Raw genomic sequence first — 47,487 nt, 5'->3', positions numbered from 1 at the left:
GGCCGAAGATCGAGGACGAGGCGGAGGCGCGGCGGTGCCTGGCCGCAGCGAAGCGGAAGGGCCTGAGCGCCGGACTTGTTGGCGCGGGCTTGGGTGATCGCGGAGGAGCTTCGGGCGCGGCGGGTCGCGGCGGGTGGCGATCGCCGCCGGCGGCCGCCGGTTCGCCGCCCGGAGTCCGCGCATTTTGCGAGGAAACATCGGCCTTCCGGGGTGGCACGCCGCTGGCCATAGCGCCGTCGTGTGGGCCACCCGCACACCCGTCCCGAGCCCTCGCGCGTCCGGCATCGACCGGAGAGCACGCTGCTCACCAGACAGTGGCGGAGCACTGGCCGGCGTTCCTCGAGCGCGCGGACGAGCACGGCGGCGCTGCCGCGCTTCGGTGAAAGAGTTCGAGGCCTACCTGCGCTGCGGGCAGCTGGAGCACGGGTAAGCACGTACAGACTCAGTATTGCACTCACCCTACGCCGCCCGAGGTGACGCTCACGCCGCCGTCACCATCCGCTGGAGGGACAGCGGTTCGAGGTGATGCGAGGCGGTCCGCAAACATCGTGGTGCGCCTGCCGGACGGCACGATGAGTGCCGCGTTCCTGGACGGACGCCGACGGCGAGTCGGCGCCGCACGGACCAGACACGATCTTCAGCATCGATGCGCTGAAGGAAATGCTCGAGCTCCTCGAAATGCTGCGTCGCCGCGGGCTGAAGCTAAGACGTGCCGCGTGACGGGTCGGCGCCGCTTGCGGACCTGTGCGCGGTGGCGGATGCGGTGTCTCCACTGGAGGAGGAATCGCATGCCGAAACAGACAACGCTCGACCTGCGAGGTGACGGGCTCGCGACGTTGTGGAAGCGACTGCCGGAACAATGCCGACGCGAAGCCGTCGCCGTGTGGTCGCGGCTGATCGCCGCTGCTGCCCGTCGGACGAGCAAGAGTGAAAAGAAGCGAGGAGGAGATCGATGATGACTGGACCGAGTGGATCGAATGGGGATCGTCTGAAGGTACGAGTCGAGCATCAGGCGCGCCTGGCCTTCGTCTACGTGCGGCAGTCGTCGCTCAAGCAGGTGCGCGGCAACCTCGAAAGCCAGCGCCGGCAGTACGCGTTCGCCGACGAGGGCGTTCGCGCTGGGGTGGGAGCCGCGAGCGCGTCCTCGTCATCGACGAGGATCAGGGCAAGAGCGGCGCGCTGCCCGGAGCACGCGCCGGCTTCGGCGGGCTGGTGGCCGCCGTTGCCCGCGGCGAGGTCGGCATCGTGATGAGCCTCGAGGTGTCGCGCCTGTCGCGCAACGATTCCGACTGGCATCACCTCGTGTACCTGTGTCGCTGGACGGGTACGCTGATCGCCGACGAGCACGGCGTGTACGACCCGTCGTCGTCCGCCGACCGCATGGTGCTCGGCATCCGCGGGCAGGTGAGTGAGCTCGAGCGTGACAGCGCCGTGCACCGGATGGTCGAGGCGCGCTGGAGTAAGGGCCCGCCGCGGAGAAGCGTTCACGATCCCGCCGGCGGGCTACGACCTCGACGAGCTCGGGCAGCTCGAGATGTCGAGCGACGAGGCAGTTCAGGCCGCCGTGCACCGCGTGTTCCACAAGTTCGAGGGAGCTCGGTGCCGGCCGTCAGGTGTACCTGTGGTGGCGCGAGCAAGGCCTGCCGTTTCCGTGCGTCGCATGTTGCCGAGGTCGCATCCGATCGTCTGGGTTCCGGTCGGCTACCGGATGATCCACAACATGCTGCGCCACCGATCTATGGCGGCGCCTTCGTCTTCGGACGCAGCGAAACCCCTGCGCGAGCTCGATCCGCAGACGCAGAAGCTGTCGCTGCGGCGAGGGCGGCGGGGATGGTCGACTGGCCCGTCTTGATCAAGGACCATCATCCGGCATACATCTCTTCGAAACGTTCCTCAAAAACCAGGAGAGCCTGCGCGCCAACAGCGTGATTCCAGTCCCCGCCGACGAAGCTCACCAAGGAGCCGCTCGTGAAGGTCGAGCGCTTTTGCAGGGCCTGATGCGTTGTGGGCACTGCGGCCGGCGCATGTACGTCAACTACGGCGGTGAGCGCGCCGTTCGGACGCTGCAGTATCGTTGCTCGCGTCCGCTCGCCGCCGTCGCAGGGCAGGACTGCCAGCTCATTGGCGGCAAGCGCATCGAAGCGCTGGTGGTCGAGGCGTTCCTCGACGTGTCGGCCGCTGCCGGGATTGAAGCGGCGGCGCTGGCGGGCGAAACGCTGCGGCTCGAAATCGAGGCGACAGAGCGCTCCTGGCACTTGCAGATCGAAAAGGCCGAGTACGAGGCTCAGCGTGCGGAGCGGCAGTACCTGGCAGTAGAGCCCGAAAACCGCACCGTGGCCCGCGAGCTCGAGCGGCGCTGGAACGAGCGCCTGGTCGAGCTCGAAGCGCTGCGCGCGCAAGCGGCGCGGACGCGCAGGACCCAGCGTCCGCTGAGCGACGAAGAGCTTGCCCGCGCCCAGGAGCTCGGAAAAGACCTGCATGAGGTATGGAGCGCACCGAGCACGACCGTGCGCGATCGCAAGCGCCTGCTACGTGCGCTGATCGAGGAAGTGCAGGTCAAGAGCGACGAAAACTTCACCTGCTGCGCATCGTGTGGAAGGGAGGTGCGGTTACGGATCGTGACCTCGTCCGTTACCGCTCAAAGGGTCCTCATGCACACGCCACCTCTGAGGAGATCATCGAGCTGGTGCGCAAACTGGCGACGGAGTTCGACGACGTGCAGATCGCCGGCATCCTCAACCGGCAAGGGCACAAGAGCGGCCTGGGACGCGCCTTCACGAAGTCGAGCGTCCTGTCGCTTCGTGGCAGTCACCAGATCCCGAAGTGTCCAACTCCCCAAACCGCGCGATGAGCGCGAAGGCCCCCTTCACCGCCGATCAAGCCGCGCGCGAGCTCGGCGTCTCAATGCACACCATCCATCGCTGGCTCCGCGACGGCACGCTGTCGGGGCAGCAAGCCACCGAAAAGGCTCCCTGGCGGATCGTGCTCACCGAAGACGTTCGACGTCGCCTGACCAGCGGCTCCGCGCCGGAGAACTGGGTCGGGCTAGCGAAGGCGGCACGCCGCCTTGGCCTGGCAAAGGTCGCTCGTTGCCCATCTGGTCAAGCAGGGCAAGCTCCGGGCGGTCCGCACTGTCGTGCGCAACCGCGAGTGCTGGCGAATCGACGTTTCTTCCGCAGATCACGCGCCCCAAACCGACCTCTTTGACCGAATGCGCAACGGTAAGAAAAGGAACCGTAGTATGTCCGCACGCACGGCTGCCTGCACCTTGTGTGTCGTGACTGCGGGTACTCCGAGCTCGTCGCGCTCAGTTGCAAGCGCGGGTTCTGTCCATCCTGTTTGGGCCGCCGGATGGCCGACACCGCGGTGCACTTGGAGCAGGCGGTGCTGCCGCGCGCCCATCCGTCATTGGATCTGCTCTTTGCCCTGGGGTCTACGCTCGCTGCTCGGGTACGACCGCAAGCTCTGCTCCGAGGTGGTGAGCGCGTTCATGGCGGAGGTGGACCGCTCGCTGCGCTGGCGCGCGAAGCGCGAGCTCGGCATTTCGAGTGTCGCAAGCTGCCACACCGGATCCGTGGTCGCTGTGCAGAGGACGGACAGCGCGCTCCGGCTCAACGTGCACTTCCACGCACTCGTGCTCGATGGCGTGTACGTGCACGCGGACGGCGACCCGCGCGCGCCGCTCGAGTTCCGGGAGCTCGACGCGCCCACGCACGCGGACGTGGCGCAGGTCGCAGCGCGCACTGCGGCCCGCATCGAGAGCATCCTCAAAGCGCACGGGCGGAGCCTCGACCCCGAGCTCGGTGAGCAGGAGCTGCCGGAGCTCTGCTTTGACGAGCCGGGGCTGGCTGCGTGTTACGCGGCGGCAGCTCAGGGCATTGGCGTGAGCGGTGAGCGTGCAGGCAAGCCGCTCTTGCGGTTGGTCGTGCCGGCGGGTGCCCGAGCGCTCGCGTGCCGCGGACGCGACGGATGCGCCCATCGCGGAGGTGCGCGGCATCAACTTGCATGCGGCGCAGGTCATCGACGGCCGAGATCGGCGACGAGTGGAGCGGCTCGCTAATCATCACGCGCCCTCCGATCGCGCAGGACCGCCTCGAGCGCCGGCAGGACGGCAGGCTCGAGCTCATCTTCAAGAAGGTGTGGCGGGACGGCACCCGCGCGCTGGTGCTCGAGCCCCACGACCTGATTGCGCGGTTGGTGGCGGCCGTGCCGCCTCCACGCTTTCACATGCTCCGGTATTTCGGGTGCTCTCGAGCCACTCATCGCGCCGGGCCCTCGTCGTGCCCAAGCCGCCCGTGGATGCGGCCTGTCACAAGCCACCTCCGGCTCGAGGCGATCAGCTCGAGCTGCTCGGCGAGAAGGACGATGCGCCGGTCGGGCGGAAGCGGTGGGCGTGGTTGCTGGCGCACGTGTTCGCGGCCGATGTCGAGACGTGCCCGCGTTGCTCCGGCCCGATGAGGTGGGCGGAGGTCGCCACGAGCCGCGCGGCCATCACGCGGCTGATTGCGGAGCACGAGGACGGCCTCGGATCGAGAGCGCCGCCCACGGCGAGAGTCCCCGTCCGCGTGCCCGAGCAATTGGGGATGGGGTTCGGGGAGGGGTGAGGCGACCGGCGACTTCGCTGGGGGCGGAGGTGTGTCGCGCGCGCTTGGCGAGGGTGATCGAGCCCGACAGAGGACCCGGCGAGCACAATCGGCGCCCGGCGAGCCCAATCGGCGCCGGGGGTCGGGGTGCGGGAGGTGATCTCGACCCGAAGCCGTCGAGCGCGTACTCTCGGCTTGGTGGGTTTTGGCAGTTCAAATGCCCTATGCGCTCTCGGACGACAAGCGCGGCCAGCCCGTGCTCGTGGCGCGGGGCCTCGAGCAGCTGTTCGGACAGGGCCCGGCCGGCACCGGCGTCGGGGATTTCCTGAAGTCGCCGCTTCACCGCGGCGAAATCCGCATGCTCGCCACCACCACCCCCGAGGGATTACGCAAGATCGCCGATAAAGACGCGACCGTGTTGCGCGCGTTCACGACCCTGCCCATCGACGAGCCGAGCGTGGACGGCGCCGTCGAGATCCTGCGCGGCGTCGCCAGCCGCTACGAAGATCGGCACCAGGTCGAGATCAGCGAGGGCGCCATCAACTCCGCCGTGCGCCTCGCCAAGCGCTACTTGCAGGACCGCTTCCTCCCGGACAGCGCCATCGACCTGCTCGACGAGAGCTCGGCCTCGAAGCGCGTCGAGACCGACGGCATCCCGGCGCTGGTGGACGCCGCCATCCGCCGCGCCGAGTCCTTGAAGGCGCAGCTCCATTCGCTCGAGCGGACGGACGACGCAGCGACGCGAGCCACCCGAGACCGGCTCGCCGCGGAGCTCACCGAGCTCGAGCCCAAGGTCACCGAGATGAAGAGCAAGCTCGAGTCCCGGCGCGGCGCGGTGGCGGCGGTCCGCGCCCTGAAGAGCGAGCTCGAATCGTCCCGCGCCGCCCTGGAAGACGCCCGCGGCAAGAAGGACTTCGCAAAGCTCGGTGAGCTCGAGCACGTCACCGTGCCGGAGCTCGAGAAGCGCTACCACGCCGCCGAGGAGGCCGCGCGCAGCGTCGGCGTCGTCGTCGAGGGCTCGCGCGTGGTCACGGAGAGCGACGTCGCCGGGACGCTCGCCATCTGGACTGGCATCCCGGTCGCCAAGATGCTCGAAGGCGAGGCCGACAAGCTGCTCAAGATGGAAGCGCGGCTCGAGCAGCGCGTCGTGGGCCAGGACGAGGCCGTCAAGGCCATCGCCCGCGCCGTGCGCCGCGGCCGCGTCGGCCTGCGCGATCCCGGCAAGCCCATCGGCAGCTTCCTCTTCCTCGGCCCGAGCGGCGTCGGCAAGACGGAGCTGGGCAAGGCCCTGGCGGAGTTCCTGTTCGACGACGAGGCCGCCCTCACCCGGCTCGACATGAGCGAGTTCATGGAGCGCCACATGGCCCAGCGCCTGATCGGCGCGCCCCCCGGCTACGCCGACAGCGAGCAAGGCGGCTTCCTCACCGAGGCCGTCCGCCGCCGCCCCTACTCCGTCCTGCTCTTCGACGAGGTCGAGAAGGCCCACGCAGACGTCTTCAACCTGCTCCTCCAGGTGCTCGACGACGGCCGCCTCACCGACGGCCGCGGCCGCACCGCCGACTTCTCGAACACCGTGGTGATCATGACGAGCAACATCGGCTCGCAGCGCATCCTGGAGACCGACGTGAAGCTGTTCGAGACCGAAGACGGCCGCGAGGCCCTGCGCGACGTGCTGATGAGCCAGCTCAGCGAGTTCTTCCGCCCCGAGTTCCTGAACCGCATCGACGACGTGGTCGTGTTCCGCTCCCTGACCAAGGCCGACCTGCGCAAGATCGTCGACATCCAGCTACGCCGCCTGGAGAAGCTCCTGGCCGACCGCCGTGTGAAGCTCGAGCTGACGGAGGAGGCCAAGGGCCGCCTGGTCGAGCTCGGCTACGAGCCCGCCCTCGGCGCGCGCCCGTTGAGGAGGGCGATCTTGAAGCAGCTGCAGGATCCCTTGGCGGAGTCGCTGTTGGGCAACCGGTATGCGGAGGGGACGACGATCAAGGTGGGGCTGGATGGGGAGAAGAAGATGACGTTCACGGTGTGAGGGGGGGGCGGCCCTGGTATGGGCGTCAAACACGAGGATCGTCATGGCACGCCGAATGTCGCCCTCGGGAGCGCACGTGCCTGCGGCGCACGCGGCGGACATTGCCTCTCACTGCCGGTCTGCGGGCTCTGTGGGTCGGCTGACGCCGCAGATGGCAGACGGCGGCTGATTGACCCTCCGCACTGTGGGCCGGCTGGCCAGGCGCCGGCCGTGTGACACGGCTAGAATTTCGCCAGCTTGGCGTCCTCTTCGATCACGGTAATCGCGTACCGGAGGTCATCTCGCAGGGATTCTATCTGCGTCCGCATGATGTAACCCCGACCGTCGAAGTCCGACGTTGGGGAGGTGTTCGCGGGTCGCTCAGGAAGGTCCCGCAATATTTCGCTTCGCAGGAACTCCGTTCTGAGCGACTCGTAACGGACGAAGAGTTCGCCATAGCGCGAAGGATCGAAGTAGTTGGCCCTGGTGACGGCGAGATGTCGCTCGACCCGCTCCAAGAGGCCCTTCGCCCGAGGAAGAGACGCCGTCAGTGTTTCCACGGGGTCTGGACGCCCCGCACGGGCGCCAGCAGGTTGTGACATGGTGCACGCGAGCAACGAGTCGAGCTCAGTTATCACCGCGGACATCGATTGGAGTCTGCGCGCCGAGTCAGCAACGACCATCCTGTCGAGCAACTGGTTCACCGGTTCCAACTCCGGGCGACCGAGGAGTTCGACCAGGTTGTATCCGTTCTCCCGGAAGCCCTGCTGCATGAACCGCTGGGCACCGCCGGTCAGTAGGGTCCAAAGCACCTTCCCGAGGGAGTACACGTCGAAGTTCGCCGGTGGTTCGTCTACGCGACCCGTTTCCGCCTCAGGCGGCCTGAACCACGAAGCCCCAACTTTCTCTCCCAAGGAAGTAACTTCGGTGGCATCCGGGTCATGAACGATGCCGAAGTCACCGAGCACGGGATGGTCAAGATCGCGGAGCAGGATGTTCTTGGGCTTCACGTCTCGGTGGACGAGGCCCTTCGAGTGAAGCGCAGCCAGCGCGACCGCAACGTCCCGGATCGCCCGAAGACTACGCCACGCATCGCCCCGATAGACGCCGAGGTGGTCGTGGAGAGAGCCGAACTGCATGAACTCAGTGACAATCCACGGCTCGTCAGCGTCGGCGTCCGCGTCGAGGACGCGAAGGATGAACGGGTGCGAGAGACTCTTCGTGACCGCAATCTCAAGCCGGAAGCGCGACAACGCTTTTTCGCGCCTTTCTGGCGATGGCCAGTTCCGCTCCCGCATCGTCTTCATGACGCCGACCTGGCTGGTGGCTGCCCGGTGGACCTTTTCAGTGACTCCCTGGCCCCCGCTGCCGAGCGCTCCAAGAGGGCTCCACGTGTCCCGGCTGCCCCAGGGCCGCGGCCCCTCGATTGGGGTTCCGCTGACGCCTTCTTGCCCGTGGCTGCCCAACGAAACCGCCACTTCCGCGATTTCGTCGAGAGCGTCATCTCCTGCCTTGAGCTGTAGGCGCACCGCTTGAATCGGGTCGTCCGTGCGGCGCTCGACCGTCCCGGGTCGTGGCTCCGCGATTCCGAACGGGCCCGCGGCCGTCACGATGCTGCCCAGTAGCTTAAGCCCCTGCGAGGACGGCGGTTCCACCTCGACCACTATGCGCCTGGTTGCGATCTCGCAGCGCGAGATCCGGCCTCTGTAGTCCCAGAGAATGAGGTGTGAGCTGAGAGGTCGGACGTCTCGGCCTTGCGGTGAAGTGAACGTGAAACCAGACACTTGAAGCACGGCATCTTCGAGTCCGTTGAAAGCCTGCGCCGGCCCGTCCGCCTCAATGATGTCCCAAAAAGTTGGACGAGATCCGATCACGTTCGTACTTACAACCACGATGGGCCAGTCGCAGCCGTACTCGTGGCGATCGGGGCCATAGCGCCGCGCCTCAAGGGGGCCGTCGAAGCCATGCCCCACCACCTCGAACCCGTTCGCTTCGAAGGGGTGACCTTCAAGTGCCAACTGGAATCGCTCCAGGAATTCCTGGGGAGGTGGCCGCCATTCGACGAGGCGAACGGCGCCCCGCGGGCTGGACTCGATCCTTGGGGAATCGCCCGGACGCGCAATGTCAATTCGCCCAAAAGCGGCGCGAAGCTGATCGCCGACCACGACCACGACGCATCGAACGTGTGGCACAGACCCGCCCTCGAACGCCGATGCGAGCTCGGACACGAGACGCGCCCCGAACGCAGCCGGATCTCGAGGCCAGTCAAGTCTAGTCGCCACGACACCACTCCCATTGGTGGGTCGAGTCCATCACTGTGTCGCGTGGCCACGCCATGGCCCGCCCATGATACCGCGACCAAACTGTGTTTTGCACGACGGCCGTCACCTACAGGCGGCCGTGTCGACGCTTGGACACGCCGCGTTCGCGGACCCTTCGTAGGAACCCTCCCGCACGCCGAACACCCGCGACAGGATCAGCGTCAGCAGACCTGAGAAGCCTGGTGACCTCTTCGTCCGGCAAGTCCTTCCTCAGCTCCGCCGCCGCAACTATCGCGGCGGCCCGCGGCTTCCACTGCGGGTCCGTCGAGCCGTAGGAGAGAACGAACCGAGCAAGGTCGCGCTTTCCTGTGTTTGACAGTGCTCCCCTCCGGGACAGCCACCCAAGCGACCAATAGGCTCGTTGCCGGGTCTCCGGATCACCCGAGAACACTCGGCCGCAGAGCACCTGCTCCAGCTCGGCGTTCGGGGCGGTTCCCTTCGGGACCCACACGCACCACTGAAGCAGTGCGCCGCTGCTGATGCGGTCGCGCGAAAGCGCCTCCAGCAACAACCTCCGCCCGGCATCGAGGTCGGCGCCCGGCATGCCGAGCGCGAAGACGATCGACTCGGGGTGCGCGCGCGAAAGTCGCTCCAGCATCTCCCACCCCTCGCCTGGTGCCAGCACTCCACCCTTCACTCCCTGGTGAATTGCGGTGGCCGCCCAGTCCGGGAACGGGCCGAGCAGCGGAGCGTTGTCTGCCCTCAAGGTGAGATCCAGGTAGTCGCGGATGCCAACGGCGGTCTTGGCCTTTCCCTCGGGCGCAAGGTGCGCGCCGACGAGATCGACGAGGTTCATCCACGTCCCCGCGACCGTCGAGTTGCGGACGTTTTCGTACATGTCGGGAAACTTGTCGCGGAGCGATTGCGGAGGCTCGCACGGAGCAAGCTCATGGCGTGCACGGTACGCCGCCAGGACTTCAGACGTCGGTTTTCCAGAGCCCAGTCCGCTGGCAATCTCGCGGTCGAGACCCGCCACCAGCTGCTTTCGGAGCCTTGTCCCGACCGCACGAGCGGAGCGAAGCTCGTCAACCAGGCGGAACGCCCTCGTACGCTCCAGGTGCCCGGCGTTGTGAGTCCGGCCGAGGAACGCGACCACGGATTTCGCCAAGCGCTGGACCTCGTCGCTCGCAGCTTCGACTGTCCCCGACTTCGTCCAGTCGTATACTGGCAGGCACGTCCACGCGGCGTAGCGGTGAAACTCCAGGTCGTCGTCCTCGAAGATCTGGGCAATCAACGCTGCCACGTGCAGCGCCGCCTTGCGCGGCAGCACGTGGAAGTGTCGTTCCAGGAGCTCGAGGTGGAGCTCGGTCGATGACGTCTCCGTCAGCGTTCGATTTCGCAACTGCTCGACTTTCAGCACTCTCGCCACGTGGGCTTCGATGGCGGCGTCCCCCAGCGAAGGCAGCAGCGCAGACGTGAGCAGGTCGCGACTTCGACTCATGTAGGCCGCCTCGTTGCGAACGCGCAGGAACTCTGCTGTTGGCTCGACGGCTTCGAGGGAAAGCAGCTTGTCGATCACGACCGGGCGGACGCGCTGGTAGAGGCGACGGAGGCCTCGCTGCACGAACAGCTTCAGGCCCCGCTGGACCTCGTCGAGTGGCGCGTCCTCCCGCATCAGCAGGCCAAACGCCGAATAGCCGATCGAATCCGCTGGCCCTGTGAAATTCGGGCTCGGTCTCCGGGACCAGCCCATGTCATCAGCAGCCGTCAGTGCCTCTTCTAGGTGCTCGACCGCATTCGACACTTCATTGCCGTGTGCCTTTGCCCCTTCGCGGAAAGCGCGCAGTAGCTCGTCCCCTGCCTTCACTTCCAGCGCCCGAATCGCGTCGACACGAGGCCGCTCCGCAGTGTGGATGGCGGGCCAGAAAGGATCGATATCAGAGCAGCCTTTCCACTCACCCGGTTCACTACAGGCTTGGATGCCAAGAATCGCCGCTGTCTTTTCGTCGGCGCTCCGAGCGAGCTTGTGGGCGCGCTCGAACCACGGCAAGGCGGGCGCGCGACCTTCGATCGACAGCAGGTCCGCGCCGCGACGAGCACAGCCGAAGGCGTCGGCGAAGGCCAAGGGCGCGGCCAGCGCATTCTTGACCAGGCCTTCGTCGCCGATGCGGAAGACGAGGCGACGGAACCGTCCGTCAACGTCGGCGGACCATGTCGCGGCGCTGCAAAGCCGGAGCGCGCTGGCCGCGGCGGCGCGCGCGCCGTCGACGTCGCCACTTCTCTCCAGTCGCTCGCCGCGGAGGACCAGCACCTCACGGTGCTGCTCCGGTGTCAGCGCACGACTACCGAGCAGCTCCTGCTCGATGTCGAGCTCCCCGCGCGCGCCTGCCAGCACGATGCCGGCCCGACGGGCAACGAGAAGGAGCGCATCTCGCGCCTTTTCTTCGAGACGGGAGAGGACGCCCCGGATCTCCTCCGCGCTCAGGCCATACCAGGCCCCGTGGAGGACATGGTGTGCAACGTCAATCTGCTCACGAAGGTGGCCGGTTTCGACTGCTTCCGTGATGCGCGCCGCCGCGCTGTCGGCCCATCCCTCGGCGCGCGACTCGAGCACCTCGCGGAGCTTCGCTAGTGCCGCGGCGTGCGATGACCGCTCGGGCGACTCCGGTTGAGGGGTCGAAGCGAGACGCAACGCCTCCAGAAACTCGGCGACGCGCTTCCTGGCAGGCAGGACGACGAGATGAACACTCCTTGCTGCCCAGTAGTCCAGCACCGCACGGGAGGGTGACTCGTGGACGAGCGCGACCGACGCCAACTCGTACTTCCCGATCGAACGCTGGACCCACTCGAGCTTCTTGGTCACGTTTGGGTCGGTGAGCGAGAAACCAAGGAAGAGCACGGGGTGCTCGCACAGAAGGCTCTTCACCTTGCTGGCAATCCCCGGCCTCCTGCCCTCATACTCGGCGTAGTCATCGGTCGACAAGACGATGGACTCCCGCGATGCGAGCAGGCACCCGTGCATCTTGATGACCTGCAATGCACCTGGCTCCCGCGCGCGGCTCAGGTCGATGTCGCTCACGATCTTGCAGACGGAACGACCAGCGTCCTGGAATGCCCGCTCGAGGAGATCGTCGTAGTTGGTGGTGATGACCGAGGCCCACCCGATGTCGCACAGGGCGCGATGCGCGGTGCCTGGCGAAAACTTGTCGTACGGCACCGCCGCTTCGATCTGATCGATGAGCCGGCCCCGCCCGGCCTGCGCCTCGTAGGTCTGCGCGATTCCGAGCGCTTCCGTGGGCGTACCGTCGACGTTTGAGTGGTGCCCGCCTGCCGCTGCGCTGAGCCGCCTGGTCAGCTGCCCCCAGTCCAGGATCTTCACTGATTCTGGCACGCCAGGGTTTCGAGCCGCCTCGAACCGCGACAGTCCGCTGCCGACGAAGAGCAACGGCCCGTTGTGTGAGCTCCAGGACGCTACGAAGTCGACGAGACGCGCGATCTCGCTTTCCGTGAAGCCCAGGCCGGTCAATCGGGCCGCGTTGAGCCTGCAATCTTGCGTTGGCGCTCCGCCCGTCGGCGCACCGGAGCTCATGCGCCAGACTCCGCGTGCTTTGCGTCGTCCAGCTCCGCGCCGAGCTGGGCGAGGAGCCACTGCAACTGCGTACGCGCCGATGACACGACCTCTGCGTAGCTCATCGCGCGAAGCGCCGGCGCATTGTACTGTGGCGAAATAGCTGTAGCTCGCGCTCGACCCATGAGCACGATCTCGATCGCCTGCGCGGTGTATCGCGCGAGGTCATCGCGGTACTTGATCGCTTGAGTCTCATCGTCCCGGTTGATGTCGTGTGAAGGCCGCTTGAACTCGATGAGAACGTGCCGCTGCTGTAAGTCTTGCGCGAGGAACAAGTCAGGGCGCTTCTTGGCGCGCTTGCCGACGAACTCGCGCCCAGCCCACTCCCCGAGCAGCTTGCGCAGCGTCGTGTTCGAGGCGATGAGCGCAAAGTCGGCTCCGAGCACCCACAAGTTCCTTTCGATCGCTTGATGAACCTGTGCTTCAAGCGTCTGCGGATTCGCGACGAGTCGTTCGAGTTCGTCAAGGAACGCCAAGCGTTGCCGCGTCTGCTGACCTACCACGGCCAGGTCGACGATGCCGAACTCGCCCAGGACGTCTGCAAGCTTGGCAACATCGCCGCGCGTTGCGTCGTTGAGCTTCTGAAGCACCACCCAGTATTCGTCCCGCTCGAACGCGTCGAGCATGACCGACACCACCACGTCGATGCGTTCCTCGCTCTCACCGTAAAAGCGCTGGAGCACGCGGTTGATGGCATCTTCGGCCGCGCGCCGCCGATTCTCCGGGAGTTTCGCCAACCGTCGACCAACCTGTTGCTTCAGCCGGCCCTTCTGGAGATTCACCTCTTGCTTGAAGGTGGTCTTGACGCTCGTGCCGACCTGCTCGGCCGCCCACATCTTCACGTCGCGGAACGGCTTGCTGTTCTCGACGATCGCTCCCCAATCTGCCGTGACATCGTCAGCGAGTCCATCAGCCTCAATCTCGCCGTAGACGCGCTTCAGTAGCTTCGCGGGGATCGTCTCGTCCTCCTCCAGTCCGAGCGTCATCGGGCGCCCAACGAGTTTCCCGCCGACCCGCACGGCTATTCCCGACTGCTTGAGTCCCTTCTTCCCTTCGGCGATGGTGAACTTGATCCGGACTTCACCGACACCGGGCAAGCAGATCTTCCCTTCGACTCGCTCGCCGGGAATGTCGTCGATGGCGATCGCGTCACCGTTAACGGAGATTGCGAAGTCGGGCTGCCTTCCGTACTCCAGGATCAGAAGCTGCTTGAGCCTGTCAGCGCTTGGGAACGTGAGCGTTTGCGATAGGCCGGAGAGCGTGATCTGCGTTCCGTGCTCGGCTGGCTCGCAGTTCTCCGTCTCGATCGGCAAATCAATCCCCTCCAAGTCCCGGTTCTTCGCTCCCACGGCCACTAGATCCGCTTTCGTGATCCGAAGCCGGGTGAGCCTCCCGTTCGCCCTCGTTTCGACGGTCATCGACTCCGCGGCCATGAGGCCGGCGAACTTGCCAATACCCTTCCTGCCTTTCACTTTCCGGCGCTTGTCTGTGGTGCGTTCCCCCTTGCGCGACCTGCGGTCATTCGCGACGTACAAGTACTCCTCGCGCACCTCCTTGTCCGTCATTCCGGTTCCGTCGTCGCCGACCACGATCGGGTCGGTGGTCAGCTCCCTGGGCAGGGTAATGCGAACGTGTTCCGCGTCGGCATCCCACGCGTTGTCGACCAGTTCCCTTAGCGCTTCTTCCGACGAGCGATAGCCCTCCCCGAGAAGCGAGGCGAGCCGGGGATCGACCTTAAAGCGCGCGTTGGCCATGACCCCCTCGAGCCCGCGAGGGCGCCCGCGTTTCGGCCACGATCACGGTACGCAACGACGCGGTGGTGCGGTGCCGCGTTTGCGTGCCTGCGCCCCCGCGGCTCTCGACCTCGATGGGGCGGATCACGTCGCGTTCTCCGGTGCGTTGGCGTCTTCGCGGGCGCGGTGGTGCTGGCGGAGGAGCTCGCTGAAAAGCCGACAGGTATCGGTGGTTGGAAAGCTAGCCGTGGCACGTCCGCCACGATGAAAAATGTTGTCGCGCTCCTTCTTCAGCGACTTGAAACACTCGAGCACACGACCACGATCGTGGTCGGGAATGATTGCGTCGGCAACCTTCGCGGCCCGTGCGTTCAGCGGCACGCGCGGCCTTCCAGGTTCTGGGTCGGCGACGAGCGAGCGACGCTTGAAGACGTGGTGAACGAAGCGTTCGGTTGCCGCCCACGCGAGGAAGAAACCCACGAGGTCGTCGTGCGCGTGCATGGCGTCGAGATACAGCCCGGCGATCGGCCCTAGTTCCGCGTCCCCCAATGCCTCCGGCAGAACCTGTCTCAGAGTCTCCAGGCGTTGCGCCTCTACCGCACGGGAGATCGTGACCGTCGCGTTGCCGGCCGAGAGGTAGAAGGGGATGATCTCGATGGAGCCCGCGTCGAAGCGAACTCCCTCGCACACCTTGTCGGCGCTTCCTTCGAGTTGCCCGCAAGTCGTGGCCACCACGACAGCGTTTGCCTGCGCATGTGAGGCCCGGATTTCGGAGCCGACGCCTCTGTCGACCTCGACGACCTGGAGAACGCCATCGCTCGTGTCGTATTCCGCGAGCACTTTCGTGATCGGGAGAGTGATCTCACCGCGGTGACAGCAGACCAGGAACGTGCGGGCATGCTTCCGCTCGATCGCGGCGACACGCTCGACCGTATTCGCTTCAATCTCGTCGGGGCGCGTGGGCAGGGCGCCGCGGAAGAAACGATCTCGGGCCGCAAGAGACCTGGCCACCGGGCCGATTGCGTCGCGGATCGAACTTGTCAGCCGGACGCCGAGGGTCTCGGTCGCTACCAGCGGCGCGACGTCGCCGCGCAAGGCAGTCACTCCGCCGGAAAGGGAGAAAACGCTGATGTGCTCGTAGCGTGCCTTCACCTGTCCCCCGATACGAAGACCCCGGGACGCGGCCGGTTCGTCACGCTGATCTCGCTCCGAAACGCCAAGTCAACCAGCGCCGCAAAGAGGGAGTCGGAGACCCGGACACTCCCGGCGATTCCCCCCCGCAGGCGTCCGACGCGAGTCACGAACGCAACGAACCTAAGCTGATTCGGCAGAGGGGGAAGCCGCACCCGGACCAACCGGAAGTCTCGCAATGTGATCTTGCCCCGTGTGACACCCGCAGTAATTCGCGCAACCTGAAACCGTCCGCACGATGAGTTGAGCGCGGCCGCGAGGTACTCGGGGTGGACTCGCTGTCGGTCAACCGATACCTTGACCACGTCGGCTGTCACAACAGCAGGCGGAAAACCTTCGGGCAGCACACAGGCGGTTCCCGGAGGGTCGCCCATCTTGGTGACGAGCACATCGCCTGGACGTGCGTGGTGGGCAGCGAGTTCCGCGAACTTGGCGTGCGACACGTAGACGCGGCTCTTCCAATCAAACAGCCCCGTCACCAGGTCGCGCACAAAGATGACAGGGTGTCCTGTGCCCGCGTAGTCGGAGGCCAAGAGATTGCTGCCGAAGGGGCCGATCGCGAGGGCGTGACGATCCGAGGATGCGATGTCCTCGATCGCGACAGATTCCCACCCCTTCGGATTCGTCACCGGATCCCCGAACATGTCCAGGAACGCCGAGCGCAGGAGGTCCTCGGTGAGCGCCATGGCCTGCTTGCGCTTGCGACGGATGGCGTCGGCCTTGTCGAGGATGTCGGCGATGCGGCGCTGCTCGGGAACCGGGGGAAGGCTTACCCTGTAGGTCAGGAGGGCATCGCGATTGATCTTCGGGATGTTGGTTCTTGAAGAGTGCTTCAGCGCGAACGTCAAGAAGTCGTGATGTCGCAGAAGGTAGGCCAGGTAGCGGCGTTCGAGCAGCCCTGGTCGCGGCCGGAGCGGATACATGTCGGCGCTGCAGATGCCCGCAAAGTCTGGCAGAGCCACCTTGTTCAGGGCCGGGCGGATCTTGGAGTACAAGACGTCCTCAGGCCCGAACGCATACTTCCCGCTGATCAGGTTCAGCTCTCCCGCTTTCCGTAGGCCGAATAGCCGCCCCGTGTCGCTCTCGATGTTGTCGCCGCCAACGTGAAGCAGGTCGCAGTACGGGCGTTCGCGCGGGTCGACCTGACCGGAAGCGACGTCGAGCACGGCAGCCAGCGCCACGGGCTGCGCCGTCAAAGCAGGCGCTCCAGTGCACAGAGCTCACGTGCAATCTCCGCCTCCAGCGCCCGCAGCCTCGCAATGATCTCCTGCGGCGGCTCGAAGCTGACCTCTTCGTGCTTCGCCTCCTTGTAGCGGTTGATCGAGAGGTCGAATGCCTTCTCCACGATCTCCTTCACGGGGACCATGAAGTGCTTCGCCGTGCGGTCTGTGTCCTTCTTGGCGCTCTTCTTTCGCCACGCCGCGAGTGCCGTCGGCAGATCATTGTCCTTTACCGCGTCGCGCTTGTCGTCCAGCGAGAAGCCGTCGGCCTGCACGTCGCAGAAGAACACATGGTCCGTCTTGCCGCCCTTGGTGAAGACCACGATGGCGGTCGACACGCCGGCGTACGGCTTGAACACGCCCGATGGCAGGGAGATGACGCCCTCGAGCTGGTTGGCCTCCACCAGCATCTTCCGCAGCGCGACGTGCGCCTTCGACGAACCGAAGAGCACGCCGTCCGGCACGATCGTGGCGCTGCGCCCGCCCTTCTTGAGCATCCGCAGAACGAGCGCCACGAACAACAGCTCCGTCTTCTTCGTCTTCACCGCCTGCGTCAGCGTCGGGTGCACGTCCTCCGCATCGAGGCTGCCCTTGAACGGCGGGTTGGCCAGGATGACGTCGAAGCCCGCCGTCGCTCGCGTCGGGAATTTCTCCGGGAACGAGTTCGAGAGCGTGTCCTGGTAGTGGATGTCCGGGTTGTCGACACCGTGCAACATCAGGTTCATCGACGCGATGCGAAGCATGGTCGCGTCGAAGTCGAAGCCGTGAAACATGTCGTTCTGGATGTGCTTGCGGTACGGCTCGAGCAGATCGCCGGTGTGGATGATCTGGCCGTCCTCGCCCTTCATCCTGCCCTTGGGCGAGGTGTGCGTCTCCAGCAGGTATTGCATGGCGCCCACCAGGAAGCCGGCGGTGCCACACGCGGGATCGCCGACGCTCTCCGTCGGCTTCGGCTCGAGCATCTCCACCATGAAGCGGATGACGTGCCGCGGCGTGCGGAACTGACCGTTGATGCCCGCCGTCGTGAGCTTCGACAGCAGGTACTCGTAGAGATCGCCCTTTGCATCCCCCTCGGTGATCGGGAGCTTGTCGATCATGTTCACGGCCGAGACCAAGAGGCTGGGCTTCTGGACCATGAGCTGCGCGTCCTGCATGTACTCGGCGAACGTGGTCCCGCCGTTCAGCTTGCGGAAATGCGGAAAGACCTCGTCCCGGACGACGCGCAGCATCTCGGCCGCGTCCTTCTGCTTGAAGTTCTTCCAGCGCCGCGGATCGTTCTTGCCCTTGAAGCGGCCCTTGAACGGCTTCTTCGTCCGCTCCGCCCTGCGTTCCCCCGTCGTCTCCATCACGTCCAGCAGCCGGGCAAACATCAGGAACGAGATCTGCTCGATGACCGTCAACGGGTTCGTGATGCCGCCGGTCCAGAACTCGGTCCAGAGCTTGTCGATGTCGCTCTTCTGTTGCGTTGTCAGGGTGCTCATGATGCGCGGCTCGCAGGCGGTGGATCGGTGGGGCTGACCTTCTTGGGCTCGAAGGCGCTCAGGATGGCGAGGATCTCGTCGACCTCGCCGGGACTGGTGAACACGCCGTCGACGCTCTCCGCGTGGACGGTCGTGAAGGGCGGCTCGTACAGGCGCTCGATCTCGATGCCGCCGTTCTGGGCGATGTAGTTCTGGAGCACCTGAAGAAAACGTAGCTGCTGCGACGAGAGCCGCGGGTGATTGTGCACGAAGCCAGTGAACGCCTGCTCCACGGCGGCTGCCTCGAGGCCGACCAGACCTCGAAAGACCGCGAGCAAGCTGCGCCGGGAGTCGGGATCGTGGCCGGCAAGGTGCCGCACGTTGGCCTTGTCATCGACCTCGAGCACGAGCTTGGCGAGCTCCTCCAGCTCGGCTTCCTGCACCGCCTTTCCGGCGCGGATGCGCTGGAGCGTCGGGTTCTGCGCGAAGCGGTCGCGCAGCACTGACTCGACCCGCCGCCGGTACTCCACGAGGTCGAGCCCCTCCAGGCGCGGAATGTAGCTGTGGCCCGAGAAACCCGCGTCGGCCACATCGTAGATCTGCGGCCCCAGGCGCGTGATGGGCACCTGCTGCTGGTACTTCATGATGCCCCGCAGCTCGCCGCGGACCTCTTCGAGCTTCGGAACCGACACCGACGTCCAGAAGTCCTTGGACCGCACCGCGTTGATGATCGCCGCCTTGGCCTTCACCGGGTTCTGGTTCTTCATCAGCAGCTCGACCTCGGCTTCCACACGGCTCTTCAGATCTTGCACCCGTGGCGCGCTCGGTCCGCCGCGCAGCAGCTCCAGCTCCAGGCGGGTGACGAGGAGGTCGAACCGGTAGGCGTCCTCGTCACCGCGCACGTTGCGCCACTGCATGAGCGGGGCGGCAACGGAGAGGAGATCGGCCCTGGTCACCGCCGCAAATTGGGCCAGGCGGTCGCGCTCGGAGAGCAGCTCTAGCTCCCGCCAGCGGTCCCGCACCTCGATGCTCCCCGCGTCCTTGGCCGCGCGGACGTCCTGAACGAGCAGGTCGACACTGGACTGGAAGACCGGGTCGTCCATCTTGTCGAGCGCCGCCTCGGCGATGGCCACCCGCGCCTCGAAGACCTGCTGGAGCAGCGACTTCTGCACCGAGGGCTGCTTCTCCGTGTACTTTTCCTCGAAGAACCAGAAGTTCGACCAGTGATCGAAGATCAGGAATTCGCTCTTGTTCCGGCCGAGGCCGAAGAGGTTCTCGCAGAGCCGAGTGCCGCGACCGAGCATCTGCCAGAACTTCACGTAGGACTTCACCGGCTTGGCCAGGACGAGGTTCACGACCTCGGGTACGTCGATGCCGGTGTCGAGCATGTCCACGGAGATGGCGATGGTCAGCTCGTTGTCCTTGTTCTTGAAGTCGTCGATGAGCTGCTCGGCCTTCGGCTCCTGGTTGTCGATCACGCGGCAGAAGCCTGAGCCGTACTGCGGGTACATCTCCGCGAAGACCTCGGCCAGGTGCACCGCGTGGTTGTGGTTGCGGGCGAAGACGATGGTCTTGCCAACCCGACTCCCCGTCCCCTCGCGGATGCCCTCTTCCATGAGGCTGCGCCAGATGAACCGCGTCGTGTCCTTGTTGAAGACGTTCTTGTCCAGCTCCTGCGCCTCGTACTCCACGAGCTGCGGCGCGTCGTCTTGGTCCTCGAGCTGCTCGCGCTGGTCCGTGGACATCTGTGAGTACCGCAGCCCCTGCTCGCGGAACTGGCTAGTGAACGCGCGCACCCGGAAGGGCACCAGGAACGGCGGGGTCGCGTTGATCGCGTCCTCGAAGCTGTAGTGCGAGGTCGGGTCCCGGTCTTCGCAGGCGAAGAGGTCATAGGTGTTGCGCTCGATGAAGCGCACCGGCGTCGCCGTGAGCCCCACCTCCAGTGCGTCGAAGTACTGAAACAACGCGCGAAACTTCTTGTAGATGCTGCGGTGCGATTCGTCGGCGACGATCAGATCGAAGAAGCCGACGTCGAAGTCTTCGTAGCACTTCATCATGGCCGGATAGGTGGCCAGGTAGATGCGCTTGTCGCGGTCGCTGGACGTGCTGCGGTCGACCACCACCCGCGGCTCGCCCGGCATGAACTCCTTGAAGACCCGGTCCGCTTGCTTGCGGAGCTCCCGGCGGTCGCAGAGAAACAGGATCCGCTTCGCCCAGCCGGCGCGCATCAGCGCGTCGCAGAGCGAGATGGCCACGCGGGTCTTGCCAGTGCCGGTGGCCTGCACCAGTAGTGCCTTGCGAAACTTGTTCTCGAAGCGCTCGCACACCCGCTTCACGGCTTCGAGCTGGTACATGCGGCCCGCGATGGCAAGGTTCGGGTCGACGCTGGCGAGGGCCCTCTTGTTGGCCCTCTGGTGCAGCAGGTACTCCAGGCTGTCCTTCGAGTAGAAGCCGTAGACCTTGCGGTAGGGGTAGCCCTGGGCGTCGTCCCACAGGTACGTGTCGGGCCCGTTCGTGAAGAAGACGACCGGGCGCACACCGGTCTCTTTCTCGAGACAGGTGGCGTACATGCGCGCCTGCTCGGAGCCGACGCGAGCGTCCTTTGCCGTCTTCTTCGCCTCGATGACGGCAAGAGGCTTGCCGTCGTCGCCGTAGAGCACGTAGTCGGCATACCCCTCCCCCGACTCGGTCGGCATGGTCGAGAGCTGCACCTCCTGGCGGACCTCGTCGGTGTCGATGCCGTTCAGGCCGACGTTCCAGCCCGCCTCGATCAGCATCTGGTCAATAAGGCGGCTGCGCGTCGTCGCCTCGTTGAAGTGCAGCACGGACGCGACCTTCTGGCCTTCGTCCTTGAGCTGCTCCAGCTGGGTCTCGTGCTGTTCGGCGGCACGCTCAGCCGCGAGGCGCCGCTTCGTCTCCGCCTCGAGCTCGGCGAGCACGGCTTCGTACTTGGCCTCGGCCAGCCGGAGCTTCTCCAGCGCTTCTTTCGCCTTGCCATTGGGGAGCGACTCGGGGCCTGGCGGAGCGTATCTCGGACAGTCGTCGCGGCGGCCAGAGTCCACCTGCAGGTGGAACCACTGCGCGATGTCGAAGAGCTGATGCAAGCAGTCAAGGGCGCGCTGGCTGGTCATTGGCTGGCGCGGGTGCGCCGCGTGGTTGCCCGCCTTGCGCACCGTGTGGAGCTTGTTCTGGAGGACGTCGGGGACGGACTGCCGAAAGGCGTCGGCGTTCATCAGATCGTTCAGGTTGTCGCTGTACGGAGGCTGCAGGCGGTAGGTCTGGTAGATGCTCGCCACCACGTGCTCGACAAAGCCGCGTTGTTTCAGCAGCGAGCTGGCTGGATCGGAGTAGACGTAGCGCTCCGCGAAGCCAGCCAAGTCCGCGAGCGCGGACCGCTTGGTCCGCAGGAACTCGAAGTTCTGCGACTTCATGAACGGGACCTCGGCGCCGACCGTCGGCTTCCAGGGTGCACGGACCGTTCCATCACCCCTCTACCCCATACTTCTTCAGCCAGTTGGTCAATGTCTGATAGCTGGAGAATCCCACGAGCGCGGCCGCCCTGGTCTTGTTGCCGTGGGCCTCCGCGAGCGCGCGGCCCAGGTAGTGTCGAACGACCTCGCTGACCGGATCTTGAATGCGAAATCCCGCGGCGAGCGGCCGGTCGAGGACTTCGCCCTGCCTCGAGCGCGCGCCGGGGACGAGGGCCTCGCGCACCGCTGCGTCATCGATGGTCGCACCTTTGGACCAGACGAATGCTCGGAGCAGCGTGGCCTGCAGCTCGCGTACGTTGCCGGGCCAGTCGTGGCGCAGGAGCAGGCTCTTGGCCGCGCTGGAGAGCTTCTTCCGGCTGATGGCCGGGCGCTCGGCGTTCAGCGTCTCGAGCTGGCGATCGAGGAGCAGCGAGAGATCGCCTTCGCGTTCGCGGAGCGGCGGGCTGCGCAGGAGGAGCACGGCAAGGCGGAAGTAGAGATCCTCGCGGAATCGGCCGGCACGGACCTCGGCCAGCAGGTCGCGGTTGGTGGCGGCGACCACCCGGACGTCCACGGCCTTCTCCGTCCTGGCGCCGATCCGCTGGATCTTCTTTTCCTGGAGCGCGCGCAGCAGCTTGACCTGGGCTTCGAGCGGGAGCTCGCCGACCTCGTCGAGAAACAGCGTGCCGCCGTCCGCGCTCTCGAAGGCGCCGGCACGCTCGTCCGTCGCGCCAGTGAAGGCGCCGCGGGTGTGCCCGAAGAAGGCAGATTCCACGAGATCTCGCGGGATGGCGCCGCAGTTGACCGGAACGAAGCGCCCACGCCGCCCGCTGGCCTTGTGGAGCGCGGCGGCGAGCAGCTCCTTCCCCGTGCCGGACTCGCCCTCGATGAGGATTGGCGCGTCGTACGGCGCCGCTTGTTGCGCGCGTTCAAGTAGCCGCTTCATAGAGTCGCTGCGGTGCAGGATGTCTTTGAAGCTGGGGTCTTCGGGGCGTACGCCCTCGCCCAGACGCTCCAGCTCCGCGCCCGCCCGCTTGACCAGGGCAGGCACGAACTCAGCCGCAATCTCGAAAGGGAGGTTCGCGTTCTCGACGCCCGCTTCGCGCGATGACTGGATGAGCTCCGCACCGTATTTGGGCGCCAGGAGGATCCAGACAGTGGCCATCGCCGGCGTGCCGGGGCTGAGGTGGAAGGTGAGCTTGCCTCTTGGCGCCAGCTTGGCGCTGATCCAGTCGAGGGTCTTCGAGACCACCCGGTAGATGTCGGCGTAGTCGGTGGGAGAGCGCAGCGTCTCGGTGCGGAGCACGACCGGTGTCTTCGTCTTGGTCTTGAGCCAGGCGTCGTAGGCCGCGCTCTCGGTCCTGGCGTAGTTCGAGAGGACCACGATCTGGTCGAAGTTCCGGGCCGCGGCGGCCTGAGCCACCGGCCCCAGCCCCACCGAAGGGTCGCCCTGCCCGGCCTTGAGATCCGTGGCCCCACACCAGGTGACGAGGACGCGCGACATTGGCCGGGAGCATAATAAACTTTCTTGTTACACAACGGAGTTTACTCCCCGGGACAAGAAAACCCGCAGGAGGCGGGGCCTGCCAGCATGGAACGGGGCTTGAAGTGACGGTCGGCATGACCACGAACAACGCCCTCACCGTCAACGTCCTGGTTCAGGCGGACGCCGTCGAAGCCACGCTGACCGACCGCCGCCCGGAGGTGTTCACGACGCTCGGAAGCCTGAACGACGCGCAGAGGCGCTGCTTCGTGACCGATGCGTGGACCGTCGGGGTCCGCGCCATCACCAACGCGCACCGCCACGCCGAGGAGGCGCGTCTCGCGGACATCGGCAAGTCGATCCTGGCAGATGTGGACCGCGAGCTGGAGAGCTTCGTCACGCGGCAGCAGGACGTGCTCGTCGAGATGCTGAAGCGCTACTTCGATCCCCAGGACGGGCAGGTTGCCATTCGGATCGAGAGCTTCATCAAGGACGGGGGCGAGCTGTGCCGCGCGATGGAGAAGTACCTGGCGCCGGAGCATGGCGCGTTGGCTCGCACGCTGGCGCGGGAGCTGGGCGAGAACAGCCCCCTGCTGAGGAAGCTGAGCCCGACGGACAGCGAGGGCCTCGTCCACGTGCTCCAGACGCGCATGCAATTGACGTTGGACCAGAGCCAGGCGGCCGTCGCGAGGGCGCTGGATCCGCAGGCTGCGGACAGCGCCGTCGCACGATTCCTGACCGCGCTGCGCCACGAGATGGAGAAGGCCGAGGGCGATCGAACCAAGCAGCTTGCCCTGGTGACGAAGGCGCTCGACGCCAACGACGAGGGGTCGTTGCTGTGGCGTCTGATGCGCGAGGCTGAGCTGGCTCGCACGACCTTCTTGCGGGCGATGAACCCCGACGAGCCCGGCTCGCCACTCGCGATCTTGAAGAGCTCGCTGACGACGCTGCTCGACGCTCACGCGAAGTCGCAGGCGGAGGTGATGGCGGCGTTCGAGGGGCGGCAGCGCGAGCTGGACCAGTACGTTCGGGAGACGCTGGCCCGGCTCGAGGAGCGCAGGCGTGGGGAGCTACGCTCACCCCAGGGCGGGCGCACCTTCGAGGACGCGGCGTTGCGCTTCATCCAGCGGGTGATCCAGGGCGCGTCGGTCGTGGCGGACAACGTCGGCGCGACGGTGGGCGCGGTACCGAACAGCAAGGTCGGCGACCAGGTGATCCGCTTCACGTCGGAGAGCCCGTACGCCGGTGCAGCGCTCGTGGTGGAGGCCAAGCACAGCGAGTCCTACTCGATCAGCAAGGCGCTGACCGAGCTGGAGGTCGCGCGGGCGAACCGCAGCGCGCAGGTCGGCTTGTTCGTGATGGCGCGGAGCCACGCCCCTGTCGGCTTCCCGGGGATGGCGCGTTACGGGAACGACATCCTGGTGGTCTGGGACGCAGAGGACGAGGCGACGGATCCCTACCTCCACGCGGCGGTCATCCTCGGCCTGGCGTTGGCGAGCCGTCAGCGACGGCCCGCCGACGAGGGCGACATCAAGGCGCTGGCGACCATCGAACACCGCATTCAGCGCGAGCTCGCGCGACACGAGGAGATGAGAAAGCTGGCTGACAACATCAGGCGAGACGCGGACGCGCTCGCCAAGCAGCTTCGCGTCGGTGATCAGAAGCTGAGCGTGCTCCTCCGCAACGCGAAGCAGACGCTCCAGGCGCTCGGCGTCGAGCTGAGCGAGCCGGAGGCGGAGCGGGAGCATCCGATTGTCGCGGGGGCGTTGGGCGAGCCCCACGGGGAGGATGAGGACTTCTGCGCCGCGGAATGAGCGAAGGGCCAGCGTAGGACGTCGAGAGCGCGCGAGCGGCCTTGGGGGGGACCGGCGCCGCCCAGCGGCGACGAGCGGGAGCAGGACGACTGGCCGACCTCCTACTCCGTCTCGGAGTCCATGCCCGCGTCGTGCGCAAGTGCGGTGGATAGCTCCTCGCCCTCTTCCACTGCCGGTATCCCAACGCTCAGCGTGTGGCCGGTGACTTTCGACACCAGGGCCAGGAGTGCGGCCTGCCGCGCGGTCATGAAGGTCCTGAAGTCGTCGCCCCGAAGCGCGTCCACGGGGATGCAGTGGGACCGGAGGTAACCGTTCAGCGTATCCCGTTCGATCGGAGGATCGGGGGCCTGCCCACCCGACTTGGCAGATCCCTGCTCCAGCCTGTTCAGATACTTCGAGGGCGCAACGCCGCCGATGATCCGGTTCGTGCGGTAGCTCAGTGGCGTCTTGTTGACGACCGTGTCGTAGATCTTCGGGCTGATGCCCTGCTTCTTGCACCAATCCTCGGGAAAGATGTGGTGGATGTCCACGCCTTCATCGAAGAAGATCGTGTGGTCGAAACCCTGCCGCCGCTTCTCGCCCTCAGCCGCTTTCTTTTCGGCCTCCTGCCGCTCCTCGAGCTTGAGCAGCACCGCGCCGAGCTCGCGCTTCACCACTCGCTCCTCGACCACGAGCTCGTCCGAGGCCTGCTTCGTGAAAACCGCCCGCTGCCGCGCCGAGTACAGCTCCACCGTGTCCACGTGGAAGGCGCCGCCGGGGCGCGAGACGTGGAGGTTCACGCGGAGCTGCTCGGGGCCCGTGTTCTTCGAGAAGCCGCGGATCCGCCAGCGTCGATCCCCGAAGTGAAACACCAGATCGTCGCCGACCAGCTCCGGCTCCGGCGCCGCAGGCAGCTCGGCGGCTAAGGAGGGAAGGCTCTCGCTCTCCGCACCATCGCTCCGCGGGGGATCGACGGGCGTCCCCCGCTCCGCTCCTTCCAAGTCGATGACCCGCGACGATCTCGCCCCCGGTGTCGCTGGTGAGGCGCACGCCGCCCTTCTGCAGCTCTTGCTTCAGCCGAGCCGGCGTCCAGGTGTCAGGCTGACGGATTACCCGTTCGAGCGAAGCCTGCCGGTGTTCTTCAGCCTCTCCGCTGCGTTCGCGCAGCGGCCGGAAGATCGAGGACGAGGCGGAGGCGCGGCGGTGCCTGGCCGCAGCGAAGCGGAAGGGCCTGAGCGCCGGACTTGTTGGCGCGGGCTTGGGTGATCGCGGAGGGAGCTCGGGCGCGGCGGGTCGCGGCGGGTGGCGATCGCCGCCGGCGGCCGCCGGTTCGCCACCCCGAGTCCGCGCATTTTGCGAGGAAACATCGGCCTTCCGGGGTGGCACGCCGCTGGCCATAGCGCCGTCGTGTGGGCCACCCCGCACACACCCGTCCCGAGCCCTCGCGCGTCCGGCATCGACCGGAGAGCACGCTGCTCTACCAGACAGTGGCGGAGCACTGGCCGGCGTTCCTCGAGCGCGCGGACGAGCACGGCGGCCTGCCGCGCTTCGTGGTGAAAGAGTTCGAGGCCTACCTGCGCTGCGGGCAGCTGGAGCACGGCTGCCTGCACCTTGTGTGTCGTGACTGCGGGTACTCGAGCTCGTCGCGCTCAGTTGCAAGAAGCGCGGGTTCTGTCCATCCTGTTTGGGCCGCCGGATGGCTGACACCGCGGTGCACTTGGAGCAGGCGGTGCTGCCGCGCGTGCCCATCCGTCATTGGATCTGCTCTTTGCCCTGGGGTCTACGCTCGCTGCTCGGGTACGACCGCAAGCTCTGCTCCGAGGTGGTGAGCGCGTTCATGGCGGAGGTGGACCGCTCCGCTGCGCTGGCGCGCGAAGCGCGAGCTCGGCATTTCGAGTGTCGCAAGCTGCCACACCGGATCCGTGGTCGCTGTGCAGAGGACGGACAGCGCGCTCCGGCTCAACGTGCACTTCCACGCACTCGTGCTCGATGGCGTGTACGTGCACGCGGACGGCGACCCGCGCGCGCCGCTCGAGTTCCGGGAGCTCGACGCGCCCACGCACGCGGACGTGGCGCAGGTCGCAGCGCGCACTGCGGCCCGCATCGAGAGCATCCTCAAAGCGCACGGGCGGAGCCTCGACCCCGAGCTCGGTGAGCAGGAGCTGCCGGAGCTCTGCTTTGACGAGCCGGGGCTGGCTGCGTGTTACGCGGCGGCAGCTCAGGGCATTGGCGTGAGCGGTGAGCGTGCAGGCAAGCCGCTCTTGCGGTTGGTCGTGCCGGCGGAGTTGCCCGAGCGCTCGCGTGCCGCGGACGCGACGGATGCGCCCATCGCGGAGGTGCGCGGCATCAACTTGCATGCGGCGCAGGTCATCGACGGCCGAGATCGGCGACGAGTGGAGCGGCTCGCTAAATACATCACGCGCCCTCCGATCGCGCAGGACCGCCTCGAGCGCCGGCAGGACGGCAGGCTCGAGCTCATCTTCAAGAAGGTGTGGCGGGACGGCACCCGCGCGCTGGTGCTCGAGCCCCACGACCTGATTGCGCGGTTGGTGGCGGCCGTGCCGCCTCCACGCTTTCACATGCTCCGGTATTTCGGGGTGCTCTCGAGCCACTCATCGCGCCGGGCCCTCGTCGTGCCCAAGCCGCCCGTGGATGCGGCCTGTCACAAGCCACCTCCGGCTCGAGGCGATCAGCTCGAGCTGCTCGGCGAGAAGGACGATGCGCCGGTCGGGCGGAAGCGGTGGGCGTGGTTGCTGGCGCACGTGTTCGCCGCCGATGTCGAGACGTGCCCACGTTGCTCCGGCCCGATGAGGTGGGCGGAGGTCGCCACGAGTCGCGCGGCCATCACGCGGCTGATTGCGGAGCACGAGGACGGCCTCGGATCGAGAGCGCCGCCCACGGCGAGAGTCCCCGTCCGCGTGCCCGAGCAATTGGGGATGGGGTTCGGGGAGAGGTGAGGCGACCGAAGGCTTCGCTGGGGGCGGAGGTGTGTGTCGCGTGGGCTTGGCGAGGGTGATCGAGCTCCGCGTGGGCACGGCGAGCCCAATCGGCGGCGGGGGTCGGGCTGCGGGAGGTGATCTCGACCCGAAGCCGTCGAGCGCGTACTCTCGGCGTGGTGGGTTTTGGCAGTTCAAAAGTCCTATGCGCAGCAGAAGGGCCTCGCGAGCGCGGAGCAGGCTCATTCACGTGATGGTCGCGCGCCGAGGCATGGCGCAGATTCGCAGATTTCACGGGCATTGGCCCGCATGGGCGACGCGGACACCCGCAGCGGCAGCGCAGCCAGCGTTGGCGTATGACTTCCCATTGCAGCCGCACACCGGCGTCAGTTCGCCCGTGCACGAACTACTGCCAGGGATATCGGCGCAGCCGCCCGGGTCCGTGCATCCTTGGCCGAAACAGTACTCGACGCCCTGAATGCACTGCGTGTCGTCGAGACAGGGCACTGTCGTGCCCGGGGGCGGGAACGAGCACAGCGCCGTTTTCGAAGGGTCGTAGCAGAGACCGGTGATCCCGCAGCACTTGGCCCCGCTCGCGCACTGCGCGTCGATCGCGCAGTACGTTACTTTCTTGCCTGCGCTTGCGCCCGCGGCTCCGACCGTGACCGGCTCGCCGCACGCTGCCCAGCCCACCACCGCCACGCCTGCGGCACACGCGGTCTGCACGTTCGGGTACGTGACGCCATTGCAGCCACAGAACGCGCCGGTATAGGAACCCGGACAGTTGGTCTTGGACGCGCAGTACCCTGGCCCGAGGCAGAGTGCCTCATTCAACGGCTGGCAGTACTCGTCCGACGCGCACTGCGAGCTCGCTCCGCACGGTTTCTGGCCTTGAGGCCCGGGCTGCGTCGGAGCGACGCACGCCCCCGGACTCGCCTTCTGATCGAAGCACTTGGAATCTGTGAGACAGCAGTCTTGGTAGACCGGGCACTGGACACCGCTGCAAACGGCAGGAGCCGTCGTTCCACCGAACCCGCCCATCCCGCCGCCATCGAAGCCACCGAAGTTACCGCCCGAACCACCCACGAGGGTCCCGGCAGACCCGCCCGAACCGGCGCTTCCAGACCCGCCCGAACCGGCGCCACCAGACCCGCCCGAACCGGCGCCTCCAGAGCTCTGCACGCCACCAGACCCGCCTGTCCAAACGTCTGCGCCGCCAGTCCCGCCCGTACCGCCTGCTTCCGTCACGCCTCCGCACGAGAGCGCGGTTCCGGCGATGGCCAGCGAAAAGTGCACAACCAACCAATGCGGGCGTGATGAGGTCATGGGGTGTCCTGGAAACGTAGGGAATACCCAAAGTTCCCCGGAAGTCGCGCTTGCGGTCCGGGATCGAAGCAGTCCGTTTGGGTATGTCGTCTGCGTGCTCCTCCAGGATCGGTCAGCTCTACAGCGCAGGGGTGAGCGCGCTGCCGAGAGACGCGCGGTTGCCCGTTTCCAGGCACCCGCTGGTCGGATCCGACCAGCATGGGCCGGCGGCGACAGGGGATCCTCGCGGTTTCCGCCGCGCCGGGGCCAGGCACGAATAGTGCGCTCGACGCCGCATGGACGACCGGGTCGGGATCATCACGAACGGGAATGGGAGTCCTCGCGCGACCCCGCTGGGGCCCGGCGATATGCAGCTTCGGCCTCCCCGCCCGAAGATACTGGTGGGCGAGGATCCGGTCGAGCTTGCCTTTGCCGAGATCCAGTGCGTGGTGCGCGCTGGGTCGCTCGCCATCGCGCTGAACGTCGGCGAGATCGTGTTTCGGCATCTGTATCGGGGCGACGTCGATCTCCTGCGCGACAACGGTAGGAAGGACGTCTCGTTCCGCCGGCTCGCGGACCATGGCGGCCTGCAAATCAGCAGGGCAAAGTTGTGGCAGTCCGTGGCGATCTTCGAGCTCTCCCTACGGTTGCCGGAGATCAAGGCCAGCAAGCATCTCGGGGTCACGCACGTGCGCGCGGTCCTCGGCCTGCCGGCACGAGCGCAGGAACGGCTGCTCGCACGCGCCGAACGGGAGTGCCTTGATGCGAAGGCGCTCGAGACACAGGCGGCATCTGCGCGCAAAGGCCACGGCGGACGGCCGACGAAACCAGCGATCGTCAGGGCGCTAGACGGACTCCGGCGCGTCGGGGCCATGCCAGTAGAGACGTTCGCGGACTCGCGGGCCATGAAGAAGCTGAGCCAGGAGGAGCTGGAGTGCGCCGTCGCAACGCTCCAGGATCTGGACGAGCGGCTGAAGGTCCTCCGAGTCACGCTGCGCGAAGTGGTCGCGCTTCGTTAGGCCGAAGCGCCGGCGTGTCCGGCCCGGTTGGTGCTCTAGACGCCGGACCCCGACCTGACCCTGCCCTTCCGGGGACATGCCGAGTGATGTGACGAACGCGCCATCGGGATTCACGCCCAATAGACGCCCGACGCGCCCGGGTGGAGCGCTAGCACCTGGAGCCGAATGGCCATCAGCCATCGGCTCGAACCACCAGGGAACGACCTGCGCGCACTGCCCCAGCGAGCCCACGGGAGAGCACGATCGGTGCAAGAGGCGCCGCGGAGGGTGACGCGCTGATCGCCGCTGCCTCACACCGGGGGACCTGATCGCGCCGACTGTCAGCAGCGACCTGAACTGAGCACCAGTCCCGCCGAGGTCACCGGGCCCCGGCAGAACGTGGGTCCGCGGGACCGGTACGCACGAGTTCACGCGCCGCGACGTGCTCGTCGAAGACCGGATTGCTCCGCGTCTGCCGTTCCGCGTGCCTCGACTTGGGCGACAGCGCTCCAGTTTCCTATTTGATTTCATCGCACCGAACGGTGTGCGCTTGGCCGCTCGGTTACGGCCGAACGAATTCGGCGACGGACGTGGAACACGCGTGGTTCAGCAACTCCACGTCATCTACCCGGAGAGCGACTTGCTCAGCACTTCATGATCTGCAATGGTTCGTAGGAGGTGGACTGACTTGCCGGACCGGGCGCTCCTTGTCGCTGCCAGCGCGGGTACGTTCTTTCTTTCTTGCTGCCCCCAGCAGGCCCAGGTGAATGACGAGCTTGTAACTCGCGCCGAGTTCGAGGCCTTCAAACGACATTCAGGGCAAGAAAAGGCGTCGGTAATGCCCGAGGAGGGGAACGGCGGAAATGGCCCAATGGACGTTTCAGGCGATGCGGGATCCGCCTTCGATGCTGCACCTCGCAGCACCGCCGAGCGCATTGAGCGCATGCTGCGAGATCACAACGCGGAGCCGATCGATATCCAGTGGGCGAGAGAGACGTCAATCAAGCTGACCAAAGATCTCGATCCCCTGCAGAAAGCAACGGGGTCACGCGTGGTCAAGATCGACTGCCGGACGAGTTCTTGTGCCGTACTTCTCGAGTGGAACTCATTCAACGCCGCGCGCACCCGGCAGGCTGCATTCGTTCATGCGGAGTACTCAGTGTCATGCGCGCGGGCGGTTGGCGCCCCCCCAGATGATGCCCTCGACGGATCGGTCAATCCGAGTGCGCCTTACACGAGTCACTTGATCCTTCACTGTGGTCGGTCCCGTGGTCCACAGTGACTCCCGCCGCGAGTCCGCGGGGCGGGCTTCGGAAGCCTCCGACTGGCGGATGTGTTTCAAGGTCGGTCAACGCGAAGGTACAGACGAACCGCGCCGTTATGCGCCGTTAGGTAGTACCCTCAGTCTCCGTGCAAGTAGATGCGCAACAAATCCAGCGCGACTCCGCAATCTCCTTCGGCGGCACGCTTGACGGCCCGACCCGCGGCTCGCCGCTGCAGGGTCTAGCGACGGTCTTCGACGCGGGTCACTCGCTCGCCTCCTCATCAGGCCCCGGAGCACGTCCGCACCCGCGCTCCCAGCGTCGCTCGAACGCTTTCCGCTCTAGTCCTACCAGACGCGCCGCAGCGCTCTTGTTCCCAGAGGATAGCTCAAGCGCACGCCGCAGCACTGCGAGCTCGACGCTGTCCAGCTTCGACCCTGACCCGGTCGGCAGGGCAAGAATACGGTTCGCCAAACCATCGACCTCGGCGCCTGGGTTGCGGGCGCTCTCGCCAACCAGCTGCTGGAGCGCCTTCGCGTCCACGTGATCGGTGTCGGAGAGGAGGGCGACGCGGATGAGCGCGTTCTTGAGCTCGCGAACGTTGCCCGGCCACGGCCGGGTTGCGAGCCACTCCACCGCGTCGGGGCTGAACGACAATCTGCGCTGAAGGTCCGGGAGCAGCGACGCTAGGAGCTCGCGAATGTCACCACCCCGCTCCGCCAGCGACGGCAGAGCTATGGACACCACGTTGAGGCGGTAGAACAGGTCCTCCCGAAACCTGCCGTCGCGGATCCGCTCTTCGAGGTCGACGTGGGTCGCCGCGAGGACGCGGGCGTGGAGCGGCGTCTCACGCTCGGCTCCGATGGGCCGGAAGCGTCGGTCCTCGAGCACTCGGAGCAGCTTCGCCTGGAGCTCGGGGGGCATCTCGGCGATCTCATCCAAAAGCACGGTGCCCGAGCCTGCCAGCTCGAGCTGGCCGCGTACCCGCCGGTCAGCACCCGAGAACGCGCCGCGCCCTACCTGCGCTGCGGGCAGCTGGAGCACGGGTAAGCACGTACAGACTCAGTATTGCACTCACCCTACGCCGCCCGAGGTGACGCTCACGCGCCGTCACCATCCGCTGGAGGGACAGCGGTTCGAGGTGATGCGAGGCGGTCCCAAGCACATCGTGGTGCGCCTGCCGGACGGCACGATGAGAGTGCCGCGTTCCTGGACGGACGCCGACGGCGAGTCGGCGCCGCACGGACCAGACACGATCTTCAGCATCGATGCGCTGAAGGAAATGCTCGAGCTCCTCGAAATGCTGCGTCGCCGCGGGCTGAAGCAAGACGTGCCGCGTGACGGGTCGGCGCCGCTTGCGGACCTGTGCGCGGTGGCGGATGCGGTGTCTCCACTGGAGGAGGAATCGCATGCCGAAACAGACAACGCTCGACCTGCGAGGTGACGGGCTCGCGACGTTGTGGAAGCGACTGCCGGAACAATGCCGACGCGAAGCCGTCGCCGTGTGGTCGCGGCTGATCGCCGCTGCTGCCCGTCGGACGAGCAAGAGTGAAAAGAAGCGAGGAGGAGATCGATGATGACTGGACCGAGTGGATCGAATGGGGATCGTCTGAAGGTACGAGTCGAGCATCAGGCGCGCCTGGCCTTCGTCTACGTGCGGCAGTCGTCGCTCAAGCAGGTGCGCGGCAACCTCGAAAGCCAGCGCCGGCAGTGCGCGTTCGCCGACGAGGCGTTCGCGCTGGGGTGGAGCCGCGAGCGCGTCCTCGTCATCGACGAGGATCAGGGCAAGAGCGGCGCGCTGCCCGGAGCACGCGCCGGCTTCGGCGGGCTGGTGGCCGCCGTTGCCCGCGGCGAGGTCGGCATCGTGATGAGCCTCGAGGTGTCGCGCCTGTCGCGCAACGATTCCGACTGGCATCACCTCGTGTACCTGTGTCGCTGGACGGGTACGCTGATCGCCGACGAGCACGGCGTGTACGACCCGTCGTCGTCCGCCGACCGCATGGTGCTCGGCATCCGCGGGCAGGTGAGTGAGCTCGAGCGTGACAGCGCCGTGCACCGGATGGTCGAGGCGCGCTGGAGTAAGGCCCGCCGCGGAGAAGCGTTCACGATCCCGCCGGCGGGCTACGACCTCGACGAGCTCGGGCAGCTCGAGATGTCGAGCGACGAGGCAGTTCAGGCCGCCGTGCACCGCGTGTTCCACAAGTTCGAGGAGCTCGGTGCCGGCCGTCAGGTGTACCTGTGGTGGCGCGAGCAAAGGCCTGCCGTTTCCCGTGCGTCGCATGTTGCCGAGGTCGCATCCGATCGTCTGGGTTCCGGTCGGCTACCGGATGATCCACAACATGCTGCGCCACCCGATCTATGGCGGCGCCTTCGTCTTCGGACGCAGCGAAACCCTGCGCGAGCTCGATCCGCAGACGCAGAAGCTGTCGCTGCGGCGAGGGCGGCGGGGGATGGTCGACTGGCCCGTCTTGATCAAGGACCATCATCCGGCATACATCTCTTTCGAAACGTTCCTCAAAAACCAGGAGAGCCTGCGCGCCAACAGCGTGATTCCAGTCCCCGCCGACGAAGCTCACCAAGGAGCCGCTCGTGAAGGTCGAGCGCTTTTGCAGGGCCTGATGCGTTGTGGGCACTGCGGCCGGCGCATGTACGTCAACTACGGCGGTGAGCGCGCCGTTCGGACGCTGCAGTATCGTTGCTCGCGTCCGCTCGCCGCCGTCGCAGGGCAGGACTGCCAGCTCATTGGCGGCAAGCGCATCGAAGCGCTGGTGGTCGAGGCGTTCCTCGACGTGTCGGCCGCTGCCGGGATTGAAGCGGCGGCGCTGGCGGGCGAAACGCTGCGGCTCGAAATCGAGGCGACAGAGCGCTCCTGGCACTTGCAGATCGAAAAGGCCGAGTACGAGGCTCAGCGTGCGGAGCGGCAGTACCTGGCAGTAGAGCCCGAAAACCGCACCGTGGCCCGCGAGCTCGAGCGGCGCTGGAACGAGCGCCTGGTCGAGCTCGAAGCGCTGCGCGCGCAAGCGGCGCGGACGCGCAGGACCCAGCGTCCGCTGAGCGACGAAGAGCTTGCCCGCGCCCAGGAGCTCGGAAAAGACCTGCATGAGGTATGGAGCGCACCGAGCACGACCGTGCGCGATCGCAAGCGCCTGCTACGTGCGCTGATCGAGGAAGTGCAGGTCAAGAGCGACGAGAAACGTCACCTGCTGCGCATCGTGTGGAAGGGAGGTGCGGTTACGGATCGTGACCTCGTCCGTTACCGCTCAAAGGGTCCTCATGCACACGCCACCTCTGAGGAGATCATCGAGCTGGTGCGCAAACTGGCGACGGAGTTCGACGACGTGCAGATCGCCGGCATCCTCAACCGGCAAGGGCACAAGAGCGGCCTGGGACGCGCCTTCACGAAGTCGAGCGTCCTGTCGCTTCGTGGCAGTCACCAGATCCCGAAGTGTCCAACTCCCAAACCGCGCGATGAGCGCGAAGGCCCCTTCACCGCCGATCAAGCCGCGCGCGAGCTCGGCGTCTCAATGCACACCATCCATCGCTGGCTCCGCGACGGCACGCTGTCGGGGCAGCAAGCCACCGAAAAGGCTCCCTGGCGGATCGTGCTCACCGAAGACGTTCGACGTCGCCTGACCAGCGGCTCCGCGCCGGAGAACTGGGTCGGGCTAGCGAAGGCGGCACGCCGCCTTGGCCTGGCAAAGTCGCTCGTTGCCCATCTGGTCAAGCAGGGCAAGCTCCGGGCGGTCCGCACTGTCGTGCGCAACCGCGAGTGCTGGCGAATCGACGTTTCTTCCGCAGATCACGCGCCCCAAACCGACCTCTTTGACCGAATGCGCAACGGTAAGAAAAGGGAACCGTAGTATGTCCGCACGCACGGCTGCCTGCACCTTGTGTGTCGTGACTGCGGGTACTCCGAGCTCGTCGCGCTCAGTTGCAAGAAGCGCGGGTTCTGTCCATCCTGTTTGGGCCGCCGGATGGCCGACACCGCGGTGCACTTGGAGCAGGCGGTGCTGCCGCGCGTGCCCATCCGTCATTGGATCTGCTCTTTGCCCTGGGGTCTACGCTCGCTGCTCGGGTACGACCGCAAGCTCTGCTCCGAGGTGGTGAGCGCGTTCATGGCGGAGGTGGACCGCTCGCTGCGCTGGCGCGCGAAGCGCGAGCTCGGCATTTCGAGTGTCGCAAGCTGCCACACCGGATCCGTGGTCGCTGTGCAGAGGACGGACAGCGCGCTCCGGCTCAACGTGCACTTCCACGCACTCGTGCTCGATGGCGTGTACGTGCACGCGGACGGCGACCCGCGCGCGCCGCTCGAGTTCCGGGAGCTCGACGCGCCCACGCACGCGGACGTGGCGCAGGTCGCAGCGCGCACTGCGGCCCGCATCGAGAGCATCCTCAAAGCGCACGGGCGGAGCCTCGACCCCGAGCTCGGTGAGCAGGAGCTGCCGGAGCTCTGCTTTGACGAGCCGGGGCTGGCTGCGTGTTACGCGGCGGCAGCTCAGGGCATTGGCGTGAGCGGTGAGCGTGCAGGCAAGCCGCTCTTGCGGTTGGTCGTGCCGGCGGAGTTGCCCGAGCGCTCGCGTGCCGCGGACGCGACGGATGCGCCCATCGCGGAGGTGCGCGGCATCAACTTGCATGCGGCGCAGGTCATCGACGGCCGAGATCGGCGACGAGTGGAGCGGCTCGCTAAATACATCACGCGCCCTCCGATCGCGCAGGACCGCCTCGAGCGCCGGCAGGACGGCAGGCTCGAGCTCATCTTCAAGAAGGTGTGGCGGGACGGCACCCGCGCGCTGGTGCTCGAGCCCCACGACCTGATTGCGCGGTTGGTGGCGGCCGTGCCGCCTCCACGCTTTCACATGCTCCGGTATTTCGGGGTGCTCTCGAGCCACTCATCGCGCCGGGCCCTCGTCGTGCCCAAGCCGCCCGTGGATGCGGCCTGTCACAAGCCACCTCCGGCTCGAGGGCGATCAGCTCGAGCTGCTCGGCGAGAAGGACGATGCGCCGGTCGGGCGGAAGCGGTGGGCGTGGTTGCTGGCGCACGTGTTCGCCGCCGATGTCGAGACGTGCCCACGTTGCTCCGGCCCGATGAGGTGGGCGGAGGTCGCCACGAGTCGCGCGGCCATCACGCGGCTGATTGCGGAGCACGAGGACGGCCTCGGATCGAGAGCGCCGCCCACGGCGAGAGTCCCCGTCCGCGTGCCCGAGCAATTGGGGATGGGGTTCGGGGAGAGGTGAGGCGACCGAAGGCTTCGCTGGGGCGGAGGTGTGTCGCGTGGGCTTGGCGAGGATGATCGAGCTCCGCGTGGGCACGGCGAGCCCAATCGGCGGCGGGGGTCGGGCTGCGGGAGGTGATCTCGACCCGAAGCCGTCGAGCGCGTACTCTCGGCGTGGTGGGTTTTGGCAGTTCAAAAGTCCTATGCGCTGGTCGGAGCCACAGCGACGTTCCCGGCACGCCTCAAGGTCACACCGGCGTCTGGGCCTTCGGCCGGCGTCGAAAAGACGTTCGTGTTGGCTGGTGGCAAGGTGTTCGGGTCTGAAAGTGGCGCGACTGCCGCGGGGGAGAACCTCGCGCAGCTCGGCTCGGTGAGCGTTCATGCGGATCCCAGCGGGACTGGCGCTCCGATCGCGTTCGTCGGGTCGAGCGATGGCTGGCTGTACGGATTCGCTGCTTGCAGTTCTTCGCTGGCGTTCACGAAGCGGTTTGCCGCAGCGGTCGGCAACGTCGTCTTCGGGGATACCGACGGCGACGGGAACGACGAGATCCTGGTGGCCGTCGCCGATGGCTACTTGTACGCCCTGGACCAAGCCGATGTTACGGCGCCCGTGGAAGTGCGCGATATCGATCCGAACGACAGCTCGATAGCGGCGGATGTCGATGATGTGTTTACGTTCGACACACTGGCTGCGAGCTGGGATGCGGTTCCCGGCGCTGACTCGTACTCCGTTGCGGTGGTGCGAGCAGACCTGACCGGGTTCGTCGCACCGTGGCAAACGGTGGGGAACGTGACCAAGACCAACTTGACAGGGCTTGATCTCCTGGACGGCGGGCAATACATTTTCGCTGTGCGCTCGCTCAAGGGTGGCGCCATCTCTCCCGATGCGGTCAGCGACGGAGTGGTCGTGCACAAAACCGCGAAGCCCCAGGCAGACGCCGGCCCTGACAGTGCCGATGCGGGACCCGACGACGGCGGGGTGGAGAGCGACGCTCCGTCAGACGCGGCGGACGCTTCGGACGGCAACGAAGGCGGCTCGGTCGCGCGTCCAAGGGATGGCCATGTCGCGGGCGGGGGCTGCGATTGCCGGCAGGGGCGTGGCGGGGGTGATACCGGGAGGCCGCTCGGCCTGTTGCTAGGGCTGGCCACAGTGCTTGGATTCGCGCGTCGGCGACGCTGATCGCTCATTGCAGGCCGAGCGCCTTGCGTTTTTCGTCTTCGATTCGCTTCCGCAGCTCGGGGTCAGGATGGCCACGGAGTTGAGCCGCCTTCTCGAGGGCAGCAGCGGCCTGAGCGTGCGATGACGCCTGGCTTGCCGCGTTGGCCAGACTCAACCATCGCGCCTCCGTCGGGCTCTCCCTGGCGGCCCGCTCGTAGAATGTGCTGGCGGTCCCCCAGTCCCCCCGAGCTGCCAGGACGTCGGCCATGGCGGTGCTCGCGTCCGCGCAAGGCGCGCTCGAGACGCACGCCGCAACCAGGTAATCCTTGATCGCGGGAATCAGATTGGTGGGCGGTCGTGCTTCGGCTGCGATTTCGACTCGAGCTCGCAGGCAGCCTTCGCGGTCTTCGAAAGAGGGACATCCCTCTTTCAGCATCTGCTCGCCCTTCTCGGGATTCCCCCGAAAGCGGACCACGTGCGCGCGAATCACCAGTGCAACCGATGATTGGGGCTTGGCGGTTTCCAGGACCCGTGCGTGCCGCTCGATGTCAGCCTCGCACTTCTCGCGGCGGTCACCGGCGCACGTTGGGTCGCTCTTGGAGTTGCGCAGATGCTCGAGTAACCCGGACGCGGCCAGTGATCGCGGCCACGATTCGCCGGGCGCGCGCGACAACGCTTCCTCCACTAACCGCGGACGACAATGCGAAACAGATGCATCCACCAGGACGGCCAGAGTGCAAAGCATTTCTGCACCGGCCGCGCCGATCGGCGCAGCGCTGGCGAGCTCGTCACAGTTTTTCGTCCATCGCCCAGCGAGTCGTGCAGCCGGTCCCGCCAGCGCGGAATCGTCCGTCACTGCCAGACGGAGCTCGAGCAAGGCTTGTTGCTTGGCGCCGCGGGCGGCGACAACTTCCGCGGTGAGGAGGTGAGCACGACCACCCGTCAGGTCGCGCTCCAGCGCACGCGACAACCACGGCATTGGATCTTGGTCTCGCGCCGTCCACGCCAACGCCGCACCAATGAGTGGAAAGTACGGCTCGGCAGGGTGACGCAGGATCGCGGACCGAAGCTCGCGGCGAAATGCCACTCTCGGCTGGAGACCGTCACCGACGGCACGAAAGCGTTCGTGGATGTCGCGGCGCTCGGATGTCACGTCATGGCGGCCCCACAGCGCCGCGGCCAATCCGAGCGGAAGCATTGGCACGACGGCCAAGCCGACGCGCCACACACCGCTGGTTCTGGACGTACTCTCCCCTTCCGTCGATGACATTGATCGGCGCTCCCTTTCGCCCCAAAGCGAGCCCCAAACCACCGCGGCGGCGATCGGCAGCGCTGGGATCTCCAGCCCAAGATCCGCGAGGTTCTGGACGAGCAGTGCAAAAACTCCTGCCCAGCCTGCGGCCGCTAGCACGCTGCTCCGGACCCCGAGCGCACGGGGGCGAAACGCCCATGCGAGGGCGGCAAGGGCCGATGCACCGACCGGCGCGTAGGTGACATGAACGGCCCCCTCTTTGCTGCTCCACGTCTTCTCCCGGCCTTGGAGGTAGCCTACGTCACGATCCGGCTCGACGCGAGGCTCGTCGCCACCGTGTTCAGCGGTCGGCGCGTCGTCATCGCCGGTTGACCGCCGGTTGACCGCTGGCGCGGGGCTGGCGCGGGGCTGGCGCGGGCGGATCCCGGCCATCTCGAGCGCGCGTCAATGCGTGTCGAACAGCTCCGCCTGCACCGGCTCACCGAGCTTGCGGCGGATGACGACGCTCTTGAAGAACGGCGGGCCCCTGGCGGGGGCGAGCGTCGGCGGATCGGTCGGCTCGCCGAGCCAGCGGAGGTATCACCCCTCCGGGTATCACGAAGCGCGTCGGTCGATGCCAGCGCTGGTCATGACGAGCGCCTTGATCTTCATGCGGCCGCCGCATTCACAGAGCTCGACGTCGATTTTGAAACTGCGCCGGAGCAAGGCTTTCCACGGCCGATATCCGCAGCGATGCGTGGGCGGCTTGTCTTTCTTCGCGGTGCATGTCGCGCAGTCGTCGTCCGCCTTCTCGTCGATCGGTGGTGGCGGCGGAACGACGCGCGATCTCCATTTGCTGGCGGCCGCAAGAACTCCACTGTACCTGACGGTATTGAAACGCGGAGGATGCACGGCCGTCGCGAGCCGCGCCAGAAAGGACAGAGGGTCTGATCGATTGCAAAAGTTCCATCGCTGAACGGTTTCTTCAGGGTCAGCCTCACCAGGTCGTCGGCGACGAGCTGGATGCGATCCTGGGCGATCGGCGGGCGCAGGATGTACTTGCAGAGGGCCTCTCTTCCCGCGGTGTCGCCTGCGCTCGCGGTAGTCGCGGCGTGCAACGTGAAGCCGTGCTCGGCGGCGCACAGGGCTTTGGTGTGCATGAGCTCGCTGTCGGCTCGTAGCTTGATGGGATCTCGTCGGTGCAACGCGGGACCGGCGGGAACGGCGCCCAGGGTGGACGCCACTGCGAGCTCGGCAAGCGCGGGCTCCGTGTCTGCGAGCGTCGCGTCCGCGGTGACGACGCTCGCGCCGCTCTCGTCGTCGTCCGAGATCACACCCTTGCGTCGCAGGAGCGCAATGATGCGCGTGCGTGCGATCTGGAGCACGTCGGCGACGTCGTCGTTGGTGAGGAAGGGGAGCGCATGGAACGCCAGTTCGCCGGCCTCTTCGGCGAACACACCGTCCAGTCCGAGTGTGTGGAAGCGCCGCGCTGGATGACGCGGTCGGCGAGCTGCTCATCGAATTGATGACACCGGTTGCGCTCGCGGTGTCGCTCGCCGTGCAACACGAGCTGCAAGCCCAATTCGAGCAAGCCGACCAGCTACGTCACCGCAACGTCGAACGTGCTCAATACGAGGCCGGCCTTGCACGGCAACGCTTCATGCGCGTGCACCCGGACAACCGGATGGTGGCCGATTCGCTCGAGGCTGACTGGAACGACAAACTGCGCGCAGCCGCCGAGGCGCAGCGCGATTACGAACGCAAGCAGCGAAGCGACGCTCTGGTGTTCGATGAACAGCGCCAGACGCGCATCCTCGCTCTGGCGCGAGACTTTCCGAAGCTGTGGGCCCACTCGAGCACACCGCAACGCGACAGGAAGCGGATGGTCCGGCTGCTGATCGAGGATGTGACGCTCGTCAAAGGCGAACAGGTCACCGCCAACATCCGCTTCAAGGGCGGCGCCGCCAAGGCGCTGAGCGTTGCCAGGGCCTTGCCCCCGTGCCTGCGTTACAGGACCCCCGCTGGCGTCGTCGCGCAGATCGACCGGCTGCTCGACGATCACACCGACGCCGAGATCGCCGTCATCTTGAACGAGCAAAGGGATCCGCTCGGTATGGGGCAAGGCATTCGATGCGCAGCGAATCAAAAAAACGCGTCGCTCGCACCGGCTCGTGCCGCGCCGCGTGCGGCTGCGCAAGACTGGGCTGCTGACGGCTAACGAGCTCGGCCGCCTGCTCGGCATCACGGGCAGCGGCGTGAGGCAAAAACTCGCGCAGGGAAAGCTCGGGATCCGCGCGTATCGCGTGGATGACACGGGCGAGAACTTAGGCGCTCGGCAGAATTGACCCGCCTCCGCTCGTCAGAAGTGACCACCCTTGCGGGTGACGCTGAGCTGGGCCGCGCCGCGGTAACGGCGTGGCGCGCGGAGCGCGATGAGCGGCGCGGTGCTCGCCACAGAGGCGAGAGCTTTGTGGCGTGGGGCAGCCGTTGCGCCGGAGCGGTCGGGGTGCCGCAGATCGTCGGAGCTTGTCCGCTCTCGCCTCCGTGGCCGAGCCCGTGGTCGGGATGGAAAGTAGCGGCAGGAGATGATGGCCGGACACCATGCCCGGATGAATTCAACAACCCCCTGCCGCTGCGTGCAGTGTAGCGGCGAGTTCGTTCCAGACCCAAGAGTTCGTGAGCGCCAGGTCACCTGTGGCGCGCCCGAGTGCCAGCGAGGCCGGCACGCGAAGCAGTGCCGCGAGTGGCGCGCCAATAACAAGGAGATGACGGCCGAGCACTACCAGGACGTGGTGGTCCCATTCCGCCGAGAGCAGCGGGACTACCAGCGGCGATGGCGCTGGGGCCAGCGCTTGCGCGAGATACGAGAGAAGACGACGGTGATGGGCGGGGCCCTGCTGGGTAGGCTCCGTGGCCTGGTCTCGCAGGCCGAGCAGTTGCTCGATCGGGCCGTGGGCAGCGCACAAACCGGCGTTCTCGCGGGGGAAAAGCTCAGGCGCGCGGTGGCGGCGGTGCGCTCCACCATCACGGCGTTCGCAGAGCTCGAGGCGAGCATGACGGAGCTTCGGGAGCTGGGTCTGTGACGGCGGCGGCGAGATACGAGAGGAGACGGACCACGGGCTGAGGATTTGCGACCGTCGCGGTGGCCATGGACCTCGAGCTCCACCAGCTGGACCGCCGGTACGAGGCGCTGCGGACGACGAGCCGCGAGCGCGACAGCCGGGTTGTGGCGTCCCTGGCTCGCGACGGCCAGCAGCTGCCGGTAGTCGTGATCGCGGCGACAGACGCCGGCCGCTACATCCTGGTCGACGGCTACAAGCGGGTCCGAGGGCTCCACAAGCTCGGCCAGGATCTGGTCCGCGCCACCTGCTGGGACCTGCCCGAGCCGGAGGCGCTGCTGCTCAGGCGGCGGCTGATGCGCGCGGCCGAGGGGGGAGAGCGCGCTCGAGCAGGCATGGCTGGTGCGCGAGCTCCAGGAGCGATTCGAGCTGTCGCTCGAAGATCTGGCCCGCCGCTTCGGTCGCAGCCCGAGCTGGGTGAGTCGCCGGCTCGGCCTGGCCGCGACGCTGCCCGAAGCAATCCAGCAGCTGGTGCGCGACGGAAAGCTGTCCCCGCACGCCGCCATGAAACACCTGTTGCCTTTGGCGCGCGCCAACCGCGCGGGCGCCATCGCCCTGGCCCAGGCCCTCGCCCCGCTCCGCCCGAGCACGCGGCAGACGGCGCTCTTGTGCGCTGCGTTTGCACGCGGCAGCGAGACGAGCCGCGAGCAGTTGCTGCTGCACCCGGAGCTGCTTCTGCGTGCCAGCGAGCCACGCGGCGGCAAGCCCGACGACCCGGCGCAAGAGCTCGAGCGAGACGTCGGCGCCGTGGGTGGCATCGCCCGGCGCGCGCTGACTCGGAGTCCGGGGTGGGGTCGTTCAGCAGCTGTTGCCGCCGGAGCAGGCGCGCTTGCGGCGGACTGCTGCTGGCGCGCGCCGCGACGTCGAGCACTTGGTCAGCACCATCGAGAAGGAGGTTCCCGATGTTGGATGAGACGACTCGAGCCACCATCCTCACCCTGCAACAAGCGGGTCATGGCAAACGCGTCATCGCTCGCATGCTCGGCATCTCACGCAACGCGGTTCGGCGGGTCATCGCATCGGGAGCGACCGATGTCCCAGCCCTCGACCGCAGCGAGAAAGCCGAGCCGTACCACGACGAGCTCGTCCAGCTGGTCCACGAGTGCAAGGGCAACCTCGTGCGCGTTCACGAGGAGCTTGCGGCCCAGGGCGCACAGCTCCGTACCCGACCCTGACCGCGTACTGTCGCCGTCACGGCATCGGGCACGAGCCAAAGAAGCCTGCGGGACGCTACGACCATCAGCCAGGCAAGGAGATGCGGCACGACACGTCTCCCACTTCGCTGACATCGGCGGGCGCGAGAGGGCCGTGCAGATCGCGGGGCTCGCGCTCGCTTACTCGCGGCTGGCCTACGTCCAGCTGTACCCGCAGTTCACGCGGTTCGAGTGCAAGGTCTTCCTCGATGACTCCTTCGACTACGTGGGCGGCACCTGCCCCATCTGCATGGTCGACAACAGCAGCGTCATCGTGCTGCGCGGCACCGGCGAAGACATGGTTCCCGTGCCCGAGATGGCATCCTTCGGTGAAGCGCGCGGCTTCGAGTTCCGCGCCCACGAGAAGGGCGACGCCAACCGCTCCGCCGTGGTCGAGGGCCTGTTCGACTTCGTGCAGAACAACTTCCTCGTTGGGCGCAAGTTCCACGACTTCGACCACGCCAACCGCGAAGCCGTCATCTGGTGCGACAAGATCAACGCCGCCTTCAGCCGCAAGCTCCACGCCGCTCGCCGCGATCTCTTCGCGGCCGAGAGCCACCTGCTCGTCCCGTTGCCCGCCTGGCGCTCACCCGTCTATCGCATCCACACCCGCCTCGTCGACCTCGAGAGCTACGTCAACGTCCACACGTTTCGCTACGAAGTGCCCGCTCGCTACATCGGTCACCAGCTCGAGGTGCGCGAGACCAAGACCGAGATCCAGCTGTTCGATGGGCCGCGCGTGGTTGCCACCCATCCGCGCCGGGTGGATGGCCCGAAGCGAGTGCGGCTCCCCGAGCCGGAGCGCGCCGAGCACAGGCAGCGCCGCGACGAGCAGCTCGTCGCCGAGGAGCGCCAGCTGCACGCCGAGCTCCCCGAGCTCGCCACCTGGATCACCGAGCTGCACCGGCGCGCACCTCGAGGACGGGGCGTTGCCCGCCTGCGCCAGCTTCGCCGCCTGTTGCGCGACTATCCGCAGCCACCGCTCATCGACGCGCTCCGCGACGCAGCTCGCTACGGCCTCTACGACCTCGAGCGCATCGAGACCATGATCCTGCGCAACATCCGCCACGACTACTTCCCGCGTCGCGACCCCGACGACGAGCAGGGAGTGACCCATGCGCGACGACGAGCTCCATCAGCTGCTCAAGACCCTGCACCTCAGCAAGGTCCGCCAGATCATCGAAGAGGAGCTTCAGCACGCCGAGCAAAAGCAGCTCACCTACGGCGAGTTCCTGCTCCGTTTGCTGCGCGCCGAGTGGCACAACAAGCAAGAGTCCGCCCTCAACTGGCGCATCAAGCGCGCCGCCATGCCTGAGCAGTGGACCATCGAGTCGTTCCCCTTCAAGCGCCAGCCGGGGATCTCCGCTCGCCAGATCCGCGGCTTCGCCAGCCTCGACTTCGTTGCCCGCGCCGAGAATCTGGTCTTCATCGGTGGCACCGGCGTGGGCAAGACAGGACTCGCCACCGGCCTGCTCCTGAAGGCCCTCCAGAACGGCTACCGCGGGCTCTTCCTCAAAGCGCAGGACTTGTTCGACGAGATGTACGCCTCGCTCGCTGACCGCTCGTCACGCAAACTGCTCAACCGCCTCGCCCGCGTGGATCTGCTCGTCATCGACGAGATGGGATACCTGAATCTTCGGCCCGAGCAGACCAACGTCTTCTTCCGTCTGATGGAGGAGCGCTACAAGCGGAAGGCCACGATCATCACCACCAACCTCGGCTACGAAGAGTGGCAGAACTTCCTCGGCAACAAGGCCCTCTGCGACGCTCTGCTCAGCCGCATCCGCCACCAGTGCCACACCGTCACCATCGACGGCCCGTCCTTGCGCGATCCCTCCGGCTAACGGCGACCTGACCTCCGCTTCGGAAGCCGCAGCGCCCCTACCGGGGCCTGCGGCTTCTTCGCACCAACGCCGAAATCGGTGCACCACGATTTACCCGATCAAGAAGCCGGGTCGATTCTCCCGAGCAGAGGTGGGTCATTCTTGGCGAGCGCCGAAGGCGAGCATCTGTATGAACCACCGGCGCTCTCGACGTGACCGCCGCCATAGCCGAGAGCAGACGGCGAGATCTCCGCACTTGCTCAGCGCCCCTGTGGTGCTGCATTCTGCACGTCCCGGAGCGATCTCGCGGCAAGCGGCGACAGCTCGTGCACAGGAGGTGCAGTATGGAATGCAGCCCAACGCGGCCAGGAGCTTCTGGCGGCACGCTGCGTTCTTGCACTGAAGAAATCCGAAGCCTGCACTCGCGGTTGCGCACGACAGTGCGGACCGCCCCGAGCTTGCCCTGCTTGACCAGATGGGCAACGAGCGACTTTGCCAGGCCAAGGCGGCGTGCCGCCTTCGCTAGCCGACCCAGTTCTCCGGCGCGGAGCCGCTGGTCAGGCGACGTCGAACGTCTTCGGTGAGCACGATCCGCCAGGGAGCCTTTCGGTGGCTTGCTGCCCCGACAGCGTGCCGTCGCGGAGCCAGCGATGGATGGTGTGCATTGAGACGCCGAGCCCGCGCGCCTGATCGGCGGTGAAGGGGCCTTCGCGCTCATCGCGCGGTTTGGGAGTTGGACACTTCGGGATCTGGTGACTGCCACGAAGCGACAGGACGCTCGACTTCGTGAAGGCGCGTCCCAGGCCGCTCTTGTGCCCTTGCCGGTTGAGGATGCCGGCGATCTGCACGTCGTCGAACTCCGTCGCCAGTTTGCGCACCAGCTCGATGATCTCCTCAGAGGTGGCGTGTGCATGAGGACCCTTTGAGCGGTAACGGACGAGGTCACGATCCGTAACCGCACCTCCCTTCCACGATGCGCAGCAGGTGACGTTTCTCGTCGCTCTTGACCTGCACTTCCTCGATCAGCGCACGTAGCAGGCGCGCGATCGCGCACGGTCGTGCTCGGTGCGCTCCATACCTCATGCAGGTCTTTTCCGAGCTCCTGGGCGCGGGCAGCTCTTCGTCGCTCAGCGGACGCTGGGTCCTGCGCGTCCGCGCCGCTTGCGCGCGCAGCGCGCCGAGGCTCGACCAGGCGCTCGTTCCAGCGCCGCTCGAGCTCGCGGGCCACGGTGCGGTTTTTCGGGCTCTACTGCCAGGTGCCGCTCCGCACGCTGAGCCTCGTACTCGGCCTTTTCGATCTGCAAGTGCCAGGGCGCTCTGTCGCCTCGATTTCGAGCCGCAGCGTTTCGCCCGCCAGCGCCGCCGCTTCAATCCCGGCAGCGGCCGACACGTCGAGGAACGCCTCGACCACCAGCGCTTCGATGCGCTTGCCGCCAATGAGCTGGCAGTCCTGCCCTGCGACGGCGGCGAGCGGACGCGAGCAACGATACTGCAGCGTCCGAACGGCGCGCTCACCGCCGTAGTTGACGTACATGCGCCGGCCGCAGTGCCCACAACGCATCAGGCCCTGCAAAAGCGCTCGACCTTCACGAGCGGCTCCTTGGTGGGCTTCGTCGGCGGGGACTGGAATCACGCTGTTGGCGCGCAGGCTCTCCTGGTTTTGAGGAACGTTTCGAAAAGAGATGTATGCCGGATGATGGTCCTGATCAAGACGGGCCAGTCGACCATCCCCGCCGCCCTCGCCGCAGCGACAGCTTCTGCGTCTGCGGATCGGGCTCGCGCAGGGTTTCGCTGCGTCCGAAGACAAGGCGCCGCCATGGATCGGGTGGCGCAGCATGTTGTGGATCATCCGGTAGCCGACCGGAACCCAGACGATCGGATGCGACCTCGGCAACATGCGACGCACGGAAACGGCAGGCCTTGCTCGCGCCACCACAGGTACACCTGACGGCCGGCACCGTGCTCTCGAACTTGTGGAACACGCGGTGCACGGCGGCCTGAACTGCCTCGTCGCTCGACATCTCGAGCTGCCCGAGGCCGTCGAGGTCGTAGCCCGCCGGCGGGATCGTGAACGCTTCTCCGCGGCGGGCCTTACTCCAGCGCCTCGACCATCCGGTGCACGGCGCTGTCACGCTCGAGCCACTCACCTGCCCGCGGATGCCGAGCACCATGCGGTCGGCGGACGACGACGGGTCGTACACGCCGTGCTCGTCGGCGATCAGCGTACCCGTCCAGCGACACAGGTACACGAGGTGATGCCAGTCGGAATCGTTGCGCGACAGGCGCGACACCTCGAGGCTCATCACGATGCCGACCTCGCCGCGGGCAACGGCGGCCACCAGCCCGCCGAAGCCGGCGCGTGCTCGGGCAGCGCGCCGCTCTTGCCCCTGATCCTCGTCGATGACGGGGACGCGCTCG

The 47,487-nt window shown here is 66.7% G+C and carries 38 protein-coding genes and 2 pseudogenes; 21 read left to right on the top strand and 19 right to left on the bottom strand.

Annotation, left to right across the window (positions count from 1 at the left end):
• Nucleotides 1–576: 576 nt before the first annotated feature.
• The 8 genes and pseudogenes from IPI67_24700 to IPI67_24665 all read left to right on the top strand — a co-directional run bounded on the left by IPI67_24700 (nucleotide 577) and on the right by IPI67_24665 (nucleotide 6,612).
• Nucleotides 577–720: a hypothetical protein gene (locus IPI67_24700; protein MBK7583376.1), complete on the top strand. Its 144-nt coding sequence runs from the start codon at nucleotides 577–579 to the stop codon at nucleotides 718–720.
• 68 nt (nucleotides 721–788) lie between these two features.
• Nucleotides 789–956 (top strand): hypothetical protein, encoded by a 168-nt coding sequence (locus IPI67_24695; protein ID MBK7583375.1) that lies wholly within the window; start codon nucleotides 789–791, stop codon nucleotides 954–956.
• The gene (locus IPI67_24690) at nucleotides 928–1,929 is read left to right on the top strand and encodes a recombinase family protein (protein MBK7583374.1); all 1,002 of its coding nucleotides are present in this window, start codon (nucleotides 928–930) and stop codon (nucleotides 1,927–1,929) included. Before IPI67_24695 ends, IPI67_24690 begins: the two co-directional genes overlap by 29 nt.
• 68 nt (nucleotides 1,930–1,997) lie before the next feature.
• Nucleotides 1,998–3,281, top strand: coding sequence for a recombinase zinc beta ribbon domain-containing protein (locus IPI67_24685; GenBank protein MBK7583373.1), 1,284 nt, complete (start codon nucleotides 1,998–2,000; stop codon nucleotides 3,279–3,281).
• Nucleotides 3,262–3,402: pseudogene (locus IPI67_24680) on the top strand (transposase zinc-binding domain-containing protein). The gene IPI67_24685 and the pseudogene IPI67_24680 overlap by 20 nt, the downstream one beginning before the upstream one ends.
• 19 nt (nucleotides 3,403–3,421) lie before the next feature.
• Nucleotides 3,422–4,060 carry a transposase gene (locus tag IPI67_24675; protein MBK7583372.1) on the top strand — a complete coding sequence of 213 codons (639 nt, stop codon included), beginning with the start codon at nucleotides 3,422–3,424 and terminating at the stop codon, nucleotides 4,058–4,060.
• Complete coding sequence (locus IPI67_24670) at nucleotides 4,006–4,458, top strand: transposase (GenBank protein MBK7583371.1); 453 nt, start codon at nucleotides 4,006–4,008, stop codon at nucleotides 4,456–4,458. The genes IPI67_24675 and IPI67_24670 overlap by 55 nt, the downstream gene beginning before the upstream one ends.
• 342 nt (nucleotides 4,459–4,800) lie before the next feature.
• Entirely contained in the window at nucleotides 4,801–6,612 is a 1,812-nt protein-coding gene (locus tag IPI67_24665; GenBank protein MBK7583370.1) for an AAA family ATPase, read from the top strand.
• Nucleotides 6,613–6,833: 221 nt separating this feature from the next.
• Here IPI67_24665 and IPI67_24660 read toward each other — a convergent pair whose 3' ends face one another.
• The 8 genes from IPI67_24660 to IPI67_24625 all read right to left on the bottom strand — a co-directional run bounded on the left by IPI67_24660 (nucleotide 6,834) and on the right by IPI67_24625 (nucleotide 23,058).
• Nucleotides 6,834–8,609, bottom strand: coding sequence for a serine/threonine protein kinase (locus IPI67_24660; protein MBK7583369.1), 1,776 nt, complete (start codon nucleotides 8,607–8,609; stop codon nucleotides 6,834–6,836).
• 370 nt (nucleotides 8,610–8,979) lie between these two features.
• On the bottom strand, nucleotides 8,980–12,441 hold the full coding sequence (locus IPI67_24655; GenBank protein MBK7583368.1) for an SIR2 family protein: 3,462 nt from the start codon (nucleotides 12,439–12,441) through the stop codon (nucleotides 8,980–8,982).
• Nucleotides 12,438–14,234, bottom strand: coding sequence for an ATP-binding protein (locus IPI67_24650; protein ID MBK7583367.1), 1,797 nt, complete (start codon nucleotides 14,232–14,234; stop codon nucleotides 12,438–12,440). The genes IPI67_24655 and IPI67_24650 overlap by 4 nt, the downstream gene beginning before the upstream one ends.
• Nucleotides 14,235–14,357: 123 nt before the next feature.
• Nucleotides 14,358–15,365: a hypothetical protein gene (locus tag IPI67_24645; protein MBK7583366.1), complete on the bottom strand. Its 1,008-nt coding sequence runs from the start codon at nucleotides 15,363–15,365 to the stop codon at nucleotides 14,358–14,360.
• Complete coding sequence (locus IPI67_24640) at nucleotides 15,362–16,621, bottom strand: restriction endonuclease subunit S (GenBank protein MBK7583365.1); 1,260 nt, start codon at nucleotides 16,619–16,621, stop codon at nucleotides 15,362–15,364. The genes IPI67_24645 and IPI67_24640 overlap by 4 nt, the downstream gene beginning before the upstream one ends.
• Nucleotides 16,597–18,105, bottom strand: coding sequence for an SAM-dependent DNA methyltransferase (locus IPI67_24635; GenBank protein MBK7583364.1), 1,509 nt, complete (start codon nucleotides 18,103–18,105; stop codon nucleotides 16,597–16,599). The genes IPI67_24640 and IPI67_24635 overlap by 25 nt, the downstream gene beginning before the upstream one ends.
• Nucleotides 18,102–21,515: a DEAD/DEAH box helicase family protein gene (locus tag IPI67_24630; GenBank protein ID MBK7583363.1), complete on the bottom strand. Its 3,414-nt coding sequence runs from the start codon at nucleotides 21,513–21,515 to the stop codon at nucleotides 18,102–18,104. The genes IPI67_24635 and IPI67_24630 overlap by 4 nt, the downstream gene beginning before the upstream one ends.
• A gap of 52 nt (nucleotides 21,516–21,567) precedes the next feature.
• Nucleotides 21,568–23,058, bottom strand: a complete 1,491-nt coding sequence (locus IPI67_24625) for a sigma-54-dependent Fis family transcriptional regulator (GenBank protein MBK7583362.1) — start codon at nucleotides 23,056–23,058, stop codon at nucleotides 21,568–21,570.
• A 116-nt stretch (nucleotides 23,059–23,174) separates the two neighbouring features.
• Here IPI67_24625 and IPI67_24620 point away from each other — a divergent pair, with 116 nt between their 5' ends.
• Nucleotides 23,175–24,851, top strand: a complete 1,677-nt coding sequence (locus IPI67_24620) for a hypothetical protein (GenBank protein ID MBK7583361.1) — start codon at nucleotides 23,175–23,177, stop codon at nucleotides 24,849–24,851.
• Between the two features lie 101 nt (nucleotides 24,852–24,952).
• On the opposite strand, the gene IPI67_24615 is transcribed toward IPI67_24620, so the two are convergent.
• Complete coding sequence (locus IPI67_24615; protein ID MBK7583360.1) at nucleotides 24,953–25,831, bottom strand: hypothetical protein; 879 nt, start codon at nucleotides 25,829–25,831, stop codon at nucleotides 24,953–24,955.
• Between the two features lie 408 nt (nucleotides 25,832–26,239).
• On the opposite strand from IPI67_24615, the gene IPI67_24610 reads away from it, so the two are divergent.
• Both IPI67_24610 and IPI67_24605 read left to right on the top strand, forming a co-directional pair.
• Nucleotides 26,240–26,659: a transposase zinc-binding domain-containing protein gene (locus IPI67_24610; protein MBK7583359.1), complete on the top strand. Its 420-nt coding sequence runs from the start codon at nucleotides 26,240–26,242 to the stop codon at nucleotides 26,657–26,659.
• 102 nt (nucleotides 26,660–26,761) lie between these two features.
• Nucleotides 26,762–27,787: a transposase gene (locus tag IPI67_24605; GenBank protein MBK7583358.1), complete on the top strand. Its 1,026-nt coding sequence runs from the start codon at nucleotides 26,762–26,764 to the stop codon at nucleotides 27,785–27,787.
• Nucleotides 27,788–28,057: 270 nt separating this feature from the next.
• Here IPI67_24605 and IPI67_24600 read toward each other — a convergent pair whose 3' ends face one another.
• On the bottom strand, nucleotides 28,058–29,092 hold the full coding sequence (locus IPI67_24600) for a hypothetical protein (GenBank protein MBK7583357.1): 1,035 nt from the start codon (nucleotides 29,090–29,092) through the stop codon (nucleotides 28,058–28,060).
• A 380-nt stretch (nucleotides 29,093–29,472) separates the two neighbouring features.
• Between IPI67_24600 and IPI67_24595 the strand changes: the two genes are divergently transcribed.
• Together IPI67_24595 and IPI67_24590 are read left to right on the top strand one after the other, a co-directional pair.
• Nucleotides 29,473–30,090 carry a hypothetical protein gene (locus IPI67_24595; protein ID MBK7583356.1) on the top strand — a complete coding sequence of 206 codons (618 nt, stop codon included), beginning with the start codon at nucleotides 29,473–29,475 and terminating at the stop codon, nucleotides 30,088–30,090.
• 667 nt (nucleotides 30,091–30,757) lie between these two features.
• Nucleotides 30,758–31,351 carry a hypothetical protein gene (locus IPI67_24590; GenBank protein MBK7583355.1) on the top strand — a complete coding sequence of 198 codons (594 nt, stop codon included), beginning with the start codon at nucleotides 30,758–30,760 and terminating at the stop codon, nucleotides 31,349–31,351.
• A gap of 244 nt (nucleotides 31,352–31,595) precedes the next feature.
• Here IPI67_24590 and IPI67_24585 read toward each other — a convergent pair.
• A pseudogene (locus IPI67_24585) lies at nucleotides 31,596–32,345 on the bottom strand (sigma-54-dependent Fis family transcriptional regulator).
• 79 nt (nucleotides 32,346–32,424) lie between these two features.
• Between IPI67_24585 and IPI67_24580 the strand changes: the two are divergent.
• The 4 genes from IPI67_24580 (at nucleotide 32,425) to IPI67_24565 (ending at nucleotide 37,724) form a co-directional block, all read left to right on the top strand.
• Nucleotides 32,425–32,775 carry a hypothetical protein gene (locus tag IPI67_24580; protein ID MBK7583354.1) on the top strand — a complete coding sequence of 117 codons (351 nt, stop codon included), beginning with the start codon at nucleotides 32,425–32,427 and terminating at the stop codon, nucleotides 32,773–32,775.
• Between the two features lie 895 nt (nucleotides 32,776–33,670).
• Nucleotides 33,671–35,191, top strand: a complete 1,521-nt coding sequence (locus tag IPI67_24575; protein ID MBK7583353.1) for a recombinase zinc beta ribbon domain-containing protein — start codon at nucleotides 33,671–33,673, stop codon at nucleotides 35,189–35,191.
• Nucleotides 35,192–35,221: 30 nt separating this feature from the next.
• Entirely contained in the window at nucleotides 35,222–36,622 is a 1,401-nt protein-coding gene (locus IPI67_24570) for a transposase (GenBank protein MBK7583352.1), read from the top strand.
• Nucleotides 36,623–36,728: 106 nt separating this feature from the next.
• Entirely contained in the window at nucleotides 36,729–37,724 is a 996-nt protein-coding gene (locus tag IPI67_24565; protein MBK7583351.1) for a hypothetical protein, read from the top strand.
• A gap of 4 nt (nucleotides 37,725–37,728) precedes the next feature.
• Here IPI67_24565 and IPI67_24560 read toward each other — a convergent pair whose 3' ends face one another.
• Entirely contained in the window at nucleotides 37,729–38,673 is a 945-nt protein-coding gene (locus tag IPI67_24560; protein ID MBK7583350.1) for a hypothetical protein, read from the bottom strand.
• A gap of 929 nt (nucleotides 38,674–39,602) precedes the next feature.
• Nucleotides 39,603–40,391, bottom strand: coding sequence for a transposase (locus tag IPI67_24555; GenBank protein MBK7583349.1), 789 nt, complete (start codon nucleotides 40,389–40,391; stop codon nucleotides 39,603–39,605).
• Between the two features lie 14 nt (nucleotides 40,392–40,405).
• Between IPI67_24555 and IPI67_24550 the strand changes: the two genes are divergently transcribed.
• From IPI67_24550 to IPI67_24540, 3 genes are all read left to right on the top strand, one after another.
• Nucleotides 40,406–41,152 (top strand): hypothetical protein, encoded by a 747-nt coding sequence (locus IPI67_24550; protein ID MBK7583348.1) that lies wholly within the window; start codon nucleotides 40,406–40,408, stop codon nucleotides 41,150–41,152.
• 391 nt (nucleotides 41,153–41,543) lie between these two features.
• Nucleotides 41,544–42,017 (top strand): hypothetical protein, encoded by a 474-nt coding sequence (locus IPI67_24545; GenBank protein MBK7583347.1) that lies wholly within the window; start codon nucleotides 41,544–41,546, stop codon nucleotides 42,015–42,017.
• A gap of 65 nt (nucleotides 42,018–42,082) precedes the next feature.
• The gene (locus IPI67_24540; protein MBK7583346.1) at nucleotides 42,083–43,228 is read left to right on the top strand and encodes a ParB-like nuclease domain-containing protein; all 1,146 of its coding nucleotides are present in this window, start codon (nucleotides 42,083–42,085) and stop codon (nucleotides 43,226–43,228) included.
• A gap of 64 nt (nucleotides 43,229–43,292) precedes the next feature.
• Here the strand turns inward: IPI67_24540 and IPI67_24535 are convergent, their stop codons facing one another.
• Together IPI67_24535 and IPI67_24530 are read right to left on the bottom strand one after the other, a co-directional pair.
• On the bottom strand, nucleotides 43,293–43,805 hold the full coding sequence (locus IPI67_24535; protein MBK7583345.1) for a hypothetical protein: 513 nt from the start codon (nucleotides 43,803–43,805) through the stop codon (nucleotides 43,293–43,295).
• A 27-nt stretch (nucleotides 43,806–43,832) separates the two neighbouring features.
• A complete protein-coding gene (locus tag IPI67_24530; protein ID MBK7583344.1) occupies nucleotides 43,833–44,363 on the bottom strand; it encodes a hypothetical protein in 531 nt (176 codons plus the stop codon).
• On the opposite strand from IPI67_24530, the gene IPI67_24525 reads away from it, so the two are divergent.
• Nucleotides 44,362–45,090, top strand: a complete 729-nt coding sequence (locus IPI67_24525; protein MBK7583343.1) for an ATP-binding protein — start codon at nucleotides 44,362–44,364, stop codon at nucleotides 45,088–45,090. The genes IPI67_24530 and IPI67_24525 overlap by 2 nt on opposite strands.
• A 536-nt stretch (nucleotides 45,091–45,626) precedes the next feature.
• Here IPI67_24525 and IPI67_24520 read toward each other — a convergent pair.
• From IPI67_24520 to IPI67_24505, 4 genes are all read right to left on the bottom strand, one after another.
• Nucleotides 45,627–45,947: a hypothetical protein gene (locus tag IPI67_24520; GenBank protein MBK7583342.1), complete on the bottom strand. Its 321-nt coding sequence runs from the start codon at nucleotides 45,945–45,947 to the stop codon at nucleotides 45,627–45,629.
• 64 nt (nucleotides 45,948–46,011) lie between these two features.
• Nucleotides 46,012–46,152, bottom strand: a complete 141-nt coding sequence (locus IPI67_24515; protein ID MBK7583341.1) for a hypothetical protein — start codon at nucleotides 46,150–46,152, stop codon at nucleotides 46,012–46,014.
• 163 nt (nucleotides 46,153–46,315) lie between these two features.
• Nucleotides 46,316–46,630, bottom strand: coding sequence for a recombinase zinc beta ribbon domain-containing protein (locus tag IPI67_24510; GenBank protein MBK7583340.1), 315 nt, complete (start codon nucleotides 46,628–46,630; stop codon nucleotides 46,316–46,318).
• Nucleotides 46,631–46,775: 145 nt separating this feature from the next.
• On the bottom strand, nucleotides 46,776–47,487 hold a 712-nt coding region (locus IPI67_24505), incomplete at its 5' end, for a recombinase family protein (GenBank protein ID MBK7583339.1).

The organism is Myxococcales bacterium, from assembly GCA_016706225.1.
Lineage (GTDB): Bacteria > Myxococcota_A > Polyangia > Polyangiales > Polyangiaceae > JADJKB01.
The sequence above is the reverse complement of the archived record's forward strand: the minus strand, read 5'-3'. Positions and strand labels throughout refer to the sequence as shown.

Bases quoted from the DNA above. Each gene is read 5' to 3' on its own strand.
- IPI67_24685 (MBK7583373.1), top strand. From the start codon at position 1,998: ATGCGTTGTGGGCACTGCGGCCGGCGCATGTACGTCAACTACGGCGGT.
- IPI67_24530 (MBK7583344.1), bottom strand. From the start codon at position 44,363: ATGGGTCACTCCCTGCTCGTCGTCGGGGTCGCGACGCGGGAAGTAGTC.
- IPI67_24665 (MBK7583370.1), top strand. From the start codon at position 4,801: ATGCCCTATGCGCTCTCGGACGACAAGCGCGGCCAGCCCGTGCTCGTG.
- IPI67_24650 (MBK7583367.1), bottom strand. From the start codon at position 14,234: ATGGCCAACGCGCGCTTTAAGGTCGATCCCCGGCTCGCCTCGCTTCTC.
- IPI67_24620 (MBK7583361.1), top strand. From the start codon at position 23,175: ATGACCACGAACAACGCCCTCACCGTCAACGTCCTGGTTCAGGCGGAC.
- IPI67_24670 (MBK7583371.1), top strand. From the start codon at position 4,006: ATGCGGCGCAGGTCATCGACGGCCGAGATCGGCGACGAGTGGAGCGGC.
- IPI67_24655 (MBK7583368.1), bottom strand. From the start codon at position 12,441: ATGAGCTCCGGTGCGCCGACGGGCGGAGCGCCAACGCAAGATTGCAGG.
- IPI67_24540 (MBK7583346.1), top strand. From the start codon at position 42,083: ATGGACCTCGAGCTCCACCAGCTGGACCGCCGGTACGAGGCGCTGCGG.
- IPI67_24635 (MBK7583364.1), bottom strand. From the start codon at position 18,105: ATGAGCACCCTGACAACGCAACAGAAGAGCGACATCGACAAGCTCTGG.
- IPI67_24630 (MBK7583363.1), bottom strand. From the start codon at position 21,515: ATGAAGTCGCAGAACTTCGAGTTCCTGCGGACCAAGCGGTCCGCGCTC.
- IPI67_24575 (MBK7583353.1), top strand. From the start codon at position 33,671: ATGCTGCGCCACCCGATCTATGGCGGCGCCTTCGTCTTCGGACGCAGC.
- IPI67_24695 (MBK7583375.1), top strand. From the start codon at position 789: ATGCCGAAACAGACAACGCTCGACCTGCGAGGTGACGGGCTCGCGACG.
- IPI67_24545 (MBK7583347.1), top strand. From the start codon at position 41,544: ATGAATTCAACAACCCCCTGCCGCTGCGTGCAGTGTAGCGGCGAGTTC.
- IPI67_24510 (MBK7583340.1), bottom strand. From the start codon at position 46,630: ATGCGTTGTGGGCACTGCGGCCGGCGCATGTACGTCAACTACGGCGGT.
- IPI67_24515 (MBK7583341.1), bottom strand. From the start codon at position 46,152: ATGAGGTATGGAGCGCACCGAGCACGACCGTGCGCGATCGCGCGCCTG.
- IPI67_24625 (MBK7583362.1), bottom strand. From the start codon at position 23,058: ATGTCGCGCGTCCTCGTCACCTGGTGTGGGGCCACGGATCTCAAGGCC.
- IPI67_24600 (MBK7583357.1), bottom strand. From the start codon at position 29,092: ATGACCTCATCACGCCCGCATTGGTTGGTTGTGCACTTTTCGCTGGCC.
- IPI67_24525 (MBK7583343.1), top strand. From the start codon at position 44,362: ATGCGCGACGACGAGCTCCATCAGCTGCTCAAGACCCTGCACCTCAGC.